Below are 54,057 nucleotides of genomic sequence, written 5' to 3' on the forward strand. Positions count from 1 at the left end.
CTGTCACGTGATCGTGGAGGAGGCGCCGCTGGTGGAGCCGTCGTCGGAGCCGGTGGCGAGTCCTGAGGCGGTGCCGTGGGTGGTGTCGGCTCGGTCGGAGCGGGCGTTGCGGGCACAGGCGGCTCGGCTGGCGGACTTCGTGGAGCGAACGAAACCGGATCCGGCCGACGTGGCCGGGGCGCTGCTGACCACCCGGACGCTGTTCCGGCACCGTGCCATCGTGGTCGCTCCGTCGCATCACGACCGAGTGACAGCGCTGCGCGCGATCGCAGACGGCAAGTCCGGCTCGTACACTGCGGCCGGACGCGCACGATCGGCTCGGACCGGGTTCATCGTGCCTGGTCAAGCCACCGGAAACGACTACTCCTCGTATCCCGTTTATGCGCGCTGTGTCGATGAGGTGTCTGGTGCCCTCACGGAGGCGGGGGTATTGTCCAACCCGCACGCGGACGCCTTCACTGCGGCGGTGGCAATGTGCCGGCTGGCGGAGTCCTTCGGTGTGGAGCCTGCGTTCCTGGTCGGCCGGGGTGTCGGCGAACTCGCCGCCGCTCACGTCGCCGGAATGGTCGGGCTGGCCGAGGCGGGCGCTGTGCTCGCCGGGCGTGCACCCGTCGAGATCGAGTTCCGGCCCTCCACCACGGAGGTCTACTCGGCCGCCACCGGCCGGGTGCTCGATCCAGCGGAGACAGCCGCCCATCTGAATGTAGAGGGGGAGCAGCAGATCGACGCGACGCTGGCCGAACTGCACGGCCGCGGAACGACGCGGCTGATCGACCTCGGCGACCCTGCCGCGCTGTCGATGGAGCGGCTCACCGCCCTCTTCGTGGCGGGCCTGCCGGTGCGCTGGACGGCGGTCGTCCCCGGGCTGGACGGGCGTCGTACGGATCTGCCGACCTACGGCTTCCAGCGTGAACGCTACTGGATCGACGACTCGGGGGTGCTTGATGAGTGAGCAGACGACGCGGGAAAAGGGCGGTGGTGGCTTCCAGGCGGCCTTCAGCCTGCTGTGGGGCACGAGCCGCCCGCTCGGCGTCGCCTTGCTGGTGTACGGGGTGTTCGCCTCGATCGCGCCGGTGGCCGTGCTGATCACGCTGGGCAGCCTGATCCAGCGGATCGACACCACGGACCCCCAGGGATCCCTGTCGTCGCTGCACGGCACGCTCGTCGCGGTCGGCGTGACGTTCGTGCTGACCCTGTTGCTCGGGCCGATCCAGTCGGTGCTGGGTGGCCTGGTGAAGTGGCGGCTGGTCTACCACACCCAGGACCGGCTGATCGCCGCGGTGTCCCGCCCGGCCGGCACCGGCCACCTCGAGGACCCCAAGGTCCTCGACGACCTGTCGATGGCACAGGGGAAGCTGGTCAACTACTACTCGGCGGATGCGCCGATGACAGTGGTCGGCGTGGTGGCCAAATATCTCAACGGCATCCTGGCGTGTGCCGTGCTGTCCTGGTGGCACTGGTGGCTGGGCATCGTCGTCCTGATCGCCTGGATCGCCATCCTGCGGCCGCAGTTGATGCTGGTGCAGAAGCAGGCCGGTGTCTTCTCCGCCCGGGCCGAGGTGATGCGCCGGGCCTTCTACCTGGAGGAACTGGCGACCCGGCCGGCGGCGGCCAAGGAGTCGCGGGTGTTCGGGCTCGGGCGTTGGCTCGTCGAAGCGTTTCGGGCACAGTGGATCCGGGCCATGGAGGGGTCCTGGGCGGTGCTGCGCAAGCAGGGCCGGCAAGCCGTCACGTTGTCGCTGTTCGTGTTCGCGACCATCGCCGGGGTGGCGACGCTGGTCGCCGAGGCGGCCTTCCACTCGGAGATCACCCGGGGCCGGATGGTCCTGCTGCTCGTGGTCCTGGTCGCCAGCTCGGCGCTCGGCGCACTGTCGATGGAGGACCTGCGCCTGCCGTGGATGCTGAAGGGCCTGCCACGGCTGTCCGGACTGGAGAGCACGCTGGTCGAGGACCGGCCGTCCGGCTCGGCGCCGGTGCCCGACGGTCCGCTGCGGGAGGGCATCCGCTTCGAGGGAGTGCGGTTCCGGTACGCAGGTTCCGACCGGGACGTCTTTGCCGGCCTCGACCTGACCATCGAGGCGGGCAGGTCCACGGCCCTCGTCGGCGTCAACGGCGCGGGCAAGACCACGTTCGTCAAGCTGCTGGCCGGTCTGCAGACGCCGACCGGCGGCCGGATCATGGTGGACGGCGCCGACCTGGCCGGATACCCCGCCCGGGACTGGCAGCGCCGGGTCGCGGTGGTGTTCCAGGATTTCGCCCGCTACCCGTTCTCGGTACGCGACAACATCACCATGGGCGCGCCGGCGCACCGCGACGACACCGAGGGCGTCGAGTGGGCGGCCCGGCAGGCGGGCGCGCTCGCGATCGTCGAGGGACTGCCACGAGGCTGGGACACCGGGCTCTCCCGAGAGTTCGACAACGGCGTGGATCTCTCCGGTGGGCAGTGGCAACGCATCGTCCTGGCCAGGGCGTTGTTCGCGGTACGGCACGGCGCGCGGGTCCTCGTGCTGGACGAGCCGACCGCCTGGCTGGACGCCCGGGGCGAGGCCGACTTCTTCGACCGCTTCCTGGACATCACCCAGGGCACGACCACGGTGATCATTTCGCACCGTTTCTCCACCGTGCGCCGCGCCGACACGATCTGTGTGCTCGACGAGGGCCGCGTCGCCGAGTCGGGCGACCACGACTCGCTGGTATCGCGTGGCGGCCGCTACGCCGAGATGTTCGCGTTGCAGGCGGCGCGATTCGAGGAGGACGAGACCGATGACTGACACCTCCCGGCACTCCGGCACGGAGGTCGTGCGGACGGTTCTGCGGTGGGGCTGGCGGGCGGCCCCGCGCGAGCTGGTCCGTTCGTGCGTGCTGTTCCTCGCCGGCACGCTGTGCCTGATGTTGTTCCCGGTCGGGCTGGCGATGATCGTGAATGCGATCGTCGACGGCGCGGCCGGCTGGCTGATCGCCGGCATCGCCTTCCTGTCCGTCATGATCACGCTGAACTGGCTGCTGACGATGCGGGTTCTGACCGAGGCGTCGATCCTCTGTGACCTGATCACGGTCTATCTCAACGCGCACATCGGCAAGCTGGTGAGCGAGGTGCGCGGCCTCGAGCACTTCGAGCGCCCGGAGTACCTCAACGAACTGGAGATGATCGAGGAGAACCGGCTCCAGCTCGGCATCTGGCCACGACACGCGTTGTTCGTGCTCCAACTGGCGATGTACGCGATCGGCATCGTCGTGATCTTCGCGGTGATCTACCCGCCGCTCGCCGTACTCCCGATCTGCGTAGTGGCGGCTCTCTTCGGCGAGCAGTTCGCGATCCGGCTGCGCGAGCGTACCGACGAGGAGCTGGCCCCCGACCGCCGGTATGCCGCGGAGCTGTTCAATCTCGCCACCTCCGAAGCGGCCGCGCGCGAGCTGCGGGTCTACGGCGCCGTGGACGAGCTGCACGACCGGCATCGGGCGACTGCCGACCGGATCCGGCAGCGGGCCGGCCGGGCTGTTGTGGTGGGTGGCCTCTGGCAGATCGCCGGCTGGCTGATCTTCGCGGCGGGCTTCCTGGCCGGGCTCGTGGTGATCGCCGTCCGGGCGGGCCGCGGCGAGGCCACGCTGGGCGAGGTCGTACTCGCGGCGACGGTCGTCCTGCGGGCCCAGACATTGATCATTCCGGCCGCCAACGGGCTGGCGAAGATGCTGGCCGCCGCTCGGACCGCCCGCCGGATCCTGTGGCTGGAGGACTACGCGTCCGCCGACGTGCGGCCGGCCGAGCAGGCCGCGGAGGGCTACCTCCCGGTGCCCGACCGGCTCAGCCGCGGGATCACCCTGGAGGGTGTGCGGTTCGTCTACCCCGGGACGACCAGGCCGGTGCTCGACGGGGTCGACCTGCACCTCGAAGCGGGCACGGCGGTCGCGCTGGTCGGGGAGAACGGCGCTGGCAAGAGCACCCTGGTCAAACTGCTCACCGGTATGTACGAGCCCACCGGCGGCCGCATCGTGGTGGACGGCTTCCCACTCGCCGCCATGGACATCGCCGACTGGCGGGCGCACACGTCGGCGGTCTTCCAGGACTTCGCCCGGATGGAGCTGGTCGCGCGGGAGTCGATCGGCGTGGGTGACCTGGCACAGATCGACGATCCGGTCGCGGTGCGGGACGCGGTCGACCGGTCAGGCGCCGCCGAGGTCGTCGACGCGCTGCCGCAGCAGCTTGACACCCTGCTGGGGAAGTCCTTCACCGACGGCCGGGAGCTGTCCGGCGGCCAGTGGCAGCGGATAGCGGTGGCCCGGGGCATGATGCGCACCACGCCCCTGCTGCTGGTGCTCGACGAGCCGACGGCCAGTCTGGACACCGTCGCCGAGGCGGCGCTCTTCGAGCGGTACATCGCCGCGGTACGCGCGGCGGCCCGCGAGGTGGGCGCGATCACGCTGCTCGTCTCGCACCGTTTCTCGACTGTACGGATGGCGGACCGCATCGTGGTGTTCGACGGCGGCAAGGTCGTCGAGAGCGGTGACCACGCGACCCTGTACGCCGCGGGCGGCCAGTACGCCGAGCTGTACGAGGCGCAGGCCCGGTCGTACCGGTAGGCGGGATAACCCCATCCATGACCCCCCCCTGTCCGTCCTCGAATAGGGTTATAGTTCCGGTATGCGAACCACGGAGGCGCCCAGATGACCACTGTGACGGCGGACGACGACGGGGACGACCTCACGCGGACGAGTGTCGGGCAGGCGCCGGTCGCCCTGGAAGCGCTCGGCGTCGCGGTCTCCGCGGGCGTGCCGGTGTTGCTCTGGGGCAGCCCGGGCACCGGCAAGACCTCGGCGATCGTCGCCCTCGGCGACGCGCTGGGGTGGCACACCGAGGTGGTCGTCGGCTCGATCCGCGAGCCGTCCGACTTTGCCGGCCTGCCGGTCGTCGAGAGCGGCACGGTCCGCCTCGCCGCGCCCTCCTGGGCGAACCGGCTGGCCGAGGCGGGCCGTGGGTTGCTCTTCCTGGACGAGCTGACCACCGCTCCGCCCGCGGTCCAGGCCGCGATGCTGCGGATCGTGCTGGAGCGGGTGGTCGGCGACCTGACCCTGCCGGATCAGGTGCAGATCGTCGCCGCGGCCAACCCGCCCGGCGAGGCCGCGGACGGCTGGGACCTCGCGCCGCCGCTGGCCAACCGGATGGTCCACCTGGAGTGGAAGGTCGATGCCAAGCAGGTGGCGCAGGGCATGGCGACCGGCTTCCCGCAGCCGTCGTTCCTGCTGCCGGACAGCCCGCCGGATGTGGCGTACGGGTCGGTCGCGCGCACCGTGGTGGCCACCTTCCTGCGTGCCCGGCCGGAGCTGGTCCTGCAGGTGCCGTCGAACACGGCTGAGGCGAGCAAGGGCTGGCCCAGTCCTCGGAGCTGGGAGATGGTCGCCAAGCTGCTCGGCGCATGCGAGACCGTCAAGGCTTCGCCCGAGGTCTTCGCGGCGCTCGTGGTCGGCGCGGTGGGTGAGGGCCCGGCCCTGGAGTTCCTCTCCTGGCTACAGGACTCCGACCTGCCCGACCCGCACGCAGTGCTGGCCGCGCCGCAGGAGTTCGTGCTGCCCGAGCGCAGCGACCGTGCCTTCGCGGTGCTCACCGCGGTGGCCGCGCTAGCCATCGCCCGTGGCGACCGGGCGTCCTGGATGGCGGCGTGGCAGGTGGTGGGCCGGGCGGCGGACGTGGCGCCCGATGTCGCGGCTCTGGTGGCTCGCAGGCTCGCGAGCAAGCGGCCCGAGGGCGCGCCACTGCCGGTCGAGGTGACCAAGCTGCTGCCCATCCTGCGTGCGGCGGGCCTGCTGTGACCCGGACGGCCGGGGCCCGCTGATGGAGCCGGGCGTCCGGTTCCTGGGCCTCGACGAGCTGCCGGTCGAGGCCCGGCAGAAGTGGGCGGCGTCCCGGGTGTGGGCCGCGCGGCAGGCGCCCTACCTGGCCACCGCCCTGCTCGCGCTCGTCGCGGTCGTGGTCGACCAGAGCGAAGTGCACGGCCCCGCGCCGTACGACCTGCGCCGCTTCCCCGTCGACCGCGGGTGGCGGGTCTACCTGGATCAGGCGGAGCTGACCGAACTGCCGGTGCCGGTCATCGGCTACTGGCTGGTCCATCAGGTGACCCACCTGATCCGTGACCACGCCGTCCGCTACCCAGGCACGGCCGCGGCCGGCGGCGCGCCCCTGGGCAACCGGGATCCGGACAGCGTCCGGTGGAACGTGGCCACCGACTGCGAGATCAACGACGACCTGAACGCGGGTGCCGTCGAGCTGCCGGAGGACGCGCCGCTGCCCGGGCACTTCGACCTGCCCGACGGATGGCTGGCCGAGCAGTACTGGCACGCGCTGGAGGGCAGTGTCCTGCCCGATGTGGACTGCGGTAGCGGCACTGACGGCGAGGCCCGCGACTGGGACTCCGACAAGCCGGGTGTCGACGGCCCGAGCGGCGAGCTGATCAAGCGTGAGGTCGCCCGGCGGGTGCTGGAGAGCATGGAAGCCGGCGGGATGCCTGGCGGCTGGCAGCGCTGGGCCGAGCAGCTCACCTCTCCGCGGGAGAACTGGCGCCGGCACCTGTCGTCCACGATCCGCCGCGGAGTGGCCGACGTGGCCGGCCGGATAGACTTCACCTATCAGCGGCCGTCGCGCCGCAACGGCGTCTCACCCGGCGTGATCCTGCCCAGCATGCGCCAGCCCGCGCCCCGGGTGGCGATCCTGATCGACACCTCCGGCAGCATGCGCGACGCCCAGCTCGGCCAGGCGCTCGCCGAGGTCAACGGGGTGGTCCGCAGCATCGGGGTGGCGCGCCGGGACCTGCGGGTGATCTGCTGTGACGAGAAGGCGTACAACGCGCAGAAGGTCTTCGACGCCCGCGCCATCCAGTTGGAGGGCGAGGGTGGTACCGACCTGCGGGAGGGCCTCGCGGCGGTCGCCGAGCTCCGGCCCACGCCACACCTGGTGGTCGTCCTGACCGACGGGCACACACCATGGCCCGAGCAGGCCCCGCGCGGGCAGCAGGTCGTGGTCGGTCTGCTCGACCGGGAAGGGACGGTGCCGCCGTGGGCCAAGCGCATTCTGATCGACACCAGAGCCGAGGCGGGAGAAACAGAGTGACCCAGAGCCCCGATCGGGCCGCGTGGCGCGGCGCCGGTTTCGCCGACGATGAGATCGACAGCTGGATCCGGTGGGGGATACCACTGCCGGGCGCCGTCGCGTGGCGGTCCGCTGATGTGCTGACTGGTTCCCGGGCCGCACAGTGGACGATCGCCGGGGTCACGCCGGAGACGGTCGCGCATTGGCGGGCGGCCGGGGTCGAGTCCACCGAGGCTGTCCGCTGGCACGAGCTGGGTTTCGCCTTCGCGCAGGTGCGCGACTGCAAGCGCCGTGGCCTCGGCCCGGAGAAGGCGCTCGGGGAGGCGAAGAAGTCCGCCGAGCGCAAGGCCGCGGCCGCCAAGCCGGTGGCCGGTCAGGTGGATGTGCCGGTTCCGTTGTTCGAGGGCGACGACGACGGGCTGGCGATCGTCGTCCGGATGGTGAGCGATGCGCCGCCGGAGTGGGCGGCCGAGGAGATCTCGGCGGCCGACGCGAAGGTGTGGTCGCTGATCGGGCTTCAGCCCGCTGAGGCGGGCCGGCTGGCCCGGCAGGGTTGTGCCCCCGAGGACGTGGCACGGCAGTGGTGGCGCGCAGGCATCGCGTACGACGAGGTCGCGGACTGGATCGGCGCCGGGTTCTCGCCCGCGGAGGCCACCGAGCAGCGCGCGCAGGGTGTCACCGCCGAGCAGGCGGCCGCCCTGCGCGCGCTGCGCAACAACGACGAGGGTGTCGACTGGTAGGTGTGGCGGTCACGGCCGTTCGGCGGTGACCAGCCAGCCCTGCCCCACATCGGCGTTGAGCGGGCGGCCGTAGTCGGCTCCATAGTCGGCCGCCCGCCGTGCAGTGGCCTGCCATCCGTGCCGGCCCAGCCAGACGTCCGGTCGTTCCGACAAGCCCGACTTGTAGAGGGTCTGCGCGGCTCCGGCCAGCGGATTGGCTTTCTGTCGTGCCACCGTGGACCGATCCTGGTGGCCCAGGGCGAGCCGGCTGCCCGGCGCGGAGAGCCCGCTGATCCGCCCGATCAGCTGCTCGCAGTCGGCCTCGGTGAGGTAGACGAGCAGGCCCTCGGCGGTCCACGCGGTGGGCCTGCCGGGCTGGAAGCCGGCCTCGACGAGTGCTGACGGCCAGTCTTCGCGCAGGTCGATCGGCACTTGCGTGCGGCCTGCCGCGGGTTTGGTGCCCTCGCGCGCGACGACCCCCTGCTTGAACGCGAGAACCTCGGGCAGGTCGATCTCGAAGACCCGGGTCCGGTCCGGCAGGTCGAGTCGGAAAGCGCGGGTGTCCAGTCCGGCGGCGAGGATCACCACCTGGTCGCAGGTCTGCGCGGCGGTCCGTACGAAATCGTCGAAGAACCGGGTGCGTACCGCGATGAAGTGTGGCATGGCCCGGTAATGGGCGAGGTTGCCCGGGCGGAGGTAGCGCAGCAGACCGCGCCAGCCGGCCCCCCGGCCGCCAGCGCCGCGCCTGATCGGCGGCGCGGCTGCCACGAACTGTTCCGCTAGCGGATCGGCGAACAGCCGATCGGGTCGCCGGGTCTCCGCGGCGCGGAACCTGGCGACGGCGATTGCGGTTTGACCGACCCCTTGGGGAGCGACTGGCTGAACCATGGGCACAGTTTCACAGGGCCGCCCGCCGCTGGAGAAGGACGTTAGGGGTGCCGCCCGGACAAACAGGGGTCACTGCCGGCCGGATTTCAGGGCCAGCGCCTCCCTCCGGGTGAGTTCGGCGGTGGGGCTCACCGGGTCGATGGCGCTGACCCGTTCCATCACCTGTGCCACGTCGACACCCACTTCCGCAGCGATCCGGGCGAACATCGGGAACGAACTGGAGTGCAGGCCGGTGAACGCGCCGACGAGCTGGAAGTAACGGCTGTCGGTGATCCGTTCGAGCGGCTGGACGATGGTCTCGCTGGCGGTGGCCAGCCGGAAGTTGTCCAGGTCGGAGCTGAGCGCGAGCTTGCGCATCAGCGTCGAGACACCCTCGGTGCTGGCGTTGCCGGCGCTGCGGCCCATGCCGTCCAGAGTGGTGTCGACGAGAGTGGCTCCGCCCTGGATGGCGGCGAACGTGTTGGCGTGCGCCATGCCCAGGTTGTCGTGCCCGTGGAAGCCGACCGGGATGTCGACCGCGGCGCGTGCGGCGGCGATGAGCCGGCTGGCGTCATCGGGGAGCAGGCTGCCGTACGAGTCGACGATGTACACCATGTCCGCGCCGAACGACTCGCAGCGCCGGACCGACTCGACGACGCCGTCGTCGGGTAGCACCTGCGTCTTCATCAGGTTCATGGAAGTGAGCAGGCCGAGTTCCTTGGACCGGGTCACGTAGTCGGGCGCGCTGTCGATCTCGGTGATGTTCACACCGATGCGGAAGAACGAAGCGCCCGCGTCGGCGAGTTGGCCGATCTGCTCGAAGGTTGCGACGCCGGGCATGCCGATGCCGCCCCACGCCGCCTTACGCACCACCTTGGCCGCCAGCTTGAACTGGTCCTCGTCGGACACCAGCCCCGGCCGGGCGATGGTGTGCCCGTTGAGCCCCCACCCGTGCCCGAGCTCGATGAAGCGCACGCCCGATTCGTCCAGCTCGACCAGGATGCGTTCGATGACCTCGGCCGGCAGCTGGAAGTCGACTGCGTAGCTGCCCTCGCGCAGGGTGCAGTCGAGGATGCTGACACTCTGCTGCCGGGCACTCTCGTCGTTGCCGATCTTCATTTTGCCGTCTCCTTAGACAGATACATTTCCGGCGACGACTCCACAGTCTGCTTCGCGCGGCAGGCCGCGATAGCCCGCGCAGCCCCCTAACTCCATTCGTTCGCCGATAGGGGTGCCCGGTGGCATTCCTTCGGGTTGTCCGGCAGGGGTCTCCCACTCCTACGCTGGGCCGGTAATCGAGACAGGTGCCGCGAATAAAGAATTCGAGAAGGGCTGGCGTCGTGAGGCTGTGTGCTGTCAAAGAGGGGAATTCCGAGCTCGCTGGTGTGGTATTCGAAGGGCAGGTCTATACGGTTGCCGCGATCAATGAGGCAATCGGCGCCGATTTCGCCACCGACGTGCTGGGGATCATCCGTAACGACGAGACGGCCGGCCTGAGTCAGGCGCTCGCCGACGTCCACGGCAAGATCGAGGGCCGGTCCGTGGCGGACGTGTCGTTCGCGCCGCCGTACCGCAATCCGCCCAAGCTGTGGGGGTTCGGCCCCAACTACCACCGGCACGCCCAGGACCTGGGCACCGTGCCGCCGCCCAACGGCCCCGGCGCGTGGAGCCGGGCGGTGCGCAACCTGATCGGCCCGGAGGACGAGATCATCCTGCCGCCCCAGTCGAACCGGGTCACCGCCGAGGCGGAGATCGCGCTGATCATCGGCAAGGAGTGCCGGAACATCACACCGGAGGAGGCTCCTTCGGTCATCTTCGGCTACACCACGATGCTCGACATGACGGCCGAGGACCTACTGCGCGAGAACCTGCGCTACGCCGCCCGCGCCAAGGGCTTCGAGACGTTCTGCTCGGTGGGGCCGTTCGTGGTCACCGCCGACGAGATCGACGACCTGCAGTCGGTGCGGATCGCGACGAAGGTCAACGACGAGGTCATCGCGGATTCGCCTGTCTCGATGATGGTGCGCGACCCGTACTGGCTGGTCAGCTACCACTCCCAGATGACCGTGCTGGAGGTCGGCGACATCATCGGCACCGGCACCCCGGGCGCCGGTGTGATCACCGACGGCGACCTGGTGCGGGCCGAGGTCCAGGGCGTCGGTGAGCTGCGCAACCGGGCCCGCGCCGCACGCTGATGGATCTTGGGCTCGAGGGCCGGGCCTTCCTGGTCACCGGCGGTACCCGGGGGCTGGGCTTCGCCACGGCCGAGGCGCTGGTCGAAGAAGGCGCCCGGGTGGTCGTCACCGGGCGGACCGAGGAGGGCGTCCGGTCGGCGGTGGAATCGCTCGGCGACCAGGCCACGGGAGTCGCGGCCGACAACGGTGACCCGGACGCCGCCGGTCGGCTGGTGGACGCGGTGGTGTCGGCGTACGGCCGGCTCGACGGCGTCCTCGTGTCGGTCGGCGGACCGGCACCTTCCTCTGTGCTGACCACCGGGGACGACGCCTGGCGGGCCGGATTCGAGAGCGTTTTCCTGGGCGCCGTTCGGATCGCCCGGGCAGCGGTGCCGGCACTCTCTGCCGACGGGGCGATCGCGATGGTGTTGTCCAGTTCGGTGCGCAGCCCGATACCGGGTCTGGCGGTCTCCAACGGGCTGCGGCCAGGGCTTGCGATGGTGGTCAAGGAGTTGGCGGACGAGATCGGGCCGAAGGGCCGGCGTGCCGTCGGCATCATGCCGGGCCGGATCGCGACCGAGCGGCTCGCCCGGATCGACGCGGCCAACCCAGCCGGGGCCGAGCGGAACACGGCGACGATACCGCTGCGCCGCTACGGGGCGCCGCCCGAGTTCGGGCGGGTGGCCGCGTTCCTGCTGAGCCCCGCCGCCGCATACGTCACGGGATGTGTGGTCCCGGTGGACGGCGGCCTGATCAGAGCATTGTGAGGGAGACGATGGGCATCGAGGGCGTCGGGTTGCCGGGGGCGCAGCAGTACCACTGGGCGAAGTACTGGCTGACGGCGCGGGAGGAGCGGTGGCGCAACAACGTCCGCTCCGTGGTCCCGGTGCCGGACGGCGTCAGCACCGAGCAGCTGATCGAGGCGCTGCGGCGGCTGATCGCGGCACACGAGACGCTGCGGACGGTATATCCGCGCGGCGTGCGGACAGTGCTGCCCGGCGATGAGCCGCGCGTCGAGATCCGGGACGTCACGAGCGAGCCGGACATCAGCTGGGCGCCGGGCCACTTCGATGAACTGCTCCGCACCCCGTTCGATCTGGAGACCGAGCCGCAGGCCCGGTTCAGCCTGGCGGTGGCCGACGGCAAGCCCCGCTGGCTGTTCTTCGTCTTCCATCACATCGCGATCGACACCTTCGGTGTGCTGGCGTTCCAGCGGCACTTGGCCGGGGTCCTCGACGGCTCGACGCCCGCCGCCCGGCAGCCGGCGGACGGCGCGTTCCCGGCTGCCGGTGAGCGAGCGAACGACAAGGTGCTCGACTACCTGCGAGGCATCGCCGGGCGGTTTCCCGCCTCCGCGGTGCCGCTCGCCGTCGGGTCGCCGCGGCAGCCGGAGATACGCCAGGCGACGCTGGACTCCGGGTCCGGCGAGGAGATCCGGCGGATGGCACGGCGTTTCGCGGTGCCCGAGTCGGCCGTGGTCCTGGGCTTCTACGCGGCTGCGATGTGCCGGGTGACCGGCAACCGGCGAAACGTGATCCGGGCGTCCTCCGCGAACCGGTTCCGCCCGGAGGAGGTGGACCACGTCGGCTGCGTCGCGCAGACGCTGCCGATCCTGCTGACCCCGCCGCTCGACGCGTCGGTGCCGCAGTTGCTGGGGTACGCCAAACGCGCGCTGACCCCGCTCTACCGCTTCGGCCGGTACGACTACTTCCGGGCGCGTGAGCAGATGCTGCGTGCGCGGTTCTCGGCCGGCGTGGATACCGACGCGATGCTGGCGTTCAACTACGTCGACCGGTCGGCCGAGCGGCGTAGTTTCCGGGAGATCGCCGAGCAGGAGGCGCTCATCACCGGGCCGGAGGGCAAGGTGGTGTTCACCCCGCTGGAGGTGGACACGACCGACCGCTTCGGGCTGTTCGTGCGCCGCTCGGCGGACCGGTTCACGCTGACCGTGCGCTGGGATGCCACGCTGCTGGGCGCCGAGTTCGTCGAGGACTTCCTGATCGGCCTACACGACCTGATCTTCCGGGCGGCCGCCCAGCCGGGCTTGTTCGTCAACGACCTCCTGGCCGCCGCGCCGCTGCCGACGCTGCCGACCGCGGGCGAGTGGATCACCCGGGACGGGTGCCGGATCTCGCTGGACGACACCGCCGCCCTGCTCGCCGACTGCCCCGCGGTGACCTCATGCCGGGTCGCCGACGAGGCCGGCCGCCTCACCGGGTACGTGACCGGCGCCGTGGATCCGTTCACGCTGCGCTCGTACATGGCCGCCCGCCTGCACGAGTGGCCGGCCGTCGTGGTGCCGGACCACTTTGTCGTGCAGGGCGCGGACGTGGGCGACGGCCGTTCCGGGCCGCCGTTCCCGGCCGCCGATCCGCCTGCCAAGGCGCTCGAGGCGGCACTGGCCGCGGTCGCGCCGGATGCAGGTTGGTCGGGCGCGTCGTCCTATGTGGGCGCTGGCGGGCCGCTCGCGTCCATCGGCGCCGTTATCGACGTGCTACGCGGTAACGGTTTCACCGGCCTGCGCTATGCCGATCTGTTCGGGTTGACGCCCCCGGCCGAACTGGTGGAAAGGCTCGGCGACGCGTGATAATCGCCGGACCCCTATCTCGCGGCCCCTTTCTAGGGGTGTCCGCCCTGTCCATCGCGGACCTAATGTCTAATGCATCGCCAGAATGTGGATGAGAGAGGCGGAAATGGCCGACACCACGGTGCGCAGGTACACCTCCGATGAATCCGTTCAGCACGATTTGTTTCCCGGTGGCGCGATTCAATTCGTACACACCGACAATGTGACGTTCGCGGCGTGGTCCTTCAAGGCCGGCACCCAGGTGCCGTCCCATGTGCACCCGCACGAGCAGATCACCCACTGCGTCTCCGGCTCGCTCGTCCTGACCACGCCGGGTGCGGAGATCGTCCTCCAGGCGGGCGAGACCGCGGTCATCCCGGGTGGGGTCGAGCACGCGGCGCGGGCGGACGAGACGGCCAGCGGCGTCGACGTCTTCTTCCCGGTGCGCGAGGACTACCGGCGCCTGGGCGGTGACCAGAGCTGATGGAGCGACGGGATGTAGTCGTACACACGCTTGGCCCGGCCGGGACGAACTGCGAGGCCGCAGCCCGGCAGTGGCTGCGGGACAACGCCGCCGGCAACGGCACAGTGGTCCTGCACCCGACACTGGAGGACGCCGTGCCGGTGGTTCTCGAAGAACCGGCGCGTAACGTGCTGCTTGGCTGTGTGGTCTATCCGCGGCTGCACGAGCTGGTGTTCCAGAACCTGTCGTCGATGGCACTGCGCGAGTGCTTCATGATGCCCACCCACAACATGGTTCTCGCCGCACCGTCGCGCGGTCCGATCGAGACCGTCCTGAGCCATCCCGCTCCGGTCGACCTGGTGAGCGGGCGGGGATACCGGATCCAGCTGTCGACCAGCAATGCGGCCGCCGCGGCCGACTGCGCCAAGGCAGTCACCGACGCCTGCATCACGACACGTCCCGCGGCCGATGCCAACAACCTTCTCGTGATCGAGGACTTCGGGCCGGTCGACATGGGCTTCTCGATCCACGTTCCGCACCAGAGTGAGGTCTACCCGAGGTGACGAAGGAAAACGATCTCCTCGCCAGCGGCCCGGACGGCTCCCTGCACGCCAAGGTGGCGAAGTTCCTCGCTGAGACCGGAGTGTCGACCTGCACCATCACCGACGCGCTCGACGGCCTCGGGGTACCGAACGCCGTGCTCGACAGCCGGCTCACGTGTCGGTCGCGAGGCACCGGGATGAGTTTCGGCGCTGCGTACCCGGTGAGCTGGGCGCCGGTCCGCAAGACCGGTGACATCAGCTGCGCCGGCCCGAGCACCTGGTCCGAGGTCAGGGACTTCCTGGTGCCCGAGGTGACCGACGGCACCGGCATGGTCTACGTCGGCGGCGCCGGCCGGCTGGTTACCGAGGCGGCGCTGGCCGGTGGCATGTCCACGACCTATCTCATCGAGTCGCTCGGTTTCGAGGGCATCGTCCTGGGCGGTGCGATCCGGGACCGGGAGGTCGTCGAGAAATGCGATGCGGCGGTCGTCGCGAGCAACTTCATCCCGACCGATACCCAGGGCTCATTCCGTGTCGTATCCGTCGGCCAGATGTGCCTGATCGGTGACACTCTCATCGCCCGCGGCGACTACGTCTTCACGGACGGGAACGGCACGGTCGTCGTGCCCCAGGCGGTCCTGCGTGACACGCTGGCTGCCGCCGCCGCGATCGAGGCGCGCGAGTCGATGGTGATGGCACAGGTCAGGCGGGGGAGAAGGCTCCCGGAGCTGGTCGACGAAGTAGGCCAGATCTAGGGGGAGGGGCCGCATTGTGAAAGCGGTTGTCATCGCTCGCTACGGCGGGCCCGAGGCGCTCGAACACCGCACCGTCCCGGATCCGGTGCCTGGCGACGACGACGTGCTCGTCCAGGCCAGCGCCATAGGCGTGAACTACCACGACGTCTACAACCGCAACGGCACATACGCGGTTCCGTTGCCGTTCGTGCCGGGCCGGGAACTGGCCGGCACCGTCATCGCGGTCGGTGCGAAGGTGGAGGGCTACACGGTAGGCGACCGGGTGGCCACCGTGGACGTGCCGAGCCCCGGTGCGTACGCGGAGCGGGTGGTGGTTCCGGCGTGTCGCGTCGTGCCGGTGCCGCCGACCGTCTCGCTGGAGACCGCGGCCGCGGTCCTGCTGCAGGGCCTGACGGCGGACTACCTGAGCCGGATCACGTTCCCCGTTCAGCCCGGTGACGTCGCCGTGGTGCACGCCGCGGGCGGCGGTACCGGTGTCCTGCTGACCCAGATGATACGGGCGCGCGGCGGCCGGGTGGTAGCGACCATCTCCGACCCTGCCAAGATCGATCTCGTCCGGGAGATGGGCGCGGAGGAGGTGATCTGTCGCAACGAGACGGACTTCGACAAGGAGGTCCACCGGATCACCGACGGTGCGGGCGCCGCGGTCGTGTACGACTCCATCGGCCGGGACACCTTCGAGCAGAGCCTTGCGTCCCTCAGCCGTCGGGGGCACTTGGTTCTGTACGGCAAGTCGGGCGGTCTGATCAACAACTGTGATCTGCATTCGCTCGGCCCGCTCGGTTCACTCACCGTGCACGTGCCGATGCTGCCCGATTTCATCGCCTCGCCTCACGAGCTCACCGCCGGCGCTGCTGCGCTGTTCGACCTGGTGCTGCGGGGCGTGCTCCGGCTGCACATCGGCGGGCGGTTCCCGCTTGCCGAAGCACGTGCGGCGCACGCGGCGCTGGAGTCCCGGCGCAGTACCGGGAAACTGCTGCTGACGGTGTCCGACGGAGCGGAAAACGCGGCGGAACGGCCGATGAAGGAGCTCTTCGACGTCCTGGTCGATAGCGAGGGCCGACACTCGTTGTGGCCGAAAGCAACCGAGGCGCCGTGGGGCTGGACCCGTACGGCGGAGGTGATCGACCGGACCGATCTGAGGATAATCGCGATGGCGGCACGCCGGGTGGGCGCTGGCCGGTGAGCCGGGTCAGCGGCCCGGGTTCTCCTTGAGACGGATCAGTTCCTGTTCCAGGTGCTCGATGCGCGTGATGAGTGGCGCGAGTTGTTTCTGGGTGACGACGGCGGTCGAGGTGAATGTGGTCAGGGTCGTGCTCATGGCTCGACGGACCGATCGTGCCTCGGCCCCCAGTTCGCGCAGGATCTGTCCCGCCGTGCAGTCCGCCTCGTTGATCATGGACAGGATCAGGTGTTCGCCACCGACGTAGTTGTGGCCCAGCGACATCGATTCGGCCAGCGCCGACTCCATGACCATCGCCGCGGGAGCGGTGAACGACTGCGGCCCCGATCCGCCCGGCTCGGTGGCGGTTTCGGTGGCCAGTGCCTGGAGCACCAGCACCGGGTCGACGTCGACGGCCCGCAACAGGTCCACGGCCATCCCCTCATTGGCGCTCAGAATGCCGGTGAGCAGGTGCCCGGTGCTGACACCCGGCGCCGAGGCCGTGCGAGCGTTGTCGATGGCCGTCCTGATGGCGTCCCGGGCAAGGGCAGTGAACTGTGGCAGCCGATCGGCGAGTTCGCCCGGCTCCAGGTCACCACGAACCGTCTGGTGGATCGTGGTCACGAAACGCACCGCCTGGTGGAGCGCGCGCTGGCAGATGGAGGACACCGGTACGCCGGAGTCCTTCACGGCCTCCGCCAGGTCGTCCGGCAGGTAGACGTTGATCTTAGGCATGAGTTCATCCTATGCCCCCTGATAGGGGTACTCATTGACCCCCTATGGCCAGTTGTGGAAACCGCTTCCACTCTTCCGGCCCAGGCGCCCGGCCGCCACCCGTTCCTCGAGCGACTTCCGGACCCGGAATTCCGGCAGGGCGAAAGCCTCGTTCAGTCGCTGGATGATGGCGAGCGAGACATCGAGGCCGATTGTGTCGAGAAGCGTGAACGGCCCCATCGGATAGCCGTATCGGCGAGCGATCTCCGCGTCCAGCTCGGCATGGGTGACGAGACCCTCGTCGGCCATGCCGATGGCGTCGTTGAGATAGCCGAAAAGAAGGTAATTGACAATGAGACCGGCCCGGTCCGCGCAGACTACCGGTACCTTGTCGAGCCGGCCCGCCAGGTCGCGGGCGGTGGCCACGACCCGGTCGGCGGTCACCGGCGTACGGGATATCTCGACGAGCCTCATGGCCGGCGCCGGATTGAAGAAGTGCATGCCGATGACGTCCGCCGGGCGGCCGGAGGCGCTCGCACACACCTGCACGGGCAGGCTGGACGTGGTCGTGGCCAGGACGGTACCGGTGCCGCATAGCTCACCCAGTTCAGTGAAGACCCGGGCCTTCACGGATAGCGCCTCCACCACGGCCTCGATGACGACATCGGCGCCGCTCACCTCCGGCATCGCCGTGGTGCAGACCAGCCGGTCCAGTGCCGTGGCACGCGACTCCCCGGTCATTCGTCCGCGCGCGACCTGCCTGGCCAGCGCCTCCGCGACGCCGTCGGCCGCGCTCGCAGCCCGCTCCGGCGTCCGCGCCACCAGCGTCGTCGGCAGGCCGCTCGTCACGGTCACCTGCGCTATGCCCCGGGCCATGATCCCGGAACCGACGACCGCCACGCGGCGCACCGCGACGGCCGTGTCCCCGGCGGAGCCGGTAGACAGGGCCGGAGTCGGGCCCTCCTCGGCGCCGGCGTCGTGACCCCGCTCGGCCCAGGCCCGCAGTAGCGGCGCCGGCTCGATGCCGGCCACCTCCAGCAGCGCCACCGCCTTGTCCGGACCAATGTGCCCGAGCTGTTCCAGCGGCCCAGCCGGAAGCCCGCAACCGAGCCGCATGGCGATGTCGACATCGGCCCGGTTCGCGTAGCCGAGCCCGTGTAGTGCGGCAGCCCGGTTGAGATATGTCAGCACGAGCGTGGTGGCCGGATCGATCGTCATCCTTTAGCACCCCGTCGATGGGAGATCGGCGCCTTTCCACCGAACGCTAGAACGGTCTCCGAATTCGATACACCCCTACCTTGACCGACGTTTTGCAGGGGTTGGCGCCGCATCGGACCATCCCTAGCCTCGGTTCTTGTGGATTCGGGATCATCGGCGGTAGGCGTGCTCGGCGTCGGCAGTCATCTACCCGCCGCGCAGGTGCCCAATGACATGGTCGCCGGCCCCGCGGGGGTCAGCGCGGGCTGGATCGAGTCCAAGACCGGCATCCTCAGCCGTCGCCGGGCGGACCCGGCGGAGGCCGCCTCCGACCTTGCGCTCGCGGCGGCCACCGAGGCGCTCGTGGACGCCGGCCTCGATGCCGCGAGCATCACGTTGATCGTGGTGGCCACGTCCACACCGGACTCGCCGCAGCCCGCGACGGCGTGTCTGGTGCAGGACCGGCTGGGGGCCGGCAACGCGGCGGCCTTCGACCTGAACGCCGTCTGCAGCGGATTCGTCTACGCGCTGGAGGCGGCTCGGCGGATGCTGACACCCGGCGGGTTCGCCCTCGTCATCGGGGTCGACGTGTACTCCCGGATCCTGAACCCGGCGGACCGGCGTACGGCCGTGCTCTTCGGCGACGGCGCCGGCGCCGTAGTGATCGGCGACGTCGCCGCCGGCCGCGGCATCGGACCGGTCCGGCTGCGCAGCATGGGCTCGCACCACGACCTGATCAGGGTGCCCGGCGGTGGCAGCCGGATCCCACCCAGTGAGGAGTCGGTACGCCTCGGCGAGCACTTTTTCACGATGAACGGGCGAGGCGTACGCGAGTTCGTGCAGCGCGAGGTGCCAGCGGCCACGATGACCTTCCTCGCCGACCACGGCGTCGACCCGGCCGCGGTCCGGCACTTCATTCCGCACCAGGCCAACCGGCGCCTCATCGAGAACCTGGCCCAAGAGCTGGCGCTGCCCGCCGCCCGTACCCATCTGACAGTGGACCGGTACGGCAACACCGGTGCCGCGTCGCTGCCGGTGACCATGGCGGACGCCCGCGCCGAGTTCGCCCCCGGTGACCTCGTGTTGCTGGCCGCGTTCGGCGGCGGCATGACGATCGGGCTGGCCCTGCTGACCTGGTGAGCCCGGGTGACCCTGGTGACATCGTGAAAGGAACCGGAATGCGAGACGACCGCTGGCTTCGGACCTACCGACCCGTACCCCGGCCGCTGCGCCGGCTCGTGTGCTTTCCGCACGCCGGGGGCACGGCTGGCTTCTTCCTGCCGGTGGCGCGGGCACTGTGGGACACCGAGGTGGTGGCCGTTCAGTACCCCGGTCGGCACGACCGCCGGAACGAACCGTTCAGCGCGGGCATCAAGGACATGACCGACGGCGTGGTCGCGGCGCTGGGATCTCGCCCGAGTCTGCCCACGATCCTCTTCGGCCACAGCATGGGCGCGACGGTCGCCTTCGAGGTGGCGAGGCGGCTCGACGACACCCCCGACGCTGTCGCCCACCTGGTGCTGTCCGGCCGACCGTCACCGACTCTCGGTGACGCGAAGCCGGCCAGCCTGCCGGACGACGAAGCCGTCATCGCCGAGCTGCGGCGGATGAGCGGCACCGACGATGCGCTGCTGCGCGAGCCGGACCTGCTCCGCATGGCCATGCCGGTGCTGCGGGCCGACTACGCGGCGGTCACCGGGTATCGCTACGAGCCCGGCAAACCGCTGCGCGCGGACGTGACCGCGTTTGTCGGCGACGACGATCCCGGCGTGCCGGTGGAAGCCGCCGAGGCGTGGGCCGACTGCACCGCGGGACGGTTCGACATGCGGGTCTTCGCGGGTGGCCACTTCTACCTCAAGGGCTGGCCCGGCCCGGTGATCGCCGCGCTGGCCGAGTCGCTCCGGGCGGTGCCCGCCGAGGACGAAAGGGCGAGCCGATGACCGCGACGCAGGGCATCGTGGTCCGCTGGACCGCCTCGCCAACGGCCGACGCGGCTCGCGAGGCGAAGCTGTCGAGCCCCGGCTTCGGCCGCTATTTCACCGATCACATGATCACCGCGACGTGGCGGACCGGCCGCGGATGGCGCGACCTCGCGATCGGTCCACTGGCACCGTTCTCGCTCCAGCCGGCCGCGCTCGTGCTGCACTACGCGCAGACGATTTTCGAGGGACTCAAGGCGTACCGCCACGACGACGACAGCGTCTGGCTGTTCCGCCCGGACGTCAACGCCCGCCGCTTCCGCACCTCGGCCCGCCGCCTGGCCATGCCGGAATTGGACGAGACGACATTCGTCGAGAGCGTCGCCGCCCTGGTGCGGGCCGACGAGCCGTGGGTACCGCAGTCCACCGGTGAGCGGACTCTCTACCTGCGCCCGTTCATGTTCGCCACCGAGCCCTTCCTCGGCTACCGGCCAGCGACCGACTTCCGCTATTCGGTCATCGCGTCCCCGGTCGGCTCGTTCTTCGCGGACGGGGTGCAAGGTGCCCGGTTGTGGGTGAGCGACCGGTTCGCCCGTGCGGGCCGCGGCGGCACCGGCGCGATCAAGTGCGGCGGCAACTACGCCGCCGGGCTCGCGGCCCAGAAGGAAGCCGAAGAGCAGGGCTGCCAGCAGGTGCTCCACGTCGACCCGACGGACGGCGACACCGTGGCGGAGTCCGGCGCCGCGAACCTGTTCGTCGTCACCGCCGACGGCCTTCTCGTCACGCCGGAGTTGGGTACGATCTTGCCCGGCGTGACCCGGGACAGCGTACTAGCCCTCGCCGCCGAGCACGGCCTGACCGCGGTCGAGCGCCGGGTCGGCCTCGGTGAACTGCGGACCGGCTGCGACAGCGGCGAGGTCGTCGAGATGTTCTCGGTCGGCACGGCTGCGGTCGTCACACCCGTGCTGGCAATCCAGGGAGCGGACTTCTCGTGCCGTATCGGCACCGGCGAACCGGGCGAGCGGTCGCTGCACATCCGCGAGCACCTGCTGGACATCCAGTACGGCCGCGCCGCCGACCGCTATGGCTGGCTGCACCGGGTCTGCTGACGACGTGAGCCTTCGGGCACCCCTATTACCCATAGGGGTGCCCGAAGGAGCTCACGTCCGTGGCGTCCAGTGAGCCGGCCGCTCCCGCGCCTGTCTGTCAGGGTGAGTTGAGGCCAGCGGTTCATAGCAAGTCCGCCGGACAGGGCGAGTTCAGGATCGAGAAGCGTTGACTACTGTTGTTGGCATGGTCGTGGCCCAGGATGGGGTCATGAGTCGCAAGAAGGGCCCGCGTGCGGGCGGGCCGCGGGCCCGCCGGAACTTCACCCCGGGGCAGAAACTGGAACTCCTGGCCGGGTATGAGCAGGCTGTCGCGGCCGGTGAGGGTGGGGCGTTCCTGCGGCGGGAGGGTTTGTACTCGTCGTTGGTGACGGAGTGGCGCTGGGCCCGCGATGCCGGGCTGTTGCAGGGTAAACCGGCCGGGAGACGGTCGGCCGGCCCAGCGCGGAGCAGGCGGAGATCGCCCGGCTGCGCCGCGAGCTGCAGCTGGCGCAGGCGAAGCTGGCGCGGACCGAGACGGCGTTGACGATCATGGGAAAAGCCCGGTTGCGGCCTCGCGTTCATCGTCGCGATCCGAGCTACTTCATCGGCTGTGTTCGCCGTGATCCAGTCGCGCAGCCGACCGGTGGTAAGTCGCCGTGGCTTGCCCCCGTTTTACCCCCCGAAAACCCCTGTCGATGGTCAACATTTAGTAACAGGCGATGACAATCAAAATTTGCATCTCCGCAGCTCAGTGCTCAAATTCGAAAACCAGTGACAAGCACAAGATCGTCGCGGTCAGCAACAAGGGGTCGCAGGTTCAAATCCTGTCAGCCCGACAGTAAAGGGGTTTCCGCAGGTCGGAAGCCCCTTTTTTGTGTTCCGGATGTCTTGCCGCGTCTAGCGCTCCGCTTGTAGACCCCTTGGCTCGGCAGGTGACATCCGATGCCCCTCCTCAACCTCGACCGTCTGCGCGAAGGCCTCGAAAAGACCGACTGCGCCGGGCTTCCTCAAAGATTGGAACCGCACCCTCCGGGTCGCGAATCACCTGGAGGCAACGCGTTTCAACTACCTTCTCGCCGCCGACCAACTCGGAAAGTACTTGGGCGAGGAGTCCTCGGACAGGGACGCCGAAGATGCCGCGCAGGACCCGACCGAGGTCACCAAAGCGCACTGCGAGTCGTTCCAGGTATGGATGATCGAAACCCGGTCCGCGTCCACTGCCCTGAACAAGCACAAGGCGTTTCAGCAGTTCTTCAAGTTCCTTCTCGACGAGGAAGAGATCGACCGGTCGCCGATGGCCCGGGTGAAGCAGCTGCAGACCCCGCAGAAGCTTGTCCCGATCATGGGCGACGACGACACCAAGAAGCTGCTCGACAACACCAATCGAACGTTCATGGGGCCGCGCGACGAGGCACGGCACCGCCAGCCGAGTTACCGGCCCGAGTCGGTGTAGTGCCACAGGTTGCTCAATGTCGGCAGATCGCCGGTGCTGCAGCGCGGGCACCGGCCGATGCGGCCTATGCTGAGGCAATAGATCCGGGTCCGGAACGGCTCCCGGGCCGGCCAGCGAACGACACCGGTCAGCGCCTGCTCACACAGGTACTGCAGCCGCGGAGACAGATCAGCGTCCACGTTCGTTGCCCTTGCCCTTGCTCTTGAGCGGCCAGCACTACTCGGGCGGAAGGCCGGCCCGGACGGCGTCCGCGAGCGCAGCCTTCTGCTCCCGGCTCCACCGAGCGTTCGGTTTCAGCAGTTGGGTGAGTGCCGAACGAGGGGACAGGCTGCGCAATTTGCCGTGCGGATCGACCGGGGCGTCGCTCCACGTATGCGCGGTCCCATCGACAATCAGGTGGGGATTGATCTTCAAGCCTGGCTTGGATCGGTTGAACGCCTGGTCGACATCCACCTTCGGTAGGCCGAGGTCGACGAGCATTTTCTTCAATGACAAGGTGTGGATGGTCGTGACGTGTTCGCGGATCGCGTTGACAAATACCGATGGGGCGTCGTCGGCGAATTGCTTGGTCAGCAGCTCGGGGTCGAGCAGCCACTGCAGCCGGCGAGTTCCGGCCTGCGCGAACTTGATCGCCTGGTCGTCTGGCGCCACCTTCTGTTGCCTGCCGCCCTCCCACTCGACGAGGACCTTGGCGCGCGGGCCGCCGCGCTCCAGCACGACGCCTTGCTGCGGGGACTCCCCGGGAACGCTCCAAACCGCGATCTCTTTTTTCGTCGCCACAGCGCGCAGTCTAAGTGCGAACCAGCAAAGATAGGCATCATCATGTCATTCATTCATCCACGCGAACTCGGGATTCTGCATGAACGGTCTTATCGGTTCTAACGGCACGAGAGGGGCATCGGAGTCGATCACGAAACAGGGGGATGACAACTCCACAATCTCGTGGCAGAGTCCGACTTCGGATGCACTGCCATCCGCCCGGCGATCATTTCCGCGAATGAGATCAGCCGGCCCGGTCGAAACGGTGAGGGCGCCGATCATTCGGGGGTTCAACGTGCACAGGGGTCACGAAAGTTCCACCGGCAGCATTGAATACTCTCTCTTGCAACTCCATGAGGATGCCGGTGAGGCGTTACGGAGTTCGGCCCGTGACCATGCCAAAGACATCGGACGTATACTACAACAAGAGGTTGACCTGGGAGCATGGTCGGAGCAGCTGGCGCGACGACCTGAAATGGTGCCGTTCGACACCGGGCGACGAGAACTTGGATTTTCCGTTTATTCCGCGTCGACCGGTCTTTACCGGCAAGCCTACAACAGTCTGAGACTTTTTCTTGAGCTGAGCTTTGCCTCAGTGCTATTTTCGGTCGACGAGATAGCCATGCGATCATGGCGGTCGGACGGTGCGCATTTCGAATGGAGCGCGACGCTGGATCCGAAGACCGGAATTTTGTCGGCCCGGACCATTCGGCTGTTCCTGCCCGCCGCGGTCGAGCATGCAGCGGAGTACTGCGGCAGAGCCAGAAAGGTCTACGCCGACTGCTCGGCATTCACGCACGGCTGCCCCAAAGAACTGAGCACGTTGCCGGAGCGTCTGACTTATGCATCCCCGGTTCTCGCCGACTGGTGCTCGACCGCCCAGATGGCCGCCGAATGCGTGCTCTTCCTCCTGTTCTGCCGTTTCGGCGAGGAACTGTTACCGACGGATGACGGCCGTCTCGCCGCAACACTCGACTTCTCTTTGTCGCACCTACGCTTCGTCAGGGAACGGCTGGGCGACATATCCCCCGGAGAGGCCGTGCGTGGTGGATGAACTGTTCTTCCTCCGAACCGATGAGGTACCCCCGAGCGATGCACTCAAAGTATTGGTGATGAGCCCGACCGAACGTAAGGTCGTCGACAAACTCAAGAATCGGATGCCGATCGTACTCAGCGCCAGCCGTGGTGTCGGAAAAACAATTCTTCTTCGTAAAGCCGAGGATGAACTGGCGAAGTCGCTCGCAACCGATCGAGTTTTACCAGTGTTCGTCAAGTTTCGCGACTCGCCGCTTATAGCCGCGAAGCAGGGCGACGCATTTCTCGTATGGATGATAGCTAAAATCCGGGACGAGATAGCGCGTGCGGCTACTACCTACGGCCTGATAGCCCCCGACAATTCGGTGATCCGCGCCATTCGTGGCCAGAACAGTCCTGGCTCCACGATGGAAGAACTGGAAACAAAACTGACGACGGCGTATCGCCGCAAGTCCGGAGGGGAGGAAGCCGTCGAGTCGCTCGACCCCGACGACGTCCACTACCTCGTGGAGCGACTCTGCGCGCAGGCATCAATTCGACGAATTGTTCTCCTCGTCGACGAGGCGATCCACGCCTTCCAGCCGAACCAGCAACGTCAGTTCTTTACGCTGATGCGTAATCTCAGCGGACCGTACATTACTATCAAGGCGGCCGTCTACCCCGGAATATCAACATTCGGCGAGAGCTTCCACCCCAACCATGACGCAACGTTCATCGGCCTCGACCGTGACATCCTCGATAAAGGTTACCTGGAGGCCATGCGAAGCATCGTCCTCGCCAAAGACTCGGGACTGCGGCGGGCCATCGAGGACAACTCTGCGGTCTTCGACACCCTTGCCTACGCGGCAACCGGAAATCCGCGCATTCTCGTGAAGACGATCAGCGAGAACCGGCGGCTTAGACGCAACGCGCTGCCCGACACGCTGCGCCAGCAATACCAGGAGGCCATCCTCTCCGAACACACCGACCTCGCCGACAAGTACGACGGGCACGCCGCCCTGATCCACTGGGGGCGCAGCTTCATCGAGGACCACGTCTTGCGCCGCATCTACCAGCGCAACAACACGAGGAAGGAGGCCACGTCGCACATCTGGATTCACAAAGACGCACCCGCAACCGTGCACCGGGCACTGCAGCTGCTCTGCTTCAGCGGAGTGCTGCGCCAAGAGGACAAGAATACCCGGGGCCCGGGGAAAGGCATCGGAACCCGCTACCTGGTCAACCTCGGATGCCACCTGGTCCTGGACGACGACCCCATCGAGTACTGCGAACAAGTCACGTCGAAGCTGAACCGCCGAGCGGCCATCGACTTCCCCGCAGACGAGGAGAAATTCGACGAAATCAGGGACCACGACCTGGGAACGATCGATCAGGGCGACGCGAACGCAGCGCTCCGCGCCCGGCTCAACTCCCGGGCTACACGGCTCGACCTCACAGACTTCCAACGCAAAACGATCGCGGAACTCGACCTGCAGACCATCGGCGATGTGCTACTTGCCGAGGAGAGCACCTTCCGCACAGTTCGCGGCGTAGGGCCGGTATACGCACGCCGTATCCACAACGCGGCCCAGGCCGCCGTGTTGGAGTATCTGTCGGGCTGAAGACCACAGTAAGATCGGCCACTTCGGGTTCCGATTGCCCCTCAGCCAGCGCGGAACCAACCGCTCGCCGGCCATCGCCGCTGTAGCAGAAAGCCACCTTCACCCTGACCTACACCCCGCCGCCGCCAACCGTGCTACGCGGGCGCGCCGGCTGGATCGCCGGCAACGGCGCCGACCCCACCGACCCCACACCCAAAGCCCGAGAACGCATCCGGCACGTATACCTGCCAGCCCTCCGCGACGCCGTCCGCGATCTAGGCAGCAGCGCCGCCACCGGCGTACAGATGATCATCGAAAGCCTGATCGCCGAAGCGGACAAGACGCCCCCCGCTCGACGGGCAGCTCAACAACCGCGACCAGCTACTCGCCCACGCCCGCGAGCACTTCCAAAACATCCAAGATCACGTTCTGCTCGACCAAGCCGCCCGCCGCGTCGCCGAACCACTATCCCGGCTGACCCGAGGCGCCTACGAGCAGAACGCCGGACTCGGCTTCGAAGCAACCACCATCCAATCCCTGGCCCGTCCGTACGGGCGGCCGGCAAGCGCGCCCATCTCCTTTCAGAGTTGTTCCGCCAATCCGGCGCTGGGCGTACACGGGCGATGAGCCTGGCCAGGATGGGCCGGCTCATCGGGCGGCGCCCCGGCCGCGACGATAACCATTACAGTCGCATTCGTGAGCGCAGATCAGGGTCTTGTCCGGGTGTCCGATTCGTTCGGCGTACGCCGTACTCGAGCCGGATCGGTCCTCGCGGATGACGGGACAAAATATCAGGTCAAGTGGGATGACACTGATGAGGAAGAGCTTGTCCCACGGGGCGCCGGCGTTCACGTCGCGACGAGGGGTTCGTTGCGTTTCCTGGCTCTGTCCGACTCCCGGCTGTTCCATGCGGTCTTCGCCCAAGAGCCCCTCGCGGTGGTTCTCCACCTGTTGGCCGAATCGTCGGTCCCGCTGAAGGTACGAGAGATCCGGGAGCGTCTGGCCGAACTCGGTCTCCGGAACGAGACCTGGGCCCGGCACGGGCCCCGCGCGCTGGCGGTTCTGCCCAAGTGGCCGAATGTCGTCCGACGGCAGAAGGGCGACACTCTGGCCTATGCCTGGGTGGGAGACGACCTTCCCGAACTCCCGTCAGAGGCCCAGCCTGACCCGGAGCCGGCACCTACGCCCACGCCTGTGTCGAAGCCCGCTCCTTCTCTCGCCAAGCCGATCGCGGCTGCAACACCGGCCGAACCGACGGTGCCGTCCGCCGAGCGCCTTCGGCGCCAGATGGGCACCGCGCGGAGCCTCGGCGAGGTCGCTCGCCTGCTCACGCTCCCGAGAGAGTTCGTGGCTGCGTTGTCACCGGAGGTGGTCGCCTCCGCGCTTCGCCGGGTCGCCGCTGAGGATCGGCTGGTCGCGGGCTGGCTCGACGCCCTGACCGCCTCCGGGCCGACCGGTGCGCTGACCGACGAACTGGCGGCGGCCCGGGCGGCGAACGCCGCACTCCAGAGCCGGGTTGATGAGCTGGAGGAATGGTGGACGGCCCTTGAGCAGAGCACCGATCCGGGCCGCAATCCGTCAGCCGGGTAGCTGAGGAGCTTCTGGGGCGCTCGTGGCGCTGGCTGCCAGAAGGATGCCGTACCACGCCGGTCCAGCACGTCGGCACCGTGTGCTGGCCTGAATCCGCTTACCGTTCCAGGGCCGCGAAAGTGTCGGCCATCCAGTCGGCGATGCCCTGATCCTGCTCTTTAGCGCTGGCTTGGACTTCCGCCTGACGGATCGGGCCGTCGTCTCACCTCGAATCTCCCGGCCTGGGCAAGAGGCAGATCCGTTTCTCTCTCTCGTCTCCAAAGGTCGGTAGGAACCGCCTCCATCGCCCGTGAGGTTGGCATCGTGAAGCTCATGAGCGCTGAATTCGACGTTCCGGCGGATCGCGGATCTGGTCGGGCGAGGTCCAACGAGCCGGCCGAATACCTGGGCACGTCTCGAGTCCGAGGCCTGGCGGTGCAGCGCTGGAAGGCCGGCGCGGGCGTCATCGGACTGGTGTGGAACACCTACGACGGGCCGCCGACCCCGGACATCGAGCTGGGGGAGAAGCTTCGTGAACTCGGCGTCGGTGCCGGGCTGCGGGCTATGCCGCATTTTGGCGTCGGCGGGCCCGCGCTGCGCAACGTGCCGATCCCGGGTGTCGCGGATACAGCGGAGGTGGCTTGGGACCAGTTGGCTGAGGCACTGGGCCAGCCGTTGCCGTACTGGCCGATCCCGCTGCAGCAACGCCAACTGATCGACGCGTGGCAACCGGGCCGGCCCACCGTGCAGGCACTAGCCGTCGAACCCGATATGGATCTCAACGTGCTGCTGCGCCTGGCTGCGCTCTACGACAGCGATCACCCGGCCGCGCAGGTGCTCCTCCGGCTCTTCCGGACGGTGACGTGGCGAGAATCCCAGACCGCTGTCCAGATGATCGCCATGGCCGAGAGGAAGACGTTCGACGGCACGGTGGTGATCGCGGCCCGACCGATACCGGTACCCCGAGCCCATCCCGATGAACTGGCCGAGGCGGTACGCCGAGCAGGCTGGCTGGAGATCCTCGGACGCGCCGATGTACTCGCCGACGCCTGCATGGAGCAGCTGGTGCGCTGGGACGGCGGCCGGGACTGCCCCTTCGGCGCGTCGGTCGACCTTGAACCCGGCGACCCGATCAGCGACGAACTCATCGCCCGCCTCACCCCTGCAGCCCGCACGGCCGCATTCCGGTTCCTCGACGCACCACCGAACGCCGAAACACTGGTAGACCCCGCCACCGACGCCCCAGCCGTCAGCATGGCAAGCGAGGACGGCGCCCGCATCCGGATCGCCGTCGGCCAGTGGCTTCCCACAACGTCGCCGCTGGCCGAGCTAGTGCTCGACGACCCGATCTGGATCCGGACTGCTGACGGCACCGTCTACCCGGCGCCACAGGACCCGAGGTGTGGGCTCGGATGGGGGTACTCCGGCAACGGCCCCGGGGCCCTCGCACTGCTGATTCACCGGCTGCTGGACGACATCACGGCGCGAGCCGCTGACGACACGCGGGGAGCGCCGGAAGGCCTCGAGCGGCTCCTCACCACCGACCTTCCCCGAGGAACCCGCCTCGCTCGCGCTCAACTCGAAGCCGCCCGCGCCGACCATTGAGTCCAATACGAGCCGCACGTTTGCCGGGGCCTTCACCCGGTTGCGGATCGCCCGGGCAAGAGATCGTGACCTGCGAGTGCGAGAGTCTCGGTCCTTGCGGGGATCTGGCCTGGATTCAACGGTCGTGCCTACCATGTCGTCGGTTTCAGCAGAATCGACGACGAGGAATTTTGTGTCTAATTACAGTTTGTCAGACTATAAACCTAACCATCCTATTTCCCCCGCGACAAGATCGCCGGTGGGCTTTCTGCTGATCATTCCCGCGTTTCTGGCGCTGCTGATCTCCTATGTGGCGCCATCGATAAAGACCGCATGGGACAGTTTTCACGACGGCAACGTTTTCTCGGACGGCTCAGCGGAGGGAGCCGGCCTGGAGAACTACAGCCGCATCGCGGAGGACGGCTTCTTCGGCGGCCTCGGCTACGCTGCCCTGCTCGCCCTGCTACCGGTGATCACCATGTGTGTCGCCGGCGCACTGCTCGCCTGGCTCACGCACCGTGGAGGCACGGTGGTACGCCGCAGCGTACGGCTGGCGCTGGCTGTTCCGATGGTCCTGATCAGCCCGGTCGGCATGGCCGGGGCCTGGATGCTGCTGCGCGGCGGAGGCGGCCCGGTCGCCGTCATGCTCGCCTTCTGGCTTTCCTTGTACGGCCTGTTCATCGGTGTCGGTGTGACCCTCTTCCTGGCCGCGCTGCGCCGCCCGGAACAGTCCCGTCGCCAGGTCACGGCGGTGATCGCCGTCGGCGTCGTCGCCGGAATCGCGGTGCTCGCCTTCTCGTTGCAGACCTTCTACTTCCAGACGGGGCTCACCCTCGGCCGTTCCGACGGCTGGCAGACACCGCTGTCCTTCGCTTACACCCGGACCTTCCAGCTCTTCGACATCGGTCCCGCGGCGGCGGCGAACACCGTACTCGGGATCGTTCTCGGGCTGCTCGGCCTGGTCGCGGTCGCGGTTCTGGCCGCGAGCCGTCTGCGCGGTGACGTGCTTCCCGCCCGGGAGATACCGTCCCGGCCGTTCGCTGCCGGATGGGCCGTCGGCGCCTACGTGCTGCTGGCTGCAGCCCTGGTCACGGTGGTCGTCGGCGTCTGGCCGTGGTTGTCCGAACTGGCCGGCTACCTCGATGGCCAGCGGATCAGCACCGACCCGCCGGAGGGTGCGGTCACCGTGCAGACCTGGGTCAACACGTGGCTCCCAGCGCTGTTCCCCACCGTCGTCGGCGTGCTGCTCGCCGCCCTGGGCGGTTATGGCATCGGCGTGCTGCGCCCGCTCGGCCGGCACAGTGAATGGCTGCTCCTGCTCTTCGCGCCGTGGCTGTTCGTGAGCCTCGGCCCGCTGGCGGGCACGTGGTTCTTCTGGTTCAACGACGCCGAACTGACCGGCTCCTGGTTGACGCTGATCCCGCCGGTCTGGCTGAACATCCCCGCCCTGGTCATCTTCACGCTGCTGTTCCATGGCCTCGCCGAACGCCGGGCAGCACGCGGAGGCAGCCTGGGCCGGGCAGTGATCGTTCCCGCGCTGCCGATGCTGGCGGTCGTCGGCGGCCTCACCTACCTGGTCCACGTCCAGAACATCCACTGGCAGCTGATCACCGCCACCGACAAGAGCCTCTACACCCTGCCCCTGGTGGCCCAGATGATCCGGACGACTTTCATCGGCGCCGCGGGCACCGCCCTCCCGATCATCACGGTGATCCTCTCGGCCGCGATCCTGGGCGCTCTCCAATGGTTCTACCTGGACCGTGTCTCCCTGCGCACCGACACCGGCGACGGCGAACAGCGCTGAGAACCTCGGCGGGGAGCAGCGGCGGTATGGAGCGGCCGCGATCATCCGGTGGGGGATCACGGCCCGGTGCACGCGTGCCTGGCGCCTGCGACGGCATGATGGTCTGATGCCGGTGAATCATCTGTCCGAAGTCGAACGTGTCGAGCGGCAGCTTGCGTCGGTGATGGCCGCGCGTCCGCGTGACGAGGGCGCCTGTGTGGCCGCGTTGCAGGAGGCGGTCGCGCTCACCCGTACCGATGCGGACGCCGGTGAGGTGTTCTACCTCCCGGAACTGCTTGACGACCTGGCGCAGGCCTATGTCGGTGTGGGCCGGTTCGACGAGGCGTTGCAGACCATCCGCGAGGCCGTGGACGCCGGGTTGGCGGGGCAGCCCGACAGCCGATGCCGGATCGCGGAGATTCTGATGCGAGCTGGGCGCGTCGGCGAGGCCGAGTCGATCTGGAACGAGGTCAGGGCTGACACCCCCGGCGACGTGTGGCTGTTCAACAATGCCGGTCTCGAGTACGCCGCTGTCGGTGACCACGTCACCGCCCTGGCCTGGCTGACCGACGGGATGCGTATCGCTCTGGACAGCGGCGACCCCGAGCGGCTCGTGCCTCAGTTGATCGACCTGCGCCGGGCGAGCATGACCGAGTTGGGCCTGGAAGCCGACGACCTACAGGCCCGCGCGGTGGACTTCCACGCCGAACGGGAACGTGATTCCCGGCAGCGGATCCTGCGCACCGCGGCACCGGCGGCCGGCACCGGCTATCGCGCCGCAACCGGGCCGATGCTCGTGGCGTGGTCATGGTTCCCCGCTGAGGAGTACGCGGAAGCGCTCGCCCGATGGCCGGAGCTGACCGAAGCCGGCGGCGTGGCTTCCGGCGGGCGAACGCATGCCGAGTACTGCCGAGCCATGCAGGTCAAACTCGCCGAGGCCGCCGACTCCGGGGCGACCCGCGTCAGCATCGCTCCGATCCGGGTCGGCGACTTCCTGGCCTGGTGCGCCGAACGAGGCGAGAACCCCGGTGAGGCCCGGGCCGGGTACGCCGCTGATTTCGCCCGGACCCGTCCCGAGCAGCTGATCTCGTGGCCGCCGGGACGTAACGAGCCGTGCTGGTGCGGTTCGGCCCGAAAGTACAAGAAATGCTGCGGCGCACCCCGGACCGGTGACCATGACGAGTACTGACCGGCTGGGCCGGCCGGGGTTCTGCGGGCTGGTCACGGTTGTTGGGTCAGGTATCCGCCCATTGTCGTGAAGTAGTCCTGGGCGGCGAGTTCGGTGCCGTCCTCGGTGCGGACTCGGGTGATGAGCAGGGCTCGGTTGCGGCCTCGGCGGGCGTCTGCGCCGGCCACGACGGCCACCCCGTCGCCCTCGCGGTAGAAGATTCGGCCGGGGGTGCCGCCGTAGCGGTTCTGTGACACCTCGGCGGTCAGGACGGCCAAGCGCTTGCCGCGGTGGTACGTGTATGCGCTCGGGTAGGGCGACGACTGGGCCCGGATCAGCCGGTCGAGGTCCTCGGCCGGCCAGGTCCAGTCGATGCGGCAGTCCTCGTCGGCGCGTTTGTGGAAGAAGCTGGCCTGGGTGCGGTCCTGGGGGGTCCAGTCGGTCTTCCCGGACGCGATCAGGGCCAGGCCGTCGACGGTGATCGGGCCGAAGAGTTCGAGTGTGCTGTTGAACAGGTCGGTGGTGGTGTCGCGGGGGCCGACCGGGACGGCCCGTTGCAGCACGATGTCGCCGGCGTCCAGGGTCTCGTCCATGATGTGCGCGGTCACGCCGACCTCCTTCTCGCCGTTGATCAGGGCCCAGATCAACGGCGAGAAGCCCGCGTACGCCGGCAGGAGTGAGTCGTGCACGTTGAGGGTGCCGAGCGGGGGGAGCGTGTAGACGCGCGGCGGGATCCAGGTGCGCCAGTTGGTGGCCACGATGATGTCCGGTGCGGCCGCGCGCATGTGCTCCAGCAGCTCCTCGTCGTCGGGGCGGTTGCGCAGCAGGACCGGAACGCCGTGCTTCTCGGCCAGATCGGCGACCGAGTCGTCCCAGATCTTCTCGTAGGCGTGGTCGCTCTTGGGGTGGGTGACGACCAGCACCACCTCGTGTTCAGACTCGAGCAGCGCCTGAAGGGTCCGGTGTCCCCAGGTCTGATATCCGAACATGATGACCCGCATGGGCGGTGTCCTCCTCTGGTCGTCGAGTCCTCAAAGGACCTCGATGTTCGCCGATGCTTTCGGCTGTTCACGGTGGACGCTGATCGTACTATAGTTAGCCTTGCCTAAGTGAACAACGGGTGATCAACTGCGTACTCCAGGTATAGGTTTTGATCGTTCCCTACCCGATGGGACAGGTATGTCTGAGGAACCTTCCGGCGGCCACGGATCAGTCCATGACCTCATCGGCGTCGGATTCGGGCCGTCCAACCTCGCGTTGGCGATCGCGATCGCCGAACACAATGCGGAACTCGGGCGGGCGCCCGGCGCGCGGCCCGTGAAAGCGGCCTTCGTGGAGCGTCAGCGGGGGTTCGGATGGCACCGGGGAATGCTGCTCGAGGACGCGACCATGCAGGTCTCGTTCCTCAAGGATTTGGTCACCCTGCGTAATCCGAAGAGCGGCTTCAGTTTCCTGTGCTATCTGCAGAGCCGGGACCGTCTGGTCGACTTCATCAACCAGAAGAACTTCTTCCCGTCCCGGATGGAATTCCACGACTACCTGCAGTGGGCAGCCGAACTCGTCGACGGCGAGGTGACGTACGGCCGCGAGGCGGTCGCGATCCACCCGGTGCTCCGAGACGGCGAGGTGACCTGCTTCGACGTGGTCGCGGCCGACGTCGACGGCACCGCCGAACCGATCGTCATGCGGGCCCGGAACCTGGTGCTCGGCACCGGTCTGGTGCCGCGGTTGCCCGACGGGGTGACCGCCGACGACCGGATCTGGCACACCCGCGATCTGCTGCCCAACGCCGAACGTCTCAAGCGGGACACCCCGTCCCCCCGGCGATTGGTGGTGGTGGGCGCCGGGCAGAGTGCCGCCGAGGCGGTCGACTACCTGCACCGGGAGTTCCCCCGTGCCGAAGTGAATGCGGTGATCACGCGGTACGGCTACAGCCCGGCCGACGACAGCGCTTTCGCCAACCGCATCTTCGATCCGGCCGCGGTGGACGAATACTTCGCGGCGCCGGCCCACGTCAAGCAGATGATGATGGTCTACCACGGCAACACGAACTACTCGGTTGTCGATCAGGATCTGATCGAGGATCTGTCCCGCCGGGTCTACCAGGAGAAGGTGCGCGGCGAGGAACGCCTCCGGCTGCTCAACGTCTCCCGGGTCACCGAGGCGGTGCGGGCCGGCGAGCGGGTCCGCACGGTCGTCGAGTCCATGATCACCGGCGAGCGCCTGACGCTGGAGGCCGACGCCGTGGTGTTCGCCACCGGCTACCGGCAGCCCGACCCGTTCGTACTGCTGGGGGACCTGGCCGGCGAATGCCGGCGGGACGAGGCGGGGCAGGTGGTCGTCGCCCGCGACTATCGCATCGACATGGCGCCGCACATCACCGCCGGTGTCTACCTGCAGGGCGGCACCGAGCACACCCACGGCATCTCGTCCTCACTGCTGTCCAACACGTCGATCCGGTCGGCCGAGATCCTCGGTTCGGTGGTCCGCAGTGGTGTCCCGGCGCGCCGTCCGGCGCCGGTCGGCTGACCTCACGGTGGGGTGGGGGCCAGGTGGTGCCGGCCGGCCGGGATGATCAGCGGGGTGCCGCTGATCGGGTCGACCGTCACCCGGCAGTCGACGTCGAAGACATCGGCCACCACCTCGGGCGTGATGACGGTGGCCGGATCGCCCTGCGCGACGATCCGGCCCGCCTTCATCGCCACCAGGTGATCGGCGTAGCGGCCGGCCTGGTTGAGGTCGTGCAGCACCATCACCACGGTCCGGCCGTCGCGCCGGTTCAGGTCGACCACGAGGTCGAGCACATCGATCTGGTGCGACAGGTCGAGGAACGTGGTCGGTTCGTCCAGCAGCAGCACCGGTGTCTCCTGGGCCACCGCCATGGCGATCCAGGCCCGTTGCCGCTGGCCGCCGGAGAGTTCGTCGACCGGGCGCTGGGCCAGATCGGTCATGTTCGTGGCGGCCAGTGCCGCCGTCACCGCTGCCTCGTCGGCCGCCGACCACTGCTGCCACCAGCTCTGATGCGGTGAGCGGCCCCGGCTGACCAGGTCGACCACGGTCAGGCCGGCCGGCGTCACCGGGGACTGGGGCAGGATGCCGACCTGGCGGGCGACCTGACGGGTCGGCAGCGAGTGGATCGCCTCGCCGTCGAGCCGTACGCACCCGGCGGCCGGCGGCATCAGCCGGGCCAGGGCCCGCAACAGCGTCGACTTGCCGCAGGCGTTGGCCCCCACCACGGCCGTGATCCGGCCGGCCGGCAGCTCGAGGTCGAGGTCGTCGACGACGATCCGGCCCGGGTAGGAGAGCCGGAGCTTCTCGGCCCGGAGTTCGGGGCGGTCAGAGGTCATCGCTCAGCCTCCAGAGCCGGCTCGGTTGGCGCGCGCCAGCAGCCACAGCAGGAATGCCGCGCCCAGCGCGCCGGTGACGACGCCGACCGGCAGGTCGGCGTCCGGGAGGAGATAGCGGGCGAGCAGGTCGCTCGCGAGCACCATGAGGGCGCCGGTGAGCGCGGAGGTGACCGGCGGCGGGGTGGCGTGGCCGGCCAGGCGCTGGGCCACCTGGGGTGCGGCCAGGGCGACGAAGAGCACCGGCCCGGCGGCCGCGGTGGCGAAGGCGACCAGCCCGACGCCGGCCAGCAGCAGGCCGAACCGGGCGAGTTGTACGGGTGTGCCCAGGCCCCGGGCCACGTCGTCGCCGAGCGACAGGGTACGGCTCCACAGGCTCAGCGGCAGGACCAGCGCCAGCAGTACGGCGACGGCTATCGCCAGCGGTAGCACGGTCTCCCAGCCGCGGCCGTTGATGCTGCCGACCAGCCAGCCGAATGCTTCCTGGGCCTCGTGCAGCTTGGCGTGCGTCAGTAGGTAGTCGGTGGCGCTGGTGCACATCCAGGAGACGCCGATGCCGACCAGCACGATGCGGTAGCCGCCGGCCCCGCCCCGCCAGGCCAGGAGATAGATGAGCGCGGCGGTGGCGAGCGCGCCCAGCACCCCGAGCGTGGGGCCGGTGCCAGCGCCGAGCACGATTCCGGCGACCACCGCGGTCGTCGCGCCCGCGTTGATCCCGATCATGTCGGGGCTCGCGAGGGGGTTGCGGGTGATGGTCTGGAAGATGGCGCCGGAGACCGCGAACGCCGCGCCGGCCAGCAGACCGGTCAGCGCCCGGGGCAGACGGAGTTCGCGGATGATGAACGACGGGCCGGGGTCGTCCGAGCCGGCCAGGGCGCGCAGCACGTCGGGCAGGCTGACCGGGTAGTCGCCGAGGGCCAGGCTGACACACAGGACGGCGAACGTCGCCGCGGCCAGGGCGAGGCAGACCACGGCGGTACGGGGTGCGACGACGCCGGAGACCGGTGGGACGGACAGCCGGAACGCGCCCGGCCGCAGGGTGGCGTCGTGAGTGGTCCGCGTGGTCATCAGAGCTCCGCCGTCCGGTTGCGGCGGACCAGGGCGATGAAGAAGGGGCCGCCGAGGAACGCGACCACGATGCCGGCCTGCACCTCCTCGGGTCTGGTGATCACCCGGCCGATGATGTCGGCGATCAGCAGCAGGCAGGGCGCGAGCAGGGCGGTGGCCGGCAGTAGCCAGCGGTGGTCGGGGCCGGTGATCAGGCGGGCCACGTGCGGCACCACCAGTCCGATGAAGACGATCGGCCCGGCGATGGCGACGGCCGTGCCGGCCAGCAGGGTGACCGCCAGGACGGCCTGCAGGCGGATCAGGCCGATCCGGCGGCCCAGGGCGATCGCGGTGTCGTCGCCCAGGGCGAGGCTGTTGAGTGCGGGGCCGGCCGCGACGGCGAGCAGGATGCCGGCGGCGAGGAACGGCGTCATCCGCCACAGCAGGGCGGGGTCGGCGCCGGTCAGGGAGCCGGCCGACCAGAACCGGAAGCGGTTGAGGGCCTCGGGGTGGCGCAGCACGATGGCGCTGGTGCAGGAGCCGAGCAGGAAGGTCAGGGCGATGCCGGCCAGGGCGATCTTGACCGGGGTGGCACCGCCCTGGCCGAGGCTGCCCAGCACCTGGACGGCGACGGCGCCGGCGAGTGCTCCGGCGAGGGCGAACCACACGTACCCGGAGGCGGCGGTGACGCCCAGGAAGGCCACCGCGGTGACGATGGCGAAGGACGCGCCGGCGCTGACACCGAGCAGACCGGGGTCGGCCAGGGGGTTGCGGGTGAGGCCCTGCATGAGGGCGCCGGCCAGCCCGAGCGCCAGCCCGACCAGGATCGCGCAGATCGTGCGGGGGACCCGGACGCCCCAGACGATCGCCTCGGCCTGGGGGTCGGCCGCCCGGTCGGTGACCGCCCGGATCACCTCGTCGAGGGGGATCGCTTTGCTGCCGGCGGCCAGCGAGAGAACGCAGAGGAAGGCAAGAACGGCAACGGCGACGATCAATAGCGCGGTACGTCTCGGCACCGTTGCCACAGCGGCCGCTGGCCGGATCGTCGTGGTCATGCCGCCTCCATGATGGACGTTCCGTTTGATACTAAGGGTTGCCTAGCCATCACGGGGTGGAGGGGAACTCTTGTGGCTAAGGTAAGGCTCACCTTACGATGACGGCCGACGATGTCTCCAGGTCGGAGGGGTTCCGTTGTTCACGGTGTCGAGATCCAAAAACTTCTCGATCGCGGTCCTGGCCGTGGCGGTTCTCGTCCTCGCCGGCTGCTCGACCGCCGAGGACACTGTCAAGCCGTCGGCCGGAGCGTCCGCCGGCACCGGATTCCCGGTCAGCGTGCAGCACAAATACGGCACCACCGAGATCAAGGCCGCCCCGGCCCGGGTGGTCACGCTCGGACTGAGCGACCAGGATCCCGTGCTCGCATTGGGTGTCGTCCCGGTCGGCGCGATCGACTGGTTCCTTGAGCGGCCGTACGGAAAATGGCCTTGGGCGCAGCCTTTGTGGGCCGGAAAGGCGCCCGAGATCGTCGGCGAGCGGGATGAATTCAACCTGGAGAAGGTCGCCGCGCTGAAGCCGGACCTGATCCTGGCCCTGTACTCGGGCATGAGCAAGGATCAATACACCAAGCTCTCGCAGATCGCCCCGACCGTGGGCCAGCCCGTCGGCTTCGACGACTACGCCGCCCCCTGGCAGGACATGACCAAGCTGGCCGGGCAGGCGCTGGGTAGGGCGGCCGAGGCCGACAAGCTGATCGCCGGCGTCGACGCCCAGCTGGCCGAGCTCGCCGGCGAGCACCCCGAGTTCAAGGGGAAGTCGGCGGCGGTGGTGGAGCCGTACGAGCCGGGTAAGTACGCGGTCTTCGCGCCCACCGACCCCAAGGTCGTGCTGCTGACCAAGCTCGGCTTCACCGTGCCCGACCCGATCGTGAAGGCGGCCGGTGACGAGTACGCGGCCGAGATCGGCTCCGAGCAGCTGTCCCTGGTCGACGTGGACAAGCTGGTCTTCCTGACGGCCGACGCCGGCACCGAGAAGACGGTCAAGGCCGATCGGGTCTACAACACGCTCCAGGTGGCCAAGGACAACCGTGCGGTCTTCCTGCCGTACGAGGAGCCGCCGCTGGGCGCCGCGCTGTCGTTCAGCACGGTGCTGAGCATCCCGTACGCGCTCGACCAGATGGTGCCGCTGCTCGCCGAGTAGGCCATGTTCCTTCTTCACCGACGTCACCTTCGAGGGGCGGGACTTCGCTGTGCCCGAATTCGCGCGAACCGATGCTGTCGTGACCCAGGCGACCTGGCCCGAGCTGCTCGCGGTGCAGGTCCGCCGCCGGCCGGACGCGGTGGCGGTGGTTTACGAGGACACCGTGCTCACGTACGCCGAAGTGGACGAGCGGGCCAACCGCCTCGCCCACGCGCTGATCGCGCGGGGCGCCGGACCGGAGCAGGTGGTGGGCCTGTGCCTGCCCCGGTCGGCCGACCTGATCGTGGCCGAGGTGGCGGTGCTCAAGGCGGGTGCCGCCTACCTGCCGATCGACCCGGATTACCCGGCCGAGCGGATCGCCTACCTGCTGGCCGACGCCGCCCCGGCCTGTGTGCTCACCACCACCGGCCTGGCGGCGGTGCTGGACACCGCAGCAGTGCTGCTCGACAGCCCGGACTTCGCCGAGGAGTTGACCGGCCGGCCGAGCAGCGATCCCGCGGCGGAGATCACCCCGGCCAACGCCGCGTACGTCATCTACACCTCGGGGTCGACCGGGCGGCCCAAGGGTGTCGTCGTGTCGCATTCCGGCGTGGCCAAGCTGCTGGCCACCGGCACCGAGCGGCTCGGGCTGGGCCCGGACAGCCGGGTGCTGCAGTTCGCCTCGCCGAGCTTCGACGTGGCGTTCTTCGACCTGTGCAACGGCCTGCTCACCGGCGGCCGGCTGATCGTGGTGCCGGCCGAACGGCGGGTGCCCGGCCCGGAGCTGACCGATTACATCCACCACCACGGCACCACGATGATGATCCTGCCACCGGCGCTGCTGGCCGCCCTGCCACCCGAGTGCACCCTGCCGGCCGGTGCGACGCTGCTGGCCGGCACCGAACGGGTCTCGGCCGAGCTGGTCAACCGGTGGGCGGTCGGCCGCTCGATGTTCAACGCCTACGGGCCGACCGAGGCCACCGTCAACTCCACGCTGGGCCGGTGCGACCCCGCGACCCCGCCCGGGGCCACCGTGCCGATCGGGGTGGGCGACCCGGACACCACGTGTCACGTGCTGGACGCCGTGTTGCAGCCGGTTCCGGCCGGTGCGGTCGGCGAGCTCTACCTGGGCGGATCCGGCCTGGCCCGCGGCTATCTGGGTCGGCCGGCGCTCACCGCGGAACGCTTCGTCGCCGACCCGTACGGCGCGCCCGGCGACCGTCTCTACCGCACCGGCGACCTGGTGCGCCGGCGTGAGGACGGGCGGCTCGAGTTCGTGGGCCGGGCCGACAACCAGGTGAAGGTGCGCGGCTACCGGATCGAGCCGGGCGAGATCGAGACGGTGATCGGCCAGCACCCGGCCGTCGCCCAGGTCGCCGTGGTGGCCCGCGAGGACAAGCCGGGCGACGTCCGCCTGGCCGCCTACGTCGTGCCCCGGCTGGACGCCGCCGCCGAGCAGGTCGGGCAGTGGAAGGAGCTGCACGAGCTGCTCTACACCGCGGGCCGTACCGAGTCCTGGGCCGAGAATTTCACCGGCTGGAACAGCAGCTACGACGGGCTTCCGATCCCGGTCGAGCAGATGCGCGAATGGCGTGACGCCACCGTCGGCGCGATCCTCGCCTTGCGCCCGCGCCGGGTGCTCGAGATCGGCGTCGGCAGCGGGCTGCTGCTGTCCCGGATCGCCCCGCACGTCGAGACGTACTGGGGGACCGACCTGTCCGAGGAGGCCATCCACACCCTGCGGGGACACTTCCCCGAGGTCGAGCTGTCGGCCCGCCCGGCCGACGACGTGGCCGGCCTGCCCGCTGGTCTGTTCGACACCATCGTGATCAACTCGGTGGCGCAGTACTTCCCGGGCGTCGACTACCTGACCGACGTGCTGACCAAGGCGGTCGGCCTGCTGGCGCCGGGCGGGTCGGTCTTCCTGGGCGACGTCCGGCACCTGCGGCTGCTGCCGGCGCTGCGGGCGGGCATCGAGGCCGTCCGGCACCCGGGCGCCGGCCCGGCCGAGGCCGGGCCCGCGGTGCGGCGGGCCGTGCTGTGGGAGGGCGAGCTGCTCGTCGACCCCGACCTGTTCGCCACGGTGCCCGGTGTGACCACCGTGGACGTGCGGGTCAAGCGCGGTCGTTTCCACAACGAGCTGACCCGCCACCGGTACGACGTGGTGCTGGGCACCGCCCCGGCCGTGGCGATCGAGCCGGCCGAGGAGGTCACCTGGGACGGGCTCGACTTCACCGGGGCCCGCCCGCAGCGGGTCAGCGGCATCCCCAACGCCCGGCTGACGGCCGACGTGGCGGCGCTGGACGCCCTCGACGCTCCGGCCGAGACGGTCGCCGGGCCGGCCCGAGACCCCGAGGACCTGCACCGGCTGGCCGCGGAGCACGGCTGGAGCGTCGACGTCACCTTCACCCCGGGCGCCCGCGACGGGCGCCTCGACGCCGTCTTCACACCGTCGGGCGCGCTGCCGCCACCGGCCTACCGCCCCGCGGGAACCGGGCGGTACGTGAACCGGCCGGCCCCCTTCCGCGACGCCACCGCGTTGATGAACCAGCTGCGTGCGTACGCCCGCAGCTGGCTGCCCGACTACATGGTGCCGTCGGCGTTCGTGCCGCTCGACCGGATCCCGATGACCACCGCCGGCAAGGTGGACCGGGCCGCGCTGCCCCGGCCCGACTTCGCCGCGCTGACCACCGGCGGCGCGGCCCGGGACGCCCGCGAGGAGGTGCTCTGCGCCCTCTACGCCGAGGTGCTCGGGCTGCCCGAGGTGGGCGTGGACGACGACTTCTTCGCGCTGGGCGGCGACAGCATCGTCTCGATCCAGCTGGTGATCCGGGCTCGGCAGGCCGGTCTGGTCGTCACCCCGCGGCAGGTGTTCCAGCACCGGACGGTGGCCGCGCTGGCGCCGGTGCTGACCACCACCGGCAGCGAGACGGCCGACGATCCGGCGGCCGGTGTGGGTGACATGCCGTTGCTGCCGATCATGGCCTGGCTCGACGAGTGCGGCGGCGACTTCCGGGCCTTCAACCAGTGGCTGCTGGTACGGGTGCCGGCCGGCGCCGACCTGGTTCGTACCCTGCGGTCGGTGGCCGACCGGCACGACGCGCTGCGGTCCCGGCTGGTACGGGCCACGCCGGGTTCCCCCGGCCGGCTCGTGATCGGGGCTCCCGGCTCCGTCGACGCTGGGCGGTGGCTGCAGCGGATCGACGCGGCCGGGCTGTCCGAGAGCCGGATCCGCACCCTGGCCGACGACGCGGCACAGCAGGCGGGCCACCGGCTCGACCCCGAGGCCGGCGTGATGGCCCAGGCGGTCTGGCTGGACACCGGCGCCGGCCGCCCCGGCTATCTGGTGCTGGTCGTGCACCACATCGTCGTGGACGGGGTCTCGTGGCGGATCCTGCTGCCCGACCTGGCCGAGGCGGGCGCCGGCGCCGCACTCGCGCCGGTCGGCACGCCCCTGAAGCGCTGGGCGGAGATCACCACGGCCGACGCGTACCGGCCGGACCGGATCGCCGAGCTCGCGCACTGGACCGGGCAGCTCACCGGTGACGACCCGGCGTTCGGGAGCCGCCCGCTCGACCCGGTGGGTGACCTGCACTCGGTACGGCGGCTGACCCTGCGCCTTCCGGCCGAGACCACCTCGGCCCTGCTGACCAGCGTTCCGGCCGCGTTCCACGCCGGGGTCAACGACGTGCTGCTGACCGCGCTGGCCCTCGCCGTCACCGACTGGCGCCGGGGCCGGGGCATCGGCACACCGCCGGTGCTGGTGGCTCTCGAAGGCCACGGCCGGGAGGAGCAGATCGACCCTGCGGTACGTCTTTCGCGCACGCTGGGCTGGTTCACCAGCATTTTTCCGGTACGGCTGGATCTCGGCCCCGTGGGCGGGGCGGACATCGGCGGCGCGCTCAAGCTCATCAAGGAGCAGCTGAACGCGGTGCCCGACCACGGGCTCGGCTTCGGGCTGCTGCGCCATCTCAACCCGGAGACCGCGGCGGTGCTGGCCGCTCTGCCCGTACCGCAGATCAGTTTCAACTACCTGGGCCGGTTCGCGGTCGCCGCGGGCCCGGACGTGCCGTGGACGCCGGTGCCGGGCGCGGGCGTGCTGGCCGGCGGGTACGACGCCGAGATGCCTGTCGCCCCGTACACCCTGGAGATCAACGCCTTCACCGAGGACTTCCCGGACGGGCCGCGGCTGGGCGTGACCTGGGCCTACCCGGACGCACTGATCGACGAAGCAGCAGTGGCCGAGCTGGCCGAGGGCTGGTTCACCGCGCTCGCCGCCCTGGTCGCGCACGCGGCGGAGCCCGGCGCCGGTGGGCACACCCCGTCGGACTTCCCGCTGACGGCGCTGACCCAGGACGACATCGACGCGTTGCCGGTGGCCGCCGACGTGCTGCCGCCGACCCCGCTGCAACTCGGTTTCTACTTCCACGCCCAGGACGGCGACGACCGGTACGAGGTGCAGCAATTCGTCACCCTGGACGGTCCGCTGGACGCGGGCGCGCTGCGCCGATCCGTGCAGCGGGTGCTGGACCGGCACGCCCCGTTGCGAGCCGCCTTCCACGAACTGGCCGACGGCCGTGTCGTCCAGGTCGTCGTGGACGGTGTCGTCGTGCCGTGGCGCGCCGTCGACGGAGCCGGTGATCTGGACGGGCTGCTGGCCGAGGAGCGGGCGGCCGGGTTCGACCTCGGGTCGCCGCCGTTGCTGCGCTGCCTGCTGGTGCGGCACGCCGACGACCGGCACACGCTGGTCCTGACCCACCACCACATCGTCACCGACGGCTGGTCGGTGGCGGTGTTCCTGCGCGACGTGCTCGACGGCTACGCCCCGGACGGCGAACCGCCCCGGCCGGCCGCTGTCACCCCGTACCGGCGCTATCTGGAATGGCTGGCCTCGCGCGACCAGCGGACCGCAACCGACGCCTGGCAGGCGGCCCTGGCCGGCTTCACCGAACCCACGCTGCTGGCCTCGGGCGAGGCGACCGCCGGCCCGGTGCGCCAGGTCGCGATCGAGCTTGCGGACGATGTCGTCACCGCCCTGCCGCACCGGATCCGCGCGCACGGCCTCACCCTCGGCACCGTCCTGCACGGCACCTGGGGTCTGCTGCTCGGCCGCCTGACCGGCCGCCGGGACGTGGCCTTCGGCAGCGTCGTGTCCGGCCGGCAGGCCGAGGTCGTGGGCATCGAGTCGATGATCGGCCTGTTCATCAACACCGTCCCGGTCCGGATGCGCTGGTCCGCCGCCGAGCCCCTGGTAGACCTGCTGACCCGGATCGCCGGCGAGCAGGCGGCGCTGCTCGACCACCAGCACCTCGGGCTGGCCGCGATCCAGCGGCTGGCCGGGGCCGACCTGTTCGACTCGCTCGTCGTCGTGGAGAACTATCCCGACCACGCCGGGCTGCAGGACCCGGCCGGCGGGCTCCGGGTCACCGGGGTCTCGTTCCGCGAGGCCACCCACTACCCGGTCACCCTGCTGGTGGCGCCCGGCCCGCGGCTCGGGCTCACCCTCGAGTACGACCCGGCCCGGGTCACCCCGGACACCGTGCACCGGATCCGTACCGGACTGGCCCGGCTGCTGGCCGCCGTGGTGCACGCCCCGGCCGAGCCGGTCGGCCGGATCGCCCTGCACGACGCGGTGGCGCCGGCGCTGGACGGGCCCCGGTTCGCCATTCCCGGGACCACCCTGCCGGCCTTGGTTGCCGCGCAGGCCGCCCGCACCCCGGACGCCGTCGCGGTGCTGGCCGGGGAACGCAGCCTGACCTACCGGGAGCTGGACGACCGGGCCGCCGAGCTGGCCGCCCGCCTGGTCGCCCAGGGCGCCGGGCCGGAACGGATCGTCGGCGTGGCGGTGCCGCGCCGGGCCGAGCTGATCGTCGCGCTGCTCGGCGTGCTGAAGTCCGGGGCCGCCTACCTGCCGCTGGATCCGGCCCTCCCGGCCGGCCGGCTGACCGGCGCGCTCGACGACGCCGGTGTCAGTGTCGTCGTGACCACCGCCGACCTGATCGCCCGCCTGCCCCGGCGAGAGGGGCTGTCCTATGTGCTGGCCGGCGACCGTCCGGTGGTGGGCCCGGCCCTGCCGCTGGTCGCCGCCGGGCCGGACAACGCGGCCTACCTGCTCTACACCTCGGGCTCGACCGGCCGTCCCCGGGGCGTGGTGGTCAGCCACCGGGCCATCGTCAGCCAGCTCGAATGGTCGCGGCGGGAGTTCCCGCTCGGCGACGACGACCGGGTGCTGCAGCTCGCGCCGATCGGCTTCGACGTCTCGGTGTGGGAGATCTTCTGGCCGCTCTGCACGGGCGCGGCGGTGGTGCTTCCCCCGGACGGCGCCGCGCAGGACCCGGCCGATCTGGTGGCGCTGATCCGGCGGCACCGGGTGACCGCCATGACCATGGTGCCGTCGCTGGCAGCCGCGTTCCTGCTCTCCGACGAGGTGTGCGCGGAACCGGGCTGGGCCTCGACGCTGCGCTGGGTGTCCAGCGGCGGGGAGGCCCTGACCGGCGAACTGGCGCGGCGGTGGCACGAGCTGACCGGCACGCGGCTCGACAACTTCTACGGCCCGACCGAGACCACGGTCCAGGTCACCTGGTGGCCCAACGACGGCGACCACGGCCCGGCCGTGCCGATCGGCGGCCCGGTCGGCAACACCCGGCTGTACGTGCTGGACGACCACCTGCAGCCGGTGCCGGACGGAGCGGCGGGGGAGCTGTACGTGGCCGGGGCGCAGCTGGCCCGCGGCTACCTCGGCCGCACCGCCGAGACCGCGCACCGGTTCGTCGCCGACCCGTTCGGGGCGCCGGGGGAGCGGATGTACCGCACCGGTGACCTGGTGCGCCGCGACGCCGGTGCAACGGTGACCTATATCGGTCGTGCCGACGACGAGCTCAAGGTGCGGGGCGCCCGGATCGACCCGGCTGAGGTCGAGGCGTGGCTGGCCGCCCAGCCCGGGGTGGCGCAGGCCGCGGTCGCGCCCACGGCCACGGGTTCCGGTGGGGTCCGGCTGATCGGTTGTGTCGTACCGGAGCCGGGTGTGTCCCGGCCCGACGGCCCGGCCCTGGTCACGGCGGCCGCTGCCGCTCTGCCGGCCGCGCTGGTCCCGTCGGTCGTCCTGGTCGTCGACGCCCTGCCGCTGACCGGCAACTGCAAGATCGACCGAGCCGCGATCGCCGCCCTGTCCGGCGCCCGCGCGGAGAACGTCTCTGCGGCCGATGCCGCCGCCTCCGATGCCGCCGCCTCCGATGCCGCCGCTTCCGACGGGTTCGCGGAGGCTCCGCGCGATGATCGGGAACGGACGATCGCCGGGGTCTTCGCCGCTGTCCTCGCCCTGCCGGACGTCGATGCCGATGGTGACTTCTTCGCCCTCGGTGGCGACAGCATCCTGTCCATCGCCGTCTCCAGCCGGGCCCGCCGCCTCGGCCTTCCCGTCACGCCGCGCGACGTGCTGACCCGGCGCACCCCGCGTGCCTTGGCCGCGAGTCTTCCGGCTGTACCGGTCCCCCCGGAGCTGGTGGAGTCCGACGGCGTCGGGGACGTGCCGCTGTTGCCGATCGTGAACTGGCTGCGTGACACCGGCGCTGCGATCGACCGGTTCGTCCTGCCCGTGCTGCTGACCGTTCCCGCCCACGCCGACGTGCCAGGCGTTCTGCAGGCGGTGCTCGACCGGCACGACGGGCTGCGGTTGCGGTTGCGGCGCATCGCCTCGGTGCTGTGGACCACGGAGACCATGCCGGCCGTCGATGCTCGTGACCTGATCCGCCGGGTCGACGCGCCGGAGCCGACCGCCGCGCTGATCGCGGCCGAGACCGCGGCCGCCGTCGACCGCCTGGATCCCGGCGAGGGCCGCATGCTGCAGGCCGTCTGGTTCGACGCCGGCGACCGCCCCGGCCGCCTGCTGCTGATGGTCCACCACCTGGTGGTGGACGGGGTGTCCTGGCGCATCCTGCTCGACGACCTGGCCACGGCCGCGGCCGGGCAGTCGCTACCGTCGGCCGGAACTTCGTTGCGCCGCTACGCCCGAGCCGTGCAGAACCAGGCACAGAACCCGCAACGGCTGGGCGAACTCGAACACTGGATGCGGGTGCTCGCCCCCGGCGCCGAGCTGGTGCCCGGGATCACCGGTGTGCCCGGCGACGGGGCCCGCCGCCGCACGACCCGGTTGGGCGTCGCCGAGACACGGGCGCTGCTCACCGCTGACATCACCGACGTACTGCTGGGGGCGCTGTATCGCGGCGTCGACGGCTGGCGGGGCGCGAGCGGGGCCGATCTGCTGGTCGAGGTCGAGCGGCACGGCCGGGAGGACATCGAACCAGGACTCGATCTTTCTCGTACGGTCGGCTGGCTCACCGCCGTGCACCCGGTGCGGCTCGGCGCCGGTGGCGGTCATCGGCTGGCCGACGTGCCGGACGGTGGCCTCGGCTACGGCATGCTGCGCTATCTGAACGCCCAGACCGCGCCGCTGCTGGCCCGGCTTGCCGCGCCGCAGGTGCTGTTCAACTACTACGGGCGGTTCCCGGCCGGTACCGGCGAGCCGTGGACCCCGGCCGTCGAGGAGCTGCCGACCGAGGTCAACGGCGGCCTGGAGCCGGCCCATCTGCTGCAGGTCGACGTCGTGTGCGAGGAGACCGGCCGCGGGCCCGAACTGGTCGCCACCTGGACCTGGGTCGAGGGGCCGTTGGCCGAGGACGACGTCACAGCCGTGGCCGACGGCTGGGCGGCGGCGCTGCGTGAGGTGGCCGGCTGGCCGACGCTGTTGCCGCTGTCCGCGGAGGAGCTGGACCGGGTACGCGCGATCAGCACGGCCCCGGTCGGTGACGTCTGGCCGCTGTCGCCGTTGCAGGAGGGGCTGTACTTCCACGCCAGCTACGACGCCGGCGCGCTCGACGTCTACACCGGGCAGGATGCCTTCGACCTCGGCTACCGGGTCGACCTCGATCGTCTGCGCCGGGCCGGGGCCGCGCTGCTGGCCCGTAACGACGGCATGCGCGCCGGGTTCGCCAGCAACGGGCTGAGCCGGCCGGTGCAGTTCGTCGCGGACGGTCTGGCCCTGCCGATCGAGGAGGTCGAGGCGTGCTCGGCAGCGGATGTGGCCGCGGCGATGGCGGCCGACCGGGCCCGGCCGTTCGACCTGGCGAACCCGCCGCTGTGCCGGCTGACCGTGATCCGGATGCCCGGCGGCCGGGACCGGCTCGTCGTCAGCCATCACCTGATCCTGTGGGACGGCTGGTCCGAGGAGCTGTTCGTCGAGCAGCTGTTCACGCTCTACGAACGGGACGGTGACGCCACCGGACTGCCGCCCGCCGGGTCGTACCGGGATCATCTGGTCTGGCTCGGCCGGCAGGACACGGTGACGGCGATCGAGCGCTGGCGGGACGCCCTGGCCGGGCTGACCGAGCCGACGATGGTCGGGCCGGCCGACCGTAGCCTGGCCCCCGCCCTGCCCGAGCGGCACACGATCGAGCTGCCGGCGGTGCTGTCCGAGCGGCTGCGCGACGCCGCCCGCGCGCACGGCCTCACCCTGAACACCGTGTTCAGCGCGGCCTGGGGCCTGGTGCTCGGCGCGTTCACCGGGCGCGGCGACGTCGTCTTCGGCATGACCGTGGCCGGTCGCCACGGCGACGTCCCACTGGTCGACAGCATCGTGGGGCTGTTCCTCAACACCGTTGCGGTCCGGGTGACGCCCGACCCCCGTGAGTCCGTGCGCGACCTGCTGCTGCGCCTGCGTGACCAGCGGCTCACCCTGATGGACTACGACCATGTGGGCCTGGCCGACATCCAGCGGGCGACCGGGCACACCCAGCTGTTCGACACGCTCTACGTGATGCAGAACTTCGTCGACGAGGGCGAATCGGCCGACCTGCAACGCCGGCACGGCATCGAGACCGTCGACAGCGTGGACGCCACCCACTATCCGCTGACGGTGGTGGTCACCCCGGCCACCCGGATCCGGATCGCGCTCGACCACCGGCCCGAGGTGGTCGACGGACCGGCCGCGCGAGCGCTGCTGGACCGGCTGGCCGCGGTGCTGACGCGGATCGTGACCAGCCCGGAGCGACCGGTCGGCGCCCTCGACCTGCTCACCGGCGACGACCGGCGGATCCTGCGCGCCGACTGGGACCGTACGCGCAACCCGGTCGGCACCGACACCGTCGCCGACCTGCTGGCCGCCCAGGCGGCCCGGACCCCCGGCGAGGTCGCGCTGGTGGCCGGGTCACAGCGGCTCACCTACGCGGAACTCGACGAACGGGTCGATCAGATCGCCCGGCTGCTGACGGCTCGCGGGGCCGGACCGGAGAAGGTCGTCGCGCTCGCGCTGCCCCGGAACCTGGACATGGTCGCGGCCCTGTTCGCGGTCCTGCGGACCGGATCGGCCTATCTGCCGCTGGAACTGGACCTGCCGGCCGAGCGGCTCGCCCTGATGCTCGCCGACACGTCACCGCTGTGCGTGCTGACCGTCGCGGCGGTGACCCCGCTGCTGCCCCCGGCCACGGCGCCGGTGGTGGAACTGGACGGGCCGGTCGAGTTCCCCGACGTCGTGGTGCCGGACACCCGTGGCGACCGGCAGCGGCTCGAACATCCGGCGTACATCATCTACACCTCCGGGTCGACCGGGCGGCCCAAGGGTGTCGTCACGCCGTACCGGGGCCTGACCAACATGCAGCTCAACCACCGTGCGGCGATCTTCGGCCCGGTGGTGGCGGCGGCCGGGCGGCGGCTGCGGATCGCGCACACCGTCTCGTTCGCCTTCGACATGTCGTGGGAGGAGCTGCTCTGGCTCGTCGAGGGCCACGAGGTGCACATCTGCGACGAGCAGCTGCGCCGCGACGCCGCCGGGCTGGTCGACTACTGCGACGAGCACCGCATCGACGTGGTCAACGTGACCCCGACGTACGCCCACCACCTGATCGACCAGGGACTCCTGGAGCGGGTCCGGCCGCCGCTGGTGCTGCTCGGCGGTGAGGCGGTGCCGGACACGGTGTGGAGCAGGCTGCGCGACACCGACGGTGTCACCGGCTACAACCTGTACGGGCCGACCGAGTACACGATCAACACGCTCGGCGGCGGCACCGAGGACAGCGCCACCCCGACGGTCGGCACGGCCATCTGGAACACCCGCGCCTACATCCTCGACGAGTTCCTGCGCCCGGCCGTGCCGGGTGCGCCGGGCGAGCTGTACATCGGCGGGATCGGCCTGGCCCGCGGCTACCACCGGCAGACCGGGCTGACCGCGGAACGGTTCGTGGCCGACCCCTTCGGCGGGCCGGGGGAGCGGATGTACCGCACCGGTGACCTGGTGCGGCGCCGCCCGGACGGCAACCTCGACTTCCTGGGCCGTACCGACGACCAGGTGAAGATCCGCGGCTACCGGATCGAACCGGCCGAGATCGAGTCGGCGCTGGCGGCCCTGCCGGGGGTGGCCCAGGCCGCCGTGGTGGTGCAGAACGCGGACGGGGCGAAACGCCTGGCCGCGTTCCTGGTACGGGGCCCGGAATGGGACGACAGCCTCCTGCCGGGGGTGCGTGCTGCGCTCAAACAACGGCTGCCGGACTACATGGTCCCGGCCGCCTTCGTCGCGGTGGACCGGCTGCCGCTGACCGTCAACGGCAAACTCGACATCCGCGCGCTGCCGGCCGCCACCGTGCAGACCTCGGCCGCCACCCGGCCCCCGTCGACCCCGGCCGAGGCCGCGCTCTGCGAGATCTACGCCGATCTGCTGGGTGTGCCCGGGGTCGGTGTCGACGACGGCTTCTTCGACCTCGGCGGGCACTCGCTGCTGGCGATCCGCCTGGTCAGCCGGGCCCGGACGGCACTCGGGGCGGAACTGTCGATCCGTGACCTGTTCGAGGCGCCGACGGTGGCCGAGCTGGCCGCGCGAGTCACCGGCAGCTCGTCCTCGCGGCCGGTGCTGCGGTCGGTGGCCCGGCCCGAACGCCTGCCGTTGTCCTTCGCGCAGCGCCGGCTCTGGACCCTGGACCGGATGCACGGGCCGTCGGCCGCGTACAACTTCCCGCTGACGCTGCGCCTGCGCGGCCCGCTCGACCTGGACCGGTTGCACGACGCGCTGCACACCGTGGTCACCAGACACGAGATCCTGCGTACGGTCATCGGTACCGCACTGGACGGCGAGCCGTACCAGCGGATCCTGCCCGCCGACCAGGCCCGTCCGGCGCTCGCCGTGGTGGACGACGCCGACGTGGCCGACCTCGCCGCCCGGCCGTTCGACCTCACCGCCGACCTGCCGCTGCGGGCCACCGTCATCCGCCGGGATCCCGACGACCACGTGCTCGTCCTGCTGCTGCACCACATCGTGACCGACGAATGGTCGGACGGGCCGTTCCTGGCCGACCTGTCAGCGGCGTACGAGGGTGCGGCCCTTCAACCGCTGCCGGTCCAGTACGCCGACTACACCCTGTGGCAGCGCGAGTTGCTGACCCGGGTCGGCCCCGAGCAGGAGGCCTACTGGCGCACCACCCTGGACGGCGTCCCCGAGGAGATCCCGCTGCCGCTCGACCGGCCCCGGGCGGCCGAGCCGAGCGCCGACGGCGCCGAGGTGACCGTCGACCTGCCGGCCGACGTGGCCCGCGGTCTGCGGCAGCTCGCCGCCGACAGCGGCGCCAGCCCGTTCATGGTGGCGCACGCGCTGACCGCGGCCCTGCTGCACCGGCTCGGGGCCGGCGACGACATCCCGCTGGGCGCGCTGATCGCCGGCCGCACCGAGGAGGCGCTGCACGACCTGGTCGGGTTCTTCGTCAACACGCTGGTGCTGCGCACCGACCTGAGCGGCGACCCCGGCTTCGCCACCCTCCTGGACCGGGTGCGAGAGGCCGCCCTGGCCGCCTTCGCGCATCAGGACGTGCCGTTCGAATCGGTGGTCGAGGCGGTCAACCCGCCCCGGTCGCTGTCGCGGCACCCGCTGTTCCAGGTGATGGTCGTGCACCGCAACCCGGCGGCCGACACGTTCACCCTGGCCGGCCTGGCGGTCGGCGACGAGCCGTTGCCGACCGGCACGGCCCGGTTCGACCTGGTGGTGGAGATGGACGCCGGGTCCGTCCGGCTCGTCTACCGCACCGAGCTGTTCGACCGGCCGACGGTGGAACTGCTCGCCCGGCGGCTGATCGCGCTGGCCACCGCGGTGGTGGCCGACCCGGCCGCGTCGCTGAGTGGGCTCGGCATCATGGTCGACGACGAGCGTGACCGTGTGCTGCGCACGTTCAACGACACCGCCCGTACGGTGGCGGAACTGAGCCTGTCCGCCGCCTTCGCCGCCAGGGCCGCCGAGACGCCGGACGCGCTCGCCGTGGTCGACGGCGACCGCACCCTCACCTACGCCGAACTGGCCGGCCGGGCCGACCGGCTGGCCGGCGAGCTGCACGCTCGCGGGGTGCGCCCGGAGAGCATCGTCGCCATCGCCACACCCCGGTCGCTGGAGACCATCGTGGCGGTGGTCGCCGTCCTCGAACTGGGCGCCGCGTTCCTGCCGCTCGACCTGCAGCATCCGGCCGACCGGCTGGCGTTCATGCTCACCGACTCGGGCACCCGGCACGTGCTGACCACCGGCGCGGTCGCCGGCACACTGCCGGTGCTCGACGAGGTCGACCCGGTGCCGGTCGACTTGGTGCTGGTCGACGCCGAGTACCCAGCGGTCGCGCTCCCGGCCGCTCCGGACGGGATCGACCACGCCGCGTACGTCATCTACACCTCCGGCTCCACCGGCCGGCCCAAGGGCGTCACCGTCACCCACGAGGGGATCGGCAGCCTGGTCGCCACCGGCATCGACCCGATGGGCGTGACGGCCGCGAGCGGCATCCTGCAGTTCGCCTCGGTCGGCTTCGACGTGTTCGCGTTCGAGGTGTCGATGGCCCTGGCCACCGGGGCCCGCCTGGTGATCGCGCCTGACGACGCCCGCACCCCCGGGCCGGCCCTGACCCAATTGCTGTCGCGGTACGGGGTGACCCACGCGATCCTGCCGCCGTCGCTGGTGGCCGCGCTGCCGCCCGGGGCCGAGCTTCCGGCCGGGCTCACCGTGCTGGTCGGCACCGAGCAGGTGCCGCCCCAGGTGATCGCCCGCTGGGCGGCCACACTGCATTTGTTCGTCGCGTACGGGTTGACCGAGGCGACGGTGAACTCGACGCTCTGGCGGGCCGAACCGGACTGGACAGGTGCGGTGCCGATCGGTGTCCCCGACCCGAACACCGTGGCCTACGTGCTCGACGGGCGCCTGCAGCCGGTGCCGCCGGGCGCGGTCGGCGAGCTCTACATCGCCGGCCGGGGGCTGGCCCGCGGCTACCTCGGGCGGCCCGGACTGTCCGCCCAGCGGTTCGTCGCCGACCCGTACGGGCCGCCCGGCGCCCGCATGTACCGCACCGGTGACCGGGCCCGGTGGCGGGCCGACGGCCTGATCGACTTCCTGGGCCGGGTCGACGACCAGGTGAAGATCCGCGGGCACCGGATCGAGCCGGCCGAGGTCGAGACGGCCCTGACCACGCACCCGCTGGTGGCCCAGGCCGTCGTCGTGGTCGACCGGTCCGGTGACACCACCCGGCTCATCGGGTACGTCGTCCCCGCCGCTGGCCCGCTCGACCCCGACGCCGGTTTGCTTGTCCCTGACGCCGGACCGCTCGACCCCGTCGCCGGTTTGCTAGACCCCGCCGCCGTGCGCGCTGACCTGGCCGCACGGCTGCCCAGCTATCTCGTGCCGGCGCTGATCATGGTGGTGGACGGCGCGCTGCCGCGTACCCCCAACGGCAAGGTGGACCGGCGGGCGCTGCCCGCGCCGGACTGGTCGGCCCTGGTCGGCGACGCGGCCCCGGTCACCGAGGCCCAGACCCGGATGGCCGGCCTGTTCGCCGGGATCCTGGGAGTGCCCCGGGTGGGCGTCCACGACGACTTCTTCGCGCTCGGCGGGCACTCGATGTCCTGCATGCGGCTGATCGGGCTGGTCCGGGCCGAGTTCGGCACCGACCTGCGGGTGCGCGACGTGTTCGACACCCCGACCGTGGCCGGGCTGGCCCGGCTGGTCGACCGGCCGTCCGGTCCGGTAGTCCGTCCGCCGTTGGTCGCCCGGCCATCCGGGGTCGGCCCGGACGAGCGGGCCGCTCCCGGTCAGCGGCACCTGTGGCGGACCCACCATGGCGGCTGGGACCTCGCCTTCGCCTTTCACGGCGTGGATCCGGACGTCTTCGCGGCCGCTCTCGACGACGTCGTCGAACGGCACGCGCCGCTGCGCACCGGCTATCGCGAGGACGGTGACACGCTGTGGCGGATCGAGGTCGAGCGGCCGGTGCTGGAGCGCCTCGAAGCGACCGGGGAGCCGCTCGACCAAGGG

At 70.3% G+C, this 54,057-nt stretch carries 35 protein-coding genes and 1 pseudogene; 27 read left to right on the forward strand and 9 right to left on the reverse strand.

The features are described 5' to 3' along the window. From Aco03nite_RS00010 to Aco03nite_RS00035, 6 genes are all read left to right on the forward strand, one after another. Positions 1-952 (forward strand): CurL C-terminal domain-containing protein (locus Aco03nite_RS00010; protein WP_203792275.1); only part of this gene is annotated, 952 nt, incomplete at its 5' end. Further along, positions 945-2,771 carry an ABC transporter ATP-binding protein gene (locus Aco03nite_RS00015; protein ID WP_203792277.1) on the forward strand — a complete coding sequence of 609 codons (1,827 nt, stop codon included), beginning with the start codon at positions 945-947 and terminating at the stop codon, positions 2,769-2,771. The genes Aco03nite_RS00010 and Aco03nite_RS00015, both read left to right, overlap by 8 nt. Beyond that, on the forward strand, positions 2,764-4,578 hold the full coding sequence (locus Aco03nite_RS00020; protein WP_203792279.1) for an ABC transporter ATP-binding protein: 1,815 nt from the start codon (positions 2,764-2,766) through the stop codon (positions 4,576-4,578). Before Aco03nite_RS00015 ends, Aco03nite_RS00020 begins: the two co-directional genes overlap by 8 nt. 84 nt (positions 4,579-4,662) lie before the next feature. Further along, on the forward strand, positions 4,663-5,805 hold the full coding sequence (locus Aco03nite_RS00025; RefSeq protein ID WP_203792280.1) for an ATP-binding protein: 1,143 nt from the start codon (positions 4,663-4,665) through the stop codon (positions 5,803-5,805). 22 nt (positions 5,806-5,827) lie between these two features. Next, positions 5,828-7,099, forward strand: a complete 1,272-nt coding sequence (locus Aco03nite_RS00030; RefSeq protein WP_203792282.1) for a vWA domain-containing protein — start codon at positions 5,828-5,830, stop codon at positions 7,097-7,099. Beyond that, complete coding sequence (locus Aco03nite_RS00035; protein ID WP_203792284.1) at positions 7,096-7,818, forward strand: hypothetical protein; 723 nt, start codon at positions 7,096-7,098, stop codon at positions 7,816-7,818. Before Aco03nite_RS00030 ends, Aco03nite_RS00035 begins: the two co-directional genes overlap by 4 nt. 9 nt (positions 7,819-7,827) lie before the next feature. Here Aco03nite_RS00035 and Aco03nite_RS00040 read toward each other — a convergent pair whose 3' ends face one another. Further along, on the reverse strand, positions 7,828-8,685 hold the full coding sequence (locus tag Aco03nite_RS00040) for an SAM-dependent methyltransferase (RefSeq protein ID WP_203792286.1): 858 nt from the start codon (positions 8,683-8,685) through the stop codon (positions 7,828-7,830). A gap of 69 nt (positions 8,686-8,754) precedes the next feature. Then, a complete protein-coding gene (locus tag Aco03nite_RS00045; protein ID WP_203792288.1) occupies positions 8,755-9,783 on the reverse strand; it encodes a hydroxymethylglutaryl-CoA lyase-like TIM-barrel protein in 1,029 nt (342 codons plus the stop codon). A 266-nt stretch (positions 9,784-10,049) separates the two neighbouring features. Here Aco03nite_RS00045 and Aco03nite_RS00050 point away from each other — a divergent pair, with 266 nt between their 5' ends. The 7 genes from Aco03nite_RS00050 (at position 10,050) to Aco03nite_RS00080 (ending at position 16,350) form a co-directional block, all read left to right on the forward strand. Beyond that, positions 10,050-10,859 carry a fumarylacetoacetate hydrolase family protein gene (locus tag Aco03nite_RS00050; RefSeq protein ID WP_203792290.1) on the forward strand — a complete coding sequence of 270 codons (810 nt, stop codon included), beginning with the start codon at positions 10,050-10,052 and terminating at the stop codon, positions 10,857-10,859. After that, positions 10,859-11,605 (forward strand): SDR family oxidoreductase, encoded by a 747-nt coding sequence (locus Aco03nite_RS00055; protein ID WP_203792292.1) that lies wholly within the window; start codon positions 10,859-10,861, stop codon positions 11,603-11,605. The genes Aco03nite_RS00050 and Aco03nite_RS00055 overlap by 1 nt, the downstream gene beginning before the upstream one ends. Next, on the forward strand, positions 11,602-13,425 hold the full coding sequence (locus tag Aco03nite_RS00060; RefSeq protein ID WP_203792294.1) for a condensation domain-containing protein: 1,824 nt from the start codon (positions 11,602-11,604) through the stop codon (positions 13,423-13,425). Before Aco03nite_RS00055 ends, Aco03nite_RS00060 begins: the two co-directional genes overlap by 4 nt. 106 nt (positions 13,426-13,531) lie before the next feature. Continuing rightward, on the forward strand, positions 13,532-13,888 hold the full coding sequence (locus tag Aco03nite_RS00065) for a cupin domain-containing protein (RefSeq protein WP_203792297.1): 357 nt from the start codon (positions 13,532-13,534) through the stop codon (positions 13,886-13,888). After that, positions 13,888-14,430 carry a hypothetical protein gene (locus Aco03nite_RS00070; RefSeq protein WP_203792298.1) on the forward strand — a complete coding sequence of 181 codons (543 nt, stop codon included), beginning with the start codon at positions 13,888-13,890 and terminating at the stop codon, positions 14,428-14,430. The genes Aco03nite_RS00065 and Aco03nite_RS00070 overlap by 1 nt, the downstream gene beginning before the upstream one ends. After that, a complete protein-coding gene (locus Aco03nite_RS00075) occupies positions 14,427-15,164 on the forward strand; it encodes an RraA family protein (protein ID WP_203792300.1) in 738 nt (245 codons plus the stop codon). Before Aco03nite_RS00070 ends, Aco03nite_RS00075 begins: the two co-directional genes overlap by 4 nt. 16 nt (positions 15,165-15,180) lie before the next feature. Further along, positions 15,181-16,350 (forward strand): zinc-binding dehydrogenase, encoded by a 1,170-nt coding sequence (locus Aco03nite_RS00080; protein WP_239144797.1) that lies wholly within the window; start codon positions 15,181-15,183, stop codon positions 16,348-16,350. A 6-nt stretch (positions 16,351-16,356) separates the two neighbouring features. Here Aco03nite_RS00080 and Aco03nite_RS00085 read toward each other — a convergent pair whose 3' ends face one another. Together Aco03nite_RS00085 and Aco03nite_RS00090 are read right to left on the reverse strand one after the other, a co-directional pair. Beyond that, the gene (locus Aco03nite_RS00085) at positions 16,357-17,061 is read right to left on the reverse strand and encodes a Clp protease N-terminal domain-containing protein (protein WP_203792302.1); all 705 of its coding nucleotides are present in this window, start codon (positions 17,059-17,061) and stop codon (positions 16,357-16,359) included. Between the two features lie 42 nt (positions 17,062-17,103). Beyond that, positions 17,104-18,258: a 3-hydroxyacyl-CoA dehydrogenase family protein gene (locus Aco03nite_RS00090; RefSeq protein WP_203792304.1), complete on the reverse strand. Its 1,155-nt coding sequence runs from the start codon at positions 18,256-18,258 to the stop codon at positions 17,104-17,106. Between the two features lie 138 nt (positions 18,259-18,396). Between Aco03nite_RS00090 and Aco03nite_RS00095 the strand changes: the two genes are divergently transcribed. From Aco03nite_RS00095 to Aco03nite_RS00110, 5 genes and pseudogenes are all read left to right on the forward strand, one after another. After that, entirely contained in the window at positions 18,397-19,377 is a 981-nt protein-coding gene (locus Aco03nite_RS00095; protein ID WP_203792306.1) for a 3-oxoacyl-ACP synthase III family protein, read from the forward strand. A gap of 38 nt (positions 19,378-19,415) precedes the next feature. Further along, positions 19,416-20,177: a thioesterase II family protein gene (locus Aco03nite_RS00100; protein ID WP_203792308.1), complete on the forward strand. Its 762-nt coding sequence runs from the start codon at positions 19,416-19,418 to the stop codon at positions 20,175-20,177. Further along, entirely contained in the window at positions 20,174-21,265 is a 1,092-nt protein-coding gene (locus tag Aco03nite_RS00105) for a branched-chain amino acid aminotransferase (RefSeq protein ID WP_203792310.1), read from the forward strand. Before Aco03nite_RS00100 ends, Aco03nite_RS00105 begins: the two co-directional genes overlap by 4 nt. 208 nt (positions 21,266-21,473) lie before the next feature. Beyond that, positions 21,474-21,802: pseudogene (locus Aco03nite_RS52490) on the forward strand (IS3-like element ISAar46 family transposase); the annotation flags it as partial. 487 nt (positions 21,803-22,289) lie between these two features. Continuing rightward, positions 22,290-22,697: a site-specific integrase gene (locus Aco03nite_RS00110; protein WP_239144799.1), complete on the forward strand. Its 408-nt coding sequence runs from the start codon at positions 22,290-22,292 to the stop codon at positions 22,695-22,697. 216 nt (positions 22,698-22,913) lie between these two features. On the opposite strand, the gene Aco03nite_RS00115 is transcribed toward Aco03nite_RS00110, so the two are convergent. After that, complete coding sequence (locus Aco03nite_RS00115) at positions 22,914-23,477, reverse strand: hypothetical protein (protein ID WP_203792312.1); 564 nt, start codon at positions 23,475-23,477, stop codon at positions 22,914-22,916. Positions 23,478-23,931: 454 nt separating this feature from the next. Between Aco03nite_RS00115 and Aco03nite_RS00120 the strand changes: the two genes are divergently transcribed. The 6 genes from Aco03nite_RS00120 to Aco03nite_RS00145 all read left to right on the forward strand — a co-directional run bounded on the left by Aco03nite_RS00120 (position 23,932) and on the right by Aco03nite_RS00145 (position 32,196). Further along, positions 23,932-24,510: a hypothetical protein gene (locus Aco03nite_RS00120; RefSeq protein WP_203792314.1), complete on the forward strand. Its 579-nt coding sequence runs from the start codon at positions 23,932-23,934 to the stop codon at positions 24,508-24,510. Next, positions 24,500-26,092, forward strand: coding sequence for a hypothetical protein (locus tag Aco03nite_RS00125; protein WP_203792316.1), 1,593 nt, complete (start codon positions 24,500-24,502; stop codon positions 26,090-26,092). The genes Aco03nite_RS00120 and Aco03nite_RS00125 overlap by 11 nt, the downstream gene beginning before the upstream one ends. Before the next feature lie 849 nt (positions 26,093-26,941). Next, positions 26,942-27,661, forward strand: coding sequence for a hypothetical protein (locus tag Aco03nite_RS00130; RefSeq protein ID WP_203792319.1), 720 nt, complete (start codon positions 26,942-26,944; stop codon positions 27,659-27,661). Between the two features lie 303 nt (positions 27,662-27,964). Then, positions 27,965-29,245 carry a hypothetical protein gene (locus tag Aco03nite_RS00135; RefSeq protein ID WP_203792321.1) on the forward strand — a complete coding sequence of 427 codons (1,281 nt, stop codon included), beginning with the start codon at positions 27,965-27,967 and terminating at the stop codon, positions 29,243-29,245. A 238-nt stretch (positions 29,246-29,483) separates the two neighbouring features. Next, positions 29,484-31,028, forward strand: coding sequence for an ABC transporter permease family protein (locus tag Aco03nite_RS00140; protein WP_203792324.1), 1,545 nt, complete (start codon positions 29,484-29,486; stop codon positions 31,026-31,028). Positions 31,029-31,134: 106 nt separating this feature from the next. Further along, positions 31,135-32,196: an SEC-C metal-binding domain-containing protein gene (locus tag Aco03nite_RS00145; protein WP_203792326.1), complete on the forward strand. Its 1,062-nt coding sequence runs from the start codon at positions 31,135-31,137 to the stop codon at positions 32,194-32,196. A gap of 32 nt (positions 32,197-32,228) precedes the next feature. On the opposite strand, the gene Aco03nite_RS00150 is transcribed toward Aco03nite_RS00145, so the two are convergent. Beyond that, complete coding sequence (locus Aco03nite_RS00150) at positions 32,229-33,176, reverse strand: methionyl-tRNA formyltransferase (protein WP_203792328.1); 948 nt, start codon at positions 33,174-33,176, stop codon at positions 32,229-32,231. 178 nt (positions 33,177-33,354) lie between these two features. Here Aco03nite_RS00150 and Aco03nite_RS00155 point away from each other — a divergent pair, with 178 nt between their 5' ends. Next, positions 33,355-34,704 (forward strand): lysine N(6)-hydroxylase/L-ornithine N(5)-oxygenase family protein, encoded by a 1,350-nt coding sequence (locus Aco03nite_RS00155; protein WP_203792330.1) that lies wholly within the window; start codon positions 33,355-33,357, stop codon positions 34,702-34,704. A 2-nt stretch (positions 34,705-34,706) separates the two neighbouring features. Here the strand turns inward: Aco03nite_RS00155 and Aco03nite_RS00160 are convergent, their stop codons facing one another. Genes Aco03nite_RS00160 through Aco03nite_RS00170 form a run of 3 tightly spaced genes read right to left on the reverse strand, consistent with a single transcriptional unit; the run spans position 34,707 to position 37,621 of the window. Continuing rightward, complete coding sequence (locus Aco03nite_RS00160; protein WP_203792332.1) at positions 34,707-35,522, reverse strand: ABC transporter ATP-binding protein; 816 nt, start codon at positions 35,520-35,522, stop codon at positions 34,707-34,709. Positions 35,523-35,525: 3 nt separating this feature from the next. Further along, positions 35,526-36,587 (reverse strand): FecCD family ABC transporter permease, encoded by a 1,062-nt coding sequence (locus tag Aco03nite_RS00165; protein WP_203792334.1) that lies wholly within the window; start codon positions 36,585-36,587, stop codon positions 35,526-35,528. After that, the gene (locus Aco03nite_RS00170) at positions 36,587-37,621 is read right to left on the reverse strand and encodes a FecCD family ABC transporter permease (protein WP_203792336.1); all 1,035 of its coding nucleotides are present in this window, start codon (positions 37,619-37,621) and stop codon (positions 36,587-36,589) included. The genes Aco03nite_RS00165 and Aco03nite_RS00170 overlap by 1 nt, the downstream gene beginning before the upstream one ends. Positions 37,622-37,766: 145 nt before the next feature. Between Aco03nite_RS00170 and Aco03nite_RS00175 the strand changes: the two genes are divergently transcribed. Together Aco03nite_RS00175 and Aco03nite_RS00180 are read left to right on the forward strand one after the other, a co-directional pair. Further along, complete coding sequence (locus tag Aco03nite_RS00175; protein WP_239144798.1) at positions 37,767-38,762, forward strand: iron-siderophore ABC transporter substrate-binding protein; 996 nt, start codon at positions 37,767-37,769, stop codon at positions 38,760-38,762. Between the two features lie 79 nt (positions 38,763-38,841). Then, the coding region (locus Aco03nite_RS00180) for a non-ribosomal peptide synthetase (protein ID WP_203792338.1) at positions 38,842-54,057 on the forward strand (15,216 nt) is incomplete at its 3' end.

This window comes from Actinoplanes couchii, assembly GCF_016862075.1.
Taxonomy (GTDB): Bacteria; Actinomycetota; Actinomycetes; order Mycobacteriales; family Micromonosporaceae; genus Actinoplanes; species Actinoplanes couchii.

Coding starts and splice junctions, on each gene's coding strand:
- Aco03nite_RS00015 (WP_203792277.1), top strand. CDS start 945: ATGAGTGAGCAGACGACGCGGGAAAAGGGCGGTGGTGGCTTCCAGGCG.
- Aco03nite_RS00020 (WP_203792279.1), top strand. CDS start 2,764: ATGACTGACACCTCCCGGCACTCCGGCACGGAGGTCGTGCGGACGGTT.
- Aco03nite_RS00025 (WP_203792280.1), top strand. CDS start 4,663: ATGACCACTGTGACGGCGGACGACGACGGGGACGACCTCACGCGGACG.
- Aco03nite_RS00030 (WP_203792282.1), top strand. CDS start 5,828: ATGGAGCCGGGCGTCCGGTTCCTGGGCCTCGACGAGCTGCCGGTCGAG.
- Aco03nite_RS00040 (WP_203792286.1), bottom strand. CDS start 8,685: ATGGTTCAGCCAGTCGCTCCCCAAGGGGTCGGTCAAACCGCAATCGCC.
- Aco03nite_RS00045 (WP_203792288.1), bottom strand. CDS start 9,783: ATGAAGATCGGCAACGACGAGAGTGCCCGGCAGCAGAGTGTCAGCATC.
- Aco03nite_RS00055 (WP_203792292.1), top strand. CDS start 10,859: ATGGATCTTGGGCTCGAGGGCCGGGCCTTCCTGGTCACCGGCGGTACC.
- Aco03nite_RS00065 (WP_203792297.1), top strand. CDS start 13,532: ATGGCCGACACCACGGTGCGCAGGTACACCTCCGATGAATCCGTTCAG.
- Aco03nite_RS00070 (WP_203792298.1), top strand. CDS start 13,888: ATGGAGCGACGGGATGTAGTCGTACACACGCTTGGCCCGGCCGGGACG.
- Aco03nite_RS00085 (WP_203792302.1), bottom strand. CDS start 17,061: ATGCCTAAGATCAACGTCTACCTGCCGGACGACCTGGCGGAGGCCGTG.
- Aco03nite_RS00090 (WP_203792304.1), bottom strand. CDS start 18,258: ATGACGATCGATCCGGCCACCACGCTCGTGCTGACATATCTCAACCGG.
- Aco03nite_RS00100 (WP_203792308.1), top strand. CDS start 19,416: ATGCGAGACGACCGCTGGCTTCGGACCTACCGACCCGTACCCCGGCCG.
- Aco03nite_RS00105 (WP_203792310.1), top strand. CDS start 20,174: ATGACCGCGACGCAGGGCATCGTGGTCCGCTGGACCGCCTCGCCAACG.
- Aco03nite_RS00120 (WP_203792314.1), top strand. CDS start 23,932: ATGGTGCCGTTCGACACCGGGCGACGAGAACTTGGATTTTCCGTTTAT.
- Aco03nite_RS00145 (WP_203792326.1), top strand. CDS start 31,135: ATGCCGGTGAATCATCTGTCCGAAGTCGAACGTGTCGAGCGGCAGCTT.
- Aco03nite_RS00150 (WP_203792328.1), bottom strand. CDS start 33,176: ATGCGGGTCATCATGTTCGGATATCAGACCTGGGGACACCGGACCCTT.
- Aco03nite_RS00155 (WP_203792330.1), top strand. CDS start 33,355: ATGTCTGAGGAACCTTCCGGCGGCCACGGATCAGTCCATGACCTCATC.
- Aco03nite_RS00160 (WP_203792332.1), bottom strand. CDS start 35,522: ATGACCTCTGACCGCCCCGAACTCCGGGCCGAGAAGCTCCGGCTCTCC.
- Aco03nite_RS00165 (WP_203792334.1), bottom strand. CDS start 36,587: ATGACCACGCGGACCACTCACGACGCCACCCTGCGGCCGGGCGCGTTC.
- Aco03nite_RS00170 (WP_203792336.1), bottom strand. CDS start 37,621: ATGACCACGACGATCCGGCCAGCGGCCGCTGTGGCAACGGTGCCGAGA.